Source organism: Rahnella sp. CFA14(1/10) (genome assembly GCF_004195095.1).
Classification (GTDB): domain Bacteria; phylum Pseudomonadota; class Gammaproteobacteria; order Enterobacterales; family Enterobacteriaceae; genus Rahnella; species Rahnella perminowiae.
In genome coordinates, this window is the sequence record NZ_SEWS01000002.1 from 576,715 (window position 1) to 634,385 (window position 57,671).

Annotated in this window: 45 protein-coding genes, 1 tRNA gene and 5 pseudogenes (1 of these 51 running past the window's edge); 30 read left to right on the top strand and 21 right to left on the bottom strand. The window is 45.6% G+C overall.

From position 1 onward, the window contains the following. Window positions 1–45 precede the first annotated feature (45 nt). Complete coding sequence (locus EVX52_RS06180) at window positions 46–1,680, top strand: phosphoethanolamine transferase (protein ID WP_129951027.1); 1,635 nt, start codon at window positions 46–48, stop codon at window positions 1,678–1,680. Window positions 1,681–1,716: 36 nt separating this feature from the next. Here EVX52_RS06180 and EVX52_RS06185 read toward each other — a convergent pair whose 3' ends face one another. Continuing rightward, entirely contained in the window at window positions 1,717–2,613 is an 897-nt protein-coding gene (locus tag EVX52_RS06185) for a LysR family transcriptional regulator (protein WP_129951026.1), read from the bottom strand. Window positions 2,614–2,750: 137 nt separating this feature from the next. Between EVX52_RS06185 and EVX52_RS06190 the strand changes: the two genes are divergently transcribed. Then, window positions 2,751–3,260: a phenolic acid decarboxylase gene (locus tag EVX52_RS06190; RefSeq protein ID WP_165383702.1), complete on the top strand. Its 510-nt coding sequence runs from the start codon at window positions 2,751–2,753 to the stop codon at window positions 3,258–3,260. 79 nt (window positions 3,261–3,339) lie between these two features. On the opposite strand, the gene EVX52_RS06195 is transcribed toward EVX52_RS06190, so the two are convergent. Then, window positions 3,340–4,353 (bottom strand): alpha/beta fold hydrolase, encoded by a 1,014-nt coding sequence (locus EVX52_RS06195; RefSeq protein WP_129951024.1) that lies wholly within the window; start codon window positions 4,351–4,353, stop codon window positions 3,340–3,342. Window positions 4,354–4,689: 336 nt separating this feature from the next. On the opposite strand from EVX52_RS06195, the gene EVX52_RS06200 reads away from it, so the two are divergent. The 4 genes from EVX52_RS06200 (at window position 4,690) to EVX52_RS06215 (ending at window position 8,887) form a co-directional block, all read left to right on the top strand. Further along, on the top strand, window positions 4,690–6,213 hold the full coding sequence (locus EVX52_RS06200; RefSeq protein WP_129990856.1) for an EAL domain-containing protein: 1,524 nt from the start codon (window positions 4,690–4,692) through the stop codon (window positions 6,211–6,213). 248 nt (window positions 6,214–6,461) lie between these two features. Then, the gene (gene mtfA, locus EVX52_RS06205) at window positions 6,462–7,238 is read left to right on the top strand and encodes a DgsA anti-repressor MtfA (RefSeq protein WP_129952102.1); all 777 of its coding nucleotides are present in this window, start codon (window positions 6,462–6,464) and stop codon (window positions 7,236–7,238) included. 143 nt (window positions 7,239–7,381) lie between these two features. After that, a tRNA-Asn gene (locus tag EVX52_RS06210) sits at window positions 7,382–7,457 on the top strand. A gap of 161 nt (window positions 7,458–7,618) precedes the next feature. Continuing rightward, on the top strand, window positions 7,619–8,887 hold the full coding sequence (locus tag EVX52_RS06215) for an integrase arm-type DNA-binding domain-containing protein (protein ID WP_015697649.1): 1,269 nt from the start codon (window positions 7,619–7,621) through the stop codon (window positions 8,885–8,887). 637 nt (window positions 8,888–9,524) lie between these two features. On the opposite strand, the gene EVX52_RS06225 is transcribed toward EVX52_RS06215, so the two are convergent. From EVX52_RS06225 to EVX52_RS06250, 6 genes are read right to left on the bottom strand one after another with little or no spacing between them, the layout of a single operon-like run. Further along, a complete protein-coding gene (locus EVX52_RS06225; protein WP_015697650.1) occupies window positions 9,525–10,619 on the bottom strand; it encodes an acyltransferase in 1,095 nt (364 codons plus the stop codon). A 60-nt stretch (window positions 10,620–10,679) separates the two neighbouring features. Then, the gene (locus EVX52_RS06230; protein ID WP_129990857.1) at window positions 10,680–12,443 is read right to left on the bottom strand and encodes an ABC transporter ATP-binding protein/permease; all 1,764 of its coding nucleotides are present in this window, start codon (window positions 12,441–12,443) and stop codon (window positions 10,680–10,682) included. A 17-nt stretch (window positions 12,444–12,460) separates the two neighbouring features. Beyond that, window positions 12,461–13,372: a glycosyltransferase family A protein gene (locus EVX52_RS06235; RefSeq protein ID WP_015697652.1), complete on the bottom strand. Its 912-nt coding sequence runs from the start codon at window positions 13,370–13,372 to the stop codon at window positions 12,461–12,463. A 19-nt stretch (window positions 13,373–13,391) separates the two neighbouring features. Continuing rightward, a complete protein-coding gene (locus tag EVX52_RS06240; RefSeq protein WP_015697653.1) occupies window positions 13,392–14,864 on the bottom strand; it encodes a hypothetical protein in 1,473 nt (490 codons plus the stop codon). 42 nt (window positions 14,865–14,906) lie between these two features. Continuing rightward, window positions 14,907–15,839, bottom strand: coding sequence for an ATP-grasp fold amidoligase family protein (locus tag EVX52_RS06245; RefSeq protein ID WP_129990858.1), 933 nt, complete (start codon window positions 15,837–15,839; stop codon window positions 14,907–14,909). A 31-nt stretch (window positions 15,840–15,870) separates the two neighbouring features. Next, window positions 15,871–17,274 carry a DUF6002 family protein gene (locus tag EVX52_RS06250; RefSeq protein WP_129990859.1) on the bottom strand — a complete coding sequence of 468 codons (1,404 nt, stop codon included), beginning with the start codon at window positions 17,272–17,274 and terminating at the stop codon, window positions 15,871–15,873. 322 nt (window positions 17,275–17,596) lie between these two features. Here EVX52_RS06250 and EVX52_RS06255 point away from each other — a divergent pair, with 322 nt between their 5' ends. Next, a complete protein-coding gene (locus EVX52_RS06255; RefSeq protein ID WP_015697656.1) occupies window positions 17,597–18,178 on the top strand; it encodes an acyl-homoserine-lactone synthase in 582 nt (193 codons plus the stop codon). Here EVX52_RS06255 and EVX52_RS06260 read toward each other — a convergent pair. After that, window positions 18,171–18,857 carry an autoinducer binding domain-containing protein gene (locus tag EVX52_RS06260; RefSeq protein WP_015697657.1) on the bottom strand — a complete coding sequence of 229 codons (687 nt, stop codon included), beginning with the start codon at window positions 18,855–18,857 and terminating at the stop codon, window positions 18,171–18,173. The genes EVX52_RS06255 and EVX52_RS06260 overlap by 8 nt on opposite strands. Window positions 18,858–19,436: 579 nt before the next feature. Here EVX52_RS06260 and EVX52_RS25475 point away from each other — a divergent pair. The 11 genes and pseudogenes from EVX52_RS25475 to EVX52_RS06320 form a co-directional block, all read left to right on the top strand. Next, window positions 19,437–19,591, top strand: a pseudogene (locus EVX52_RS25475) (AlpA family phage regulatory protein); the annotation flags it as partial. Between the two features lie 64 nt (window positions 19,592–19,655). After that, window positions 19,656–20,119 (top strand): annotated as a pseudogene (locus EVX52_RS25740) (DUF2857 domain-containing protein); the annotation flags it as partial. A 12-nt stretch (window positions 20,120–20,131) separates the two neighbouring features. Beyond that, window positions 20,132–20,434 (top strand): conjugal transfer protein, encoded by a 303-nt coding sequence (locus tag EVX52_RS06275; RefSeq protein ID WP_129990914.1) that lies wholly within the window; start codon window positions 20,132–20,134, stop codon window positions 20,432–20,434. Window positions 20,435–20,452: 18 nt separating this feature from the next. Beyond that, the gene (locus EVX52_RS06280; RefSeq protein WP_129990860.1) at window positions 20,453–20,758 is read left to right on the top strand and encodes a hypothetical protein; all 306 of its coding nucleotides are present in this window, start codon (window positions 20,453–20,455) and stop codon (window positions 20,756–20,758) included. Window positions 20,759–21,508: 750 nt separating this feature from the next. Then, window positions 21,509–23,383 carry a type IV secretory system conjugative DNA transfer family protein gene (locus tag EVX52_RS06290; protein ID WP_129990861.1) on the top strand — a complete coding sequence of 625 codons (1,875 nt, stop codon included), beginning with the start codon at window positions 21,509–21,511 and terminating at the stop codon, window positions 23,381–23,383. A 10-nt stretch (window positions 23,384–23,393) separates the two neighbouring features. Beyond that, window positions 23,394–24,140: a MobC family replication-relaxation protein gene (gene mobC, locus EVX52_RS06295; protein WP_129990915.1), complete on the top strand. Its 747-nt coding sequence runs from the start codon at window positions 23,394–23,396 to the stop codon at window positions 24,138–24,140. 99 nt (window positions 24,141–24,239) lie between these two features. Continuing rightward, the gene (locus EVX52_RS06300; protein WP_126124802.1) at window positions 24,240–24,527 is read left to right on the top strand and encodes a hypothetical protein; all 288 of its coding nucleotides are present in this window, start codon (window positions 24,240–24,242) and stop codon (window positions 24,525–24,527) included. Between the two features lie 215 nt (window positions 24,528–24,742). Further along, entirely contained in the window at window positions 24,743–27,451 is a 2,709-nt protein-coding gene (locus tag EVX52_RS06305) for a TrlF family AAA-like ATPase (protein WP_129990862.1), read from the top strand. A gap of 442 nt (window positions 27,452–27,893) precedes the next feature. Next, window positions 27,894–29,045 (top strand): hypothetical protein, encoded by a 1,152-nt coding sequence (locus tag EVX52_RS06310; RefSeq protein WP_205948371.1) that lies wholly within the window; start codon window positions 27,894–27,896, stop codon window positions 29,043–29,045. Then, window positions 29,042–31,204 carry a hypothetical protein gene (locus EVX52_RS06315; protein WP_126124800.1) on the top strand — a complete coding sequence of 721 codons (2,163 nt, stop codon included), beginning with the start codon at window positions 29,042–29,044 and terminating at the stop codon, window positions 31,202–31,204. The genes EVX52_RS06310 and EVX52_RS06315 overlap by 4 nt, the downstream gene beginning before the upstream one ends. Window positions 31,205–31,407: 203 nt before the next feature. Next, window positions 31,408–32,010 carry a site-specific integrase gene (locus EVX52_RS06320; RefSeq protein WP_126124799.1) on the top strand — a complete coding sequence of 201 codons (603 nt, stop codon included), beginning with the start codon at window positions 31,408–31,410 and terminating at the stop codon, window positions 32,008–32,010. Window positions 32,011–32,091: 81 nt separating this feature from the next. On the opposite strand, the pseudogene EVX52_RS06325 reads toward EVX52_RS06320, so the two are convergent. Beyond that, a pseudogene (locus tag EVX52_RS06325) lies at window positions 32,092–32,370 on the bottom strand (chloramphenicol acetyltransferase); the annotation flags it as partial. A gap of 308 nt (window positions 32,371–32,678) precedes the next feature. Between EVX52_RS06325 and EVX52_RS06330 the strand changes: the two are divergent. Both EVX52_RS06330 and EVX52_RS06335 read left to right on the top strand, forming a co-directional pair. Next, window positions 32,679–33,098 carry a hypothetical protein gene (locus EVX52_RS06330; RefSeq protein WP_129990863.1) on the top strand — a complete coding sequence of 140 codons (420 nt, stop codon included), beginning with the start codon at window positions 32,679–32,681 and terminating at the stop codon, window positions 33,096–33,098. Next, window positions 33,083–33,817 (top strand): hypothetical protein, encoded by a 735-nt coding sequence (locus EVX52_RS06335; RefSeq protein WP_126124798.1) that lies wholly within the window; start codon window positions 33,083–33,085, stop codon window positions 33,815–33,817. Before EVX52_RS06330 ends, EVX52_RS06335 begins: the two co-directional genes overlap by 16 nt. 318 nt (window positions 33,818–34,135) lie before the next feature. On the opposite strand, the gene EVX52_RS06340 is transcribed toward EVX52_RS06335, so the two are convergent. Further along, window positions 34,136–35,176, bottom strand: coding sequence for a hypothetical protein (locus EVX52_RS06340; protein ID WP_129990864.1), 1,041 nt, complete (start codon window positions 35,174–35,176; stop codon window positions 34,136–34,138). A 398-nt stretch (window positions 35,177–35,574) separates the two neighbouring features. Continuing rightward, complete coding sequence (locus tag EVX52_RS06345; protein WP_129990865.1) at window positions 35,575–36,519, bottom strand: ArdC family protein; 945 nt, start codon at window positions 36,517–36,519, stop codon at window positions 35,575–35,577. A 528-nt stretch (window positions 36,520–37,047) separates the two neighbouring features. Between EVX52_RS06345 and EVX52_RS06350 the strand changes: the two genes are divergently transcribed. Then, window positions 37,048–41,082 (top strand): NACHT domain-containing NTPase, encoded by a 4,035-nt coding sequence (locus EVX52_RS06350; protein ID WP_129990866.1) that lies wholly within the window; start codon window positions 37,048–37,050, stop codon window positions 41,080–41,082. Window positions 41,083–41,481: 399 nt separating this feature from the next. Then, a pseudogene (locus EVX52_RS25480) lies at window positions 41,482–42,286 on the top strand (tyrosine-type recombinase/integrase); the annotation flags it as partial. Window positions 42,287–42,436: 150 nt separating this feature from the next. On the opposite strand, the gene EVX52_RS06365 reads toward EVX52_RS25480, so the two are convergent. The 8 genes and pseudogenes from EVX52_RS06365 to EVX52_RS06400 form a co-directional block, all read right to left on the bottom strand. After that, window positions 42,437–43,387, bottom strand: a complete 951-nt coding sequence (locus EVX52_RS06365) for a 2-hydroxyacid dehydrogenase (protein WP_129990868.1) — start codon at window positions 43,385–43,387, stop codon at window positions 42,437–42,439. A 9-nt stretch (window positions 43,388–43,396) separates the two neighbouring features. Then, entirely contained in the window at window positions 43,397–44,713 is a 1,317-nt protein-coding gene (locus tag EVX52_RS06370; protein ID WP_129990869.1) for an MFS transporter, read from the bottom strand. 162 nt (window positions 44,714–44,875) lie between these two features. Continuing rightward, on the bottom strand, window positions 44,876–46,024 hold the full coding sequence (gene dgoD / locus EVX52_RS06375) for a galactonate dehydratase (RefSeq protein ID WP_015690092.1): 1,149 nt from the start codon (window positions 46,022–46,024) through the stop codon (window positions 44,876–44,878). Further along, window positions 46,021–46,638 (bottom strand): 2-dehydro-3-deoxy-6-phosphogalactonate aldolase, encoded by a 618-nt coding sequence (locus EVX52_RS06380; protein ID WP_129990870.1) that lies wholly within the window; start codon window positions 46,636–46,638, stop codon window positions 46,021–46,023. Before EVX52_RS06380 ends, dgoD begins: the two co-directional genes overlap by 4 nt. Beyond that, window positions 46,622–47,518 (bottom strand): 2-dehydro-3-deoxygalactonokinase, encoded by an 897-nt coding sequence (locus tag EVX52_RS06385; protein WP_129990871.1) that lies wholly within the window; start codon window positions 47,516–47,518, stop codon window positions 46,622–46,624. The genes EVX52_RS06380 and EVX52_RS06385 overlap by 17 nt, the downstream gene beginning before the upstream one ends. Then, window positions 47,515–48,213: a D-galactonate utilization transcriptional regulator DgoR gene (gene dgoR / locus EVX52_RS06390; RefSeq protein ID WP_013575998.1), complete on the bottom strand. Its 699-nt coding sequence runs from the start codon at window positions 48,211–48,213 to the stop codon at window positions 47,515–47,517. Before dgoR ends, EVX52_RS06385 begins: the two co-directional genes overlap by 4 nt. A gap of 251 nt (window positions 48,214–48,464) precedes the next feature. After that, window positions 48,465–48,623, bottom strand: a pseudogene (locus tag EVX52_RS06395) (IS3 family transposase); the annotation flags it as partial. An 85-nt stretch (window positions 48,624–48,708) separates the two neighbouring features. Next, complete coding sequence (locus EVX52_RS06400; protein ID WP_129990872.1) at window positions 48,709–49,629, bottom strand: DMT family transporter; 921 nt, start codon at window positions 49,627–49,629, stop codon at window positions 48,709–48,711. A 239-nt stretch (window positions 49,630–49,868) separates the two neighbouring features. On the opposite strand from EVX52_RS06400, the gene EVX52_RS06405 reads away from it, so the two are divergent. Genes EVX52_RS06405 through EVX52_RS06415 form a run of 3 tightly spaced genes read left to right on the top strand, consistent with a single transcriptional unit; the run spans window position 49,869 to window position 52,420 of the window. Continuing rightward, window positions 49,869–50,708 (top strand): transporter substrate-binding domain-containing protein, encoded by an 840-nt coding sequence (locus EVX52_RS06405; protein ID WP_041689107.1) that lies wholly within the window; start codon window positions 49,869–49,871, stop codon window positions 50,706–50,708. Between the two features lie 3 nt (window positions 50,709–50,711). Next, on the top strand, window positions 50,712–51,422 hold the full coding sequence (gene pxpB, locus EVX52_RS06410; protein WP_129951007.1) for a 5-oxoprolinase subunit PxpB: 711 nt from the start codon (window positions 50,712–50,714) through the stop codon (window positions 51,420–51,422). Window positions 51,423–51,433: 11 nt separating this feature from the next. Then, window positions 51,434–52,420, top strand: coding sequence for a biotin-dependent carboxyltransferase family protein (locus tag EVX52_RS06415; RefSeq protein WP_205951552.1), 987 nt, complete (start codon window positions 51,434–51,436; stop codon window positions 52,418–52,420). Window positions 52,421–52,488: 68 nt separating this feature from the next. Here EVX52_RS06415 and EVX52_RS06420 read toward each other — a convergent pair whose 3' ends face one another. Next, a complete protein-coding gene (locus tag EVX52_RS06420; RefSeq protein ID WP_129990873.1) occupies window positions 52,489–53,694 on the bottom strand; it encodes a pyridoxal phosphate-dependent aminotransferase in 1,206 nt (401 codons plus the stop codon). A gap of 369 nt (window positions 53,695–54,063) precedes the next feature. Between EVX52_RS06420 and nac the strand changes: the two genes are divergently transcribed. The 5 genes from nac to EVX52_RS06445 form a co-directional block, all read left to right on the top strand. Then, window positions 54,064–54,987 (top strand): nitrogen assimilation transcriptional regulator NAC, encoded by a 924-nt coding sequence (gene nac, locus EVX52_RS06425; RefSeq protein WP_129990874.1) that lies wholly within the window; start codon window positions 54,064–54,066, stop codon window positions 54,985–54,987. Between the two features lie 140 nt (window positions 54,988–55,127). Continuing rightward, complete coding sequence (locus EVX52_RS06430) at window positions 55,128–55,556, top strand: acetyl-CoA carboxylase biotin carboxyl carrier protein subunit (protein ID WP_129990875.1); 429 nt, start codon at window positions 55,128–55,130, stop codon at window positions 55,554–55,556. After that, window positions 55,553–56,335: a LamB/YcsF family protein gene (locus EVX52_RS06435; RefSeq protein WP_129990876.1), complete on the top strand. Its 783-nt coding sequence runs from the start codon at window positions 55,553–55,555 to the stop codon at window positions 56,333–56,335. The genes EVX52_RS06430 and EVX52_RS06435 overlap by 4 nt, the downstream gene beginning before the upstream one ends. A gap of 133 nt (window positions 56,336–56,468) precedes the next feature. Continuing rightward, a complete protein-coding gene (locus EVX52_RS06440) occupies window positions 56,469–57,218 on the top strand; it encodes an SDR family oxidoreductase (RefSeq protein WP_013576018.1) in 750 nt (249 codons plus the stop codon). Window positions 57,219–57,268: 50 nt separating this feature from the next. Then, on the top strand, window positions 57,269–57,671 hold the 5' portion of the coding sequence (locus EVX52_RS06445; protein ID WP_129990877.1) for an amino acid ABC transporter permease. Its footprint extends 293 nt past the window's final position; the window shows 403 of its 696 coding nt (coding positions 1–403); its start codon is at window positions 57,269–57,271; its stop codon lies beyond the right edge, outside the window.

The window sequence follows — 57,671 nt, forward strand, 5'->3', positions numbered from 1 at the left end:
TCCCTCACATTAACCCTGCTACCGTCATTTTGTTGGGAGTTTTCATTGCGCTATATATTTCCGAAGATCAGCTACTTTACGCTGACTTTATTGCTGACCCTGTATTTTACCTTTGTGGTTAACTTACCTATTTTGTTGCATTTTTACCGCATCTTAAATGCACTGCCCGCATACAATCTGGCTTTCGCCCTGAGCATTCCGGTCGCGCTGTTTGCCGCACTGAACTTTGTGTTCACCCCTTTCAGTTTTCGCCCGTTGCTTAAGCCATTCTTCATTATCGTGCTCCCGGTCAGTGCCCTCGCCAGTTTCGCGATGATGACCTTCCAGGTCGTTTTCGATCGCGGCATGATCGAGAATATCCTCGAGACGCAATCTGCTGAAGCATCTTCATACCTGAATCTGAAAGTGGTGCTGTGGTTTGTCTTCACCGGCGTTTTGCCCGCGATTTTGCTTTTCCTGACACCGGTCAGCTATGAAAAAACACCGCTGCGCCGTCTGGGAGTACGCCTGGTGTCAATGGTGATTTCATTGCTGGTCGTTGCTTCCATTGCCGGCGTTTTTTACAAAGATTATGCTTCCGTTGGCCGTAACAACCGCACTCTGAATCTGGAAATCGTACCGACCAACTATCTTTACAGTGCGTTCCAGTACATGAATCACCGTTACTTCACACCGAAAATGCCGTTCCGGACTCTTGGTAATGATGCAAAACTGGTACAACAACCGGGGCAAAAACCCAATCTGGTGTTCCTGGTGATCGGGGAAACAGCACGGGCGCAAAATCAGTCGTATGAGGGATACGCCAAACCAACCAATCAGTACACGCAAGCCATTCCGGACGTGGTGTACTTTACGAAGATGACGTCATGCGGTACGGCAACGGCAATTTCTGTGCCGTGCATGTTCTCAAACATGAAACGCACCAGTTACGACGCCAACCGCGCCCGTAACAGTGAAGGTTTGCTGGATATTCTGCATAAGGCCGGCGTTTCAGTATTCTGGAAAGACAATGACGAAGGCTGTAAAGGGGTCTGCGACCGTGTGCCGAATGTCACCATTAATACCCAAAAAGACGGTAAATATTGTGATGGTGATACCTGCTACGACATGGCACTGATGCAGAATATTGATGATGACATCAAGGCTGACGGCAAAAATACGCTGATTAGCTTACATCTGATCGGCAGCCACGGCCCGACATATTACAAACGCTATCCTCAGGAATTCCGCAAGTTCATGCCTGACTGCCCGCGCAGCGACATTGAAAACTGTTCACAAGAACAACTGGTGAATACCTACGATAATACGCTGCTTTACACGGATTACATGGTGTCGCAGGTGATTGAAAAAGCGAAGCAGTATCAGGATAAGTACAATGTGGCCGTCATTTATCTTTCCGACCATGGTGAATCCTTGGGTGAAAATGGCCTGTATCTGCACGGTACGCCTTACAGCGTGGCACCGGCGCAACAGACCCATGTGCCGATGCTATTCTGGCTGTCTGATGGCTATGTCAAAGCGCAGGGAATAGATATGCAATGCCTGAAATCCAATGCTGCGAACAAAGACGTTTCGCAGGATAACCTGTTCCACACCGTGCTGAGCGCGATGAACGTACAGACCTCAGAACGTGATCCACAACTGGATATTCTGGCGGCCTGCCGCCCATCTCAGAAGTAGTCACGCCCGTAGCTGAAAGGGTTTGCTGCCAGAATGTTATGGCAGCAAACCGCACTCTGTCAGAATGCTTGTTGCCAGTGCGCTGACCGTTTTATCGAACTGCTCAGATTGATTATCCATCACCATATACAGTGCCGTTTGCCGCACCGTTCTGGTTGTTAATTCAAGACGGCGAAGCAAACCGCTCTCCAGCGTTTTCTCCACACTTTCCAGCGGCAGCCAGCCGTATCCTACGCCCACCATAATCGCTTCCATCGCGGCCCCGACAGTAGTGAAGGTCCAGCTGGCACGGGTGCCGGATGGTGCATTTTCATTACGCGGCGAGTGCCGGTCGGCCACGCTGATCAGCGGGAAGCGTGCCAGGTCCTCTGCGGTCAGCGGAACGGCGAGGCTCATCAGCGGATGATCGTTTTTCGCCACCGGGACAAAATCCACGTCCAGCAGAAAGCGTCCCTGTATGGCATTTTCCGGTGCCAGCGTGGTGATGTATAAATCAGCAGACCGTTCGTTTAATTGCTCCAGGCTTTCTCCGCGCAAAATTTCCGTCAGGTGCACCCGGGTATCGGGAAATTGTTGTTGAAAACTTTTAAGCGCGCGAAACAACCGGTATTTCGGAAAGACGCTGTCGACCACCAGGCTCAGTTCGGTGCGTGTTCCGCCTTTCAGCCCGGCAGCGCGGTGCTCAAGCTGCAAAAAGGCTGAAATAAGCGGCATTGCCTGCGTCAGCAACGCCCGTCCCTGCCCGGTCAGGGTCGCTTTACGACCCTGAATTTCCAGCAACGGCAGGCCAAGCCGTTCCTGCAATCCGCTCAGCGCATAACTGACAGAAGACTGGCTGCGGTTCAGCACCCGCGCTGCCTGCGCGTAACTCCCCTGTTCAATGACCGTCTGCAACACCACCCACTGCTCAAGAGTGGTTCGTGGAAGTGCCATGCTTTTTTCCTTCGGAGAAATTTATCGGAATTTTAGATGCTTTTTATCAGAAAAGAGCGTTTTTTTATCAATTTTTTAGCGTGTACTCTCTCTCTATCGAAACAGCACTGACATACGTCGCACTAATAAGGAGAATTATTATGAGCAGCTTTGATAAACACGACCTGAGCAATTTCATCGGCAAACACGTGGTTTACACCTATGACAATGGCTGGAATTATGAAATCTATGTGAAAAATGCCGGAACGCTGGATTACCGCATTCATAGCGGGCTGGTTGGCAACCGCTGGGTGAAAGATCAGCAAGCTTATATCGTGCGTGTGGCTTCTGATGTGTACAAAATTTCCTGGACAGAGCCGACCGGTACCGATGTCAGCCTGATAGTCAACCTGGGTGACAACGTGTTCCACGGCACGATTTTCTTTCCACGCTGGATCATGAACAATCCGGAAAAAACCGTTTGCTTCCAGAACGAACATATTCCGCTGATGAATTCATATCGCGATGCCGGCCCGGCTTATCCGACGGAAGTCATTGATGAATTCGCGACCATAACTTTCGTCCGCGACTGCGGCGCCGACAATAACGCGGTGATCGACTGCCCGGCCAGCGAGTTACCGGCTAACTTCCCGGACAATCTGCGTTAATCACTAAACCACAGACATAAAAAACCACAGTCCGTAATGGCTGTGGTTTTTTATGAACAGGGGTCAGAGATACAGGCCGTCAGCGTGCCAGCGTTTTCAGCAGCGTCGCATTGAATTTTTCCGGTTCTTCCATCTGCGGTGCGTGTCCAAGGCCTTTAAACTCGATCAGTTTCGCGTGCGGAATAAGCTTCGCAACCTGTTTGCCCAGCACGTTGTAATGGCCGATTTTGGCTTTCACCGCAGGCGGGGCAATATCGCTGCCAATGGCTGTGGTGTCAGCCGTGCCAATTATCAGGGTGGTGGGTACGCGGAGATTTTTGAATTCGTAAAAGACCGGCTGAGTGAAAATCATGTCGTAAATCAGCGCTGAGTTCCATGCTACCAGCTTGTGCCCCGGACCGTTATTCAGGCCTGCCAGCATATCGACCCAGCGGTCATATTCCGGTTTCCATTTATTCACGTAATACGTTTTTAATTCGTACTGTTTAATGCTGTCCGCTGAGGTTTTCAGTTCGCGATCATACCACTGATCGACCGTACGATAGGGAACGCCTTTGGCTTTCCAGTCTTCCAGACCAATCGGGTTCACCAGCACCAGTTTCGTCACTTCCGGCGCATACATCAGGCTGTAACGTGTCGCCAGCATGCCGCCAGTCGAATGCCCGACAATAACGGCTTTGCTGATTTTAAGGTTTTTCAACAACTCATGCGTGTTGGTCGCCAACTGCTGGAAACTGTACTGGTAATGGGAAGGCTTGGTCGATGAACAGAACCCGACCTGATCAGGCGCGATAACCCGATAGCCATGACTTACCAGAGCCGAAATAGTGTCACCCCAGGTTGCGGCACAGAAATTCTTGCCATGCATCAGCACCACAGTCTGGCCGTTTTTATGCCCGGCAGGGGCAACGTCCAGATAGCCCATTTGCAGCGGTGCACCCTGGGAACTAAAGGAAAATTGCTTCAGCGGGAACGGATAATCAAATCCCTGCAATTGCGGGCCGTAAGCGGGAGCGTCTGCCGCCATTATTGAGCCGGAGAAAGAAAAGGATAAAACAGCCGCATAAAAGAGCACTTTAAAACGGGGAAGCATCGGGTTGTCCTGGTGGCGTTCACTGAACAGACGGCGTAAAACACTATGCTACAAAATTTACGCCTTCAGAAAAACCACTTAAGACCGGCTGATTCAGTCTTTCGTTTGCAAAATGTAACGGTATGTCCGGTAAATACTCATCCTGGCCGCCGGGGGCCGGTTTTGATTTAAACTTATTACAGTTGAATCCATAACTATTCATAATATGAATTAAAAATGAGATTATCAGCACTCTCAGATTGGCCTTGTTATTTGCCTTGTGGCAGTGAATAACACCGTTATAGGTTATATTGACGGGGCGAATCGTCGCTCTCAGGCTCTCACTGGTGGTTACCCTTGACCTTAAATTGGTTAAACCGACGCTCTGTCCGGATATGCGTTTCACTGCTCGCCTTCGTTGTTGTCGCTGCACTCGGAACATGGGCAATCTCATGGCAAACATCTCAGGGATTACGACGTGATACCGCTGCAAATTTGCAACAATCCGTGAGGCTGGTGGATATGACGCTGGATAATGCCGCCATTGCAACCAGTGCCGTTGAAAATCTGATTGGCATGCCCTGTGATGCCAGGATTCTGCAAGCGCTGCGCTGGCAGGTGGCGAAAGTGCCCAATGTCCGTACGGTCAATCTTTATCACCAGGATACGATTTACTGCACTTCCCTGTTTGGCCCGCGCTCTGACACTATCTCGACCGACAAATTCGTGGGTGGCAGACTGATGCTGATGAGCGGTAACAGCGTCACGCCTAATCACCCCCTTATTGCCTATCGTCATGATGTTAACAGCAGCGGTGTGCTGGTCGGTGTCGATGGCTATTTTCTGCATAACATTCTGTCATTGCTCAGTACCCATGCTTATCTGGCGTTACAGGTTGGCGACCAGTGGATGGACAGTAACGGCATCATTCACCGCGGTGAAGACTGGCCGGCCGGCGAACGCATGGAGCTGACTTCTCAGCACTATCCTTACGCTATACGTTTAGTGATCCGCCAAAGTGATCACTGGGGTTATGTCTTCGATTACGCAACCGTCAGTCTGGTGCTATTTCCGCTGCTCAGCTTATTTATCGCGTTCATGACTTATATTCTGCTCGGTCGCGTGGGCGGCCCGACAGCTGCCCTGAAAGAGGCGCTGGAGAAAAAACAGTTCATCGCGTATTTGCAACCCGTCGTGGACGGCACTACCCATCAGGTGACGGGGGCTGAAGTCCTGATGCGCTGGCAACATCCGCAGTCAGGTCTGATCCCGCCTTATCAGTTCATTCCGCTGGCTGAAGAGAGCGGCCTGATTGTGCCCATGACTCGCCTCATCATGGCACAGGTGCGTGAGCAGTTCGGCCCGCTGGCGGCACAGTTGCCTAAAAATTTCCATTTCGGTTTCAATATCTGCGCCAGTCATTTCAAAGACCACTCACTGGCTGAAGACTGCAAAGCTTTTATTGATGCTTTTAAGGTGAACCCGATCAATCTGGTACTCGAACTGACCGAGCGTGAATTAATCGAACCGGGTGAAATCACCTACAGCCTGTTTCGCACGCTGCGCCAGATGGGCGTACTGATCGCAATGGATGACTTTGGCACCGGGCATTCCAGTCTGGCGTACCTGCAAAAATTCCATATCGATATTCTGAAAATCGATCAGAGCTTCATCGGCCGGATTGGCACCGATGCGCTGGCCGAACATATCGTCGATAATGTGATTGATCTGGCTAAACGCCTGCAAATGATCATCGTGGCGGAAGGAATTGAAACCCAGACGCAGGTGAATTATCTCGCGCCCTACCAGCTGGAATTCCTGCAAGGCTACTTTTTCGGCAAGCCCGTACCACCGGAGATTTTTATCGGGAAATGGCTTTGATTCTCAGACCGCCTGCGGCAGGTGCTATCCTCTTCAGGCAGCGGGCACTTTCGTGACTCTGTGACTAGACTAATAACGTGAGCTACGTCTTATAAGATGCGTGCGCTTTTTGCTAAAAATCCACTGGTGTGTAACATCCATACAGATTCAGTCCTGTGACAAAGCTAACTTGTTGAAGTTACTTGTATTGGAGTACTCTGGCGGAGAACACTGCTGACAATCCGATTGATCACTTTGCGAGCAAGATGATGATTAAGTGGCCGTGGAAAGCGAATGAACTGAAAATTGAGAAATCAGACGTATGGAACGATGCGCTGAATATCCCACTTTTGTCTTGCCTGAACGAAGATGAAAAATTGCGTCTGATTCAGGTTGCCAGCCAGTTGTTGCAACAAAAACGGCTGGTTCCTTTGCAAGGCGTTGACCTGACGGAGCTGATGCAGGCGCGTATCGCGCTGCTGTTTGCGCTGCCTGTCATGGAACTGGGCGCCGCCTGGCTCGACGGTTTTCACGAGATCCTGCTCTACCCTTCCCCTTTTGTGGTTGATGCTCCCTGGCAGGATGAAAACGGGCTGGTACATGCTGGTTCACAAATTCACGCCGGACAAAGCTGGGATCAGGGGCCGATTGTCCTCAACTGGCAGGACATCGAGGACTCATTCGACAACTCGGGTTTTAACCTGATCATCCACGAAGCGGCGCATAAACTGGATATGCGCAACGGCGGTGAAGTCAGTGGTATTCCGCCTATTCCGCTGCGTGAAGTAGTGTCGTGGGAGCACGATTTACACGCCGCGATGCAAAACCTGCAGGATGAAATCGATACAGTCGGTGAAGACGCTGCCAGCATGGACGCCTATGCTGCGACCGATGCTGCCGAATGTTTTGCCGTGCTATCCGAATATTTCTTCAGTGCACCAGAATTACTTTCAGAGCGTTTTCCGCTGGTATACGGCCATTTTACCCGTTTTTACCAACAAGACCCGCTGGCAAGGCAGCTGCGCGGTCAGCGTTGCGATTGTTAAATCCCGTTTTGAAGGACTTTTTTTCGCACTAACCTGCCCTTTTGCATCCATATTGATTAGTTGCTGAGCAGTCGGATGTTTTTAACGAATTTAGCGTTGACACTCCGGAGCCCTCTGGATATTATGCGCCCCGTTCACACGATTCCTCTGTAGTTCAGTCGGTAGAACGGCGGACTGTTAATCCGTATGTCACTGGTTCGAGTCCAGTCAGAGGAGCCAAATTTATGTTTTCATGCATCTTCACGAATCTTTATACGATTTAGATTCAACAAGTTAGTGTGAAAAATCTTCCCGATGCATTTTTAGTTTTCCCTCCGCATCGGGAGAATTTGGTGGTCAGATTTGGGGTCATGTTGGTTCGATGACGGAGTGACCCCCAAATGTCTCTTAACGACTCAAAAATCCGCAACTTAAAACCATCCCCAAAACCCTTTAAAGTTTCTGATTCTCATGGCCTGTACCTTTTAGTTAATCCAGGCGGTTCACGTCTCTGGTATCTCAAATATCGTATCAATAGAAAAGAATCCCGTCTCGGCTTGGGTGCCTATCCTGATGTCTCTCTGGCTGATGCTCGTCAACAGCGTGACGGTATCCGTAAATTGCTGGCGCAGAATATAAACCCAGCACAACAGCGATCCGCTGAAAGAACCCCTTCCACACCAGAAAAAACCTTCAAACATGTGGCACTGGAGTGGCATAACAGCAACCGAACATGGTCTGAGAACCACGCCTCCCGTCTGCTTGCCAGCATGGACAATCATATATTTCCTGTGATTGGACACTTGCCGGTAGCTGAACTGAAACCTCGTCACTTTATCGACCTGCTGAAAAGCATTGAGAAAAAAGGTCTGCTGGAAGTCGCAGCACGTACCCGGCAGCATATGTACAACATCATGCGTCATGCTGTGCATCAGGAGTTGACAGAGCACAATCCGGCAGCAAATCTGGACGGTATCATCGCCCCTCCCATTAAACGCCACTACCCTGCCCTTCCGCTGGAGCGACTGCCGGAACTGTTGATTCGCATTAGGGACTACCAGCAAGGACGAGAGTTAACCCGCCTGGCCGTATTGCTCACCCTGCACCTTTTCATCCGCTCCAGCGAACTGCGTTTCGCCCGTTGGTCTGAGATCGATTTCAAAAATAGAATCTGGACCATTCCTGCCACTCGCGACTCCATCCCCGGTGTCCGCTACTCTGGGCGTGGCGCAAAAATGCGTACTCCACATATCGTTCCACTCTCTCGTCAGGCCATAACCATCCTGAAACAGATATGGGAAATATCCGGACATCAGGAACTTATATTCCCCGGCGATCATAATCCGTATAAACCGATGTGCGAAAACACGGTCAATAAGGCGCTACGCCTGATGGGCTATGACACAAAAGATGAAATCTGCGGCCACGGATTTCGGGCAATGGCATGTAGTGCCCTGATGGAGTCTGGCCTATGGGCGCAGGATGCGGTTGAACGGCAGATGAGTCACCAGGAGCGTAACAGCGTTCGAGCGGCTTACATCCATAAAGCAGAATATCTCGATGCCCGTAAAGCGATGATGCAGTGGTGGTCGGATTATCTGGATATGTGCCGGAAAGCGTATGCCCCACCTTATATTTGTGGGAAGGAAATCAGTTACACAATGGGATAACCCTTCTGACAAAATAAACCTCAAAAAAAGCCGTATCAGTCTGTACTGGTACGGCATATTTCTAGCTTTAATTCGGAGAAATTGTTAAGCCGTTTATGAGCATCTTCAGAAGCCGGTTATTCCCGATTATGAATGGATCACATACAGGGTCAGGCTCACGAGGAGCAAGCCTAATACTATGGTTTGTTAGATAATGGGGAGCAGGTAATCTATTATCTAGATACTTACACCCGGACTGCTAGGACTGTTCGTGCATTCACCTTCAGCTACGTCGTGAAGACTTGCAGATTAACCACAAGAAAACTCACCGGATTTGTTGTCTGGAAGAGTTAAATCTGAGATGCAAACTTCCTTATCGCCACGTCATGGCAATGCATCGTTAGCAGCAGTCGGTACTAAATTATGTTGATTAGTGCCAGAATATGGAGATAGCAGGATCCTTTTATTACTATCCCCCTGAATAAACAAAGAAAGGCCGCCGTTAAACAAAAAATAGACGGAGCATTAGTATGTTTATTCTTATCTTAATTTCATTGAATAATTATTAGTGTATATGAAAGCAAACATACAAAATCAGTTGAAATCTTGAACTGTGTTTTTTCATTTGAAAAAATGCAAAAATCGCAGAATGCAAAAATTACACTCGCGTATTATCTCTTGTAGCCATAGTCTTCTTTTTGTAATAAAATGGCTTTTCAATAAATCTAAAGCTTAACATTGCAAAGAATATTGATAGTGCACAACATAAACCGAAGCTGATGAATTTATTGTGTATAAATGTCCCATCAAGGATCCATCGAAAAGAATGATTAAATAAAGTATGTATTAAATATAATGATAATGAGCTCTCACCTACATATAATAACCATGGTGGAATTAGAACTTTAATCCAGCCTTCATTAATAACTATGCCGTAAAATAGTATACCTAGTAACCAACCAGACGATGATAAATCGAATCGAATCATGTGTAACCTAAATACTCCCCAATAAAAAACAAAACAAGACATTATTAGGAAAATTACCCTTATAATCTTGTGAATTTTCATCACTCTTTCATAGTGAACACCCAAAATATAGCCTAATAAAAAAACATAAATAATAGGGTTTGTCACTAGATTTAAATATGGAAAACACGAGTCAATACCTTTCTTAGAAAACGTAAAATCATAGCCCATAAAAAAAGGGAAAAGTGAAACAGTAACGAAAAAATATGCCATTATTAATTTCCAATCGTTTTTAATCAAAATAAAACAACCAATTATAATATAGAAGTATATTTCATAATTTAATGTCCACCTTATTCCATATATCCCATCATCACTTAAATAAAAAGGAGGGTTACCACTATCAACCGGCATAAAAAAAAACGCACTGACATAATCTTTCAAAGGGATATTATCTATGACTCCTGTCATAAAGAAATTTAAAGAAAAAGTAATGATTAGCAACCCATAATAAGCGGGGAAAATTCTCTTAATTCTCTTATTACAATAGGATTTAAAATTACAAATATTGCTTTCCATATGCTTTGTTGTTATTGCTATTACAAACCCACTGATAATAAAAAATAAATCCACACTAATTGACATCCACCAAAAAAGGATCTCCCCAAGATTAGAACTAACGGTATTTAGAGACCATCTGAAATGATAAAACATTATAAAAAGAGCCGATAAGCCTCTAAGAGCTTGCACAGAGTAAATTGTATTTTTATTGTTTTCAATCAACATTAGCAGCCCCTTCTAACTAAAAAGATAATTGAGACTATTTTAATTCAGTATTAGTTATATTCACAAACTGTCCCCACTTTGCCTTTTCCACATATCTGCATAAACTCCGTTAAGTTCTAATAATTTTTCATGTGTACCCTTTTCTATAATACATCCATGGTTCAGCACAATTATTTCATCACATTCAATAATTGTAGACAACCTATGTGCAATTATTAAGGTTGTTTTGCCTATGCTAACATCAAGCAAATTACTTTGGATTTCTTGCTCTGTTTTAGTATCAAGTGCGCTAGTAGCCTCGTCAAATATTAATATAGCAGGGTCTTTTAATAGCATTCTAGCTATTGCAATCCTTTGTTTTTCCCCACCGGATAATTTTAACCCTCTCTCACCAACTTGAGAATTATAAGAATCTGGCAAAGAAATTATAAAATCATGGATCTTTGCCATTTTTGCAGCATGGAAAATTTTTTCTTCTGAGGCGCTAGGATTTCCATAGGCTATATTGTAATAGATAGTATCATTAAAAAGCACAGTATCCTGAGGAACGATCCCAAGACATTTCCTAAGGCTTCTCTGAGTAACCTTTTTAATATCTTGGCCATCTATTCTGATTTCACCTTCCGAACAATCATAAAACCTAAATAACAACCTTGATATAGTGGACTTACCACTTCCAGTATGCCCAACTATCGCCAGACGTTTACTCGCCGGTATAACGAAAGAGATATTTTTCAATACAGGCCTAACTTTATCATAGCTAAAACTAACATTATCAAAGAATAAATTACCGTCATTAACCTCTAAGGTTTTAGCTGAACTTTCATCTGTTATTTCTTTATCTACATCCAAAATATCAAACATATTATCCATATCTAGTAATGCTTGTTTTATTTCACGATACATGAGACCAAATGTATTTAATGGTTGATAAATCTGCAAAAGATAAGTATTAACAAGAACAAAGTCACCAATCGTCATATGGCCTTCTTGGATACCTTGTATAGCTAAATGCATCATGAAAAATAAACCAGTAGTTATTATTAAAGCTTGTCCAAGGCTTAAGTAAGAAAATGTTACTTGGTTTTTTATCGCGGCTTTTTCATATCTCAATAACGAATTATTATACCGTTCAAACTCATGCATTTCATTACCGAAGTATTTTACTGTTTCATAATTCAATAAACTATCGATAGACTTAAAGTTTGAATCATAATTTGAGTCATTTAATTCTTTTCTAAGTTTTGTACGCCGCATAACTAAAATAACTGTGTATAATATATAAACCACAGCCATTAATAGAGTCAACAAAGCGAACTCAATATTGAATAGCGTCCATAATATGTACGAAATGAATCCTATTTCAAACAACACAGGGACTAGTGAAAACAATAATTGTGAGAGTATTTTCGATGCACCTTGTTTTCCTCTTTCTAAAGCTAAAGCTACGCCACCAGTTTGCCTAGAAAGATGAAATCTTAAGCTAAGATCATGTAATTGCTTGAACATTTTCAAGGATACTGCTTTTGATGCATGCTGGTTTACTCGGACAAATAGTATATCTCTTAATGTTTCAGTAAACGATGATACCAACCTTAACAAACAATATGAAATAAGCAAGAGATAGACAATATTTATAGATATTGGCGATATATTCAACCTATCGACCAAAAGTTTATAACCATAAGGAACACCAGCAGAAAAAACTTTTGTAAGTATTAACAAAACAAGGGAGGATAAAACCAATAATTTTATTTTCATATTTCCTTGGGGCCAAAGATAATCCCCAAAAAAACGTTTAAAATGATTTTGCTTTTTATTCATAAATGCACTCTGATTAATTAAGGGATTCGATTATCAACATTAGAAGATTCCAATCTGAACTTACGCTCATGAATGATCTTGTAAGCAAGTACAACATCATGATTAGCAATATGACACAATTCATTTACCTTCAAAGGTTTCATAGCAAGTACAGTTTTAGCAATATGCTCTGCTGACTCGCTACCCATAAGAGACTGAAAATACCTTATACTATCTATTATAGTCATCAAAGTCATTTCGTATTCATTAACATTTGAATAAGAAATTCTAGCCCATTCAAAATGCACTCTATATTGATGGTGAGGCCGAGTAATAGCATAGATTTTATTGAATAAATTATTAGCCCATCTGTTTGCTAAAATCTTAACACCAAATGACCAGTCTTGCCATTTTTGTAAACCGAGAAGATAATTGTCACCTGTATCTAAATCAGATTTTCTATAGATTATAGAAGTAGGAACATGATGTTTTGATACGATCAAATCCTCATTTAATGGATAGGAAGAAATTGTCATTCCTGAGTATTCTCCAAACATTTCAGAATAACAATGCACAAAAGCCACGTCGAAATCATTTTCCAATACATTTATAGCCTCATCAATATAAGAGCCTCCATCAATATTATTATGTAGCTTATCATCAGAATCCAGCGTCATTAAAAAATTACCATTAGATTTTACTATACCAATATTCCTAGCATACTGTACACCATGATTATGAGGTAATCTCTCAACAATGACATTATCTAACGACATAAATTTCCCTAATAGATCTAAAGTAATATCATCAGTGGATCCATCATCAACAATTATAACCTCAACAAGACATTTTATTTTTGATGCTAAAATTGAGGCAATACATTCCGCCAAGAAAAAACCAGAATTGAAACAGGGCACAACAATTGAAATCATATTATTCTTGCTATTCATAGACTCTCCTACCTTATAATCATTTCTCACCGAAAAAATTATTATTTTCAATATCCTGGAATGTAAATTCGTCATCATTTACAACCTCAGGCCATTCTGGAAAATCAAAGTTAAATTCAATTTTTATTTTCTCACCATTATTTTTAACTGCCTTTGATAATCCTTCAAGCAAAGTAATTGTTGGAAGATGTGAAGCAATATCACTATATGTTTTCTCTCCCTTGATCCATCGCAGAAATATTTCAGATTCAGAGCAGTAGGAAAATGATTTCCCGTAAGGCTTAACAATTTTTTCTTCCCTGAAAAATTCTTGTGTACCTGCAATATCCGCATTAGAACGAACCGTTACATGCCCAATATTTTTTCCTCTTAAATCTTGTTTATTAACACGGGCGCCAATAGGCGTTTTGACAACATTAGCATTAGCTGAGAATACTGTTGCCAAGCGAACATCAAGGTCTGTACAGTGTAATCTCCCATTTATATTGTATGGGACTTCAGGAAATGGGCCCCAGCTACGCATGCCTGGAGTTGTTTGTTCAAGAGATAATGTTCCTAAGCATATTACTTGATTAGTTTCCTTTAATTTTAGTGAACAAACCATAACGACATCATTTTCTCCATAAACATAATTTTCTTCAAGGTGTTCAAAGTCAGTAATATAATCAGTCAGTCTTGATGTTACGGAATTGGGTATTCTTATATTCTGGTCTGAGGGAAAGGTGCTAAATCCCGTAATTTCTAATAGCATATCTTTATTTGGAAATAGATTTTTATTCATCAATAAGAAACGTGCAAATATGTCAATGTAATGATATGAGCCATGCATGAGCATCCCATATCCAAACTTATAAGGATGGTCCTCTCTTAGCGAGTATTCGTAGGGTAAATTCCATACTCCAGAAGCAGTTTTTAAATGAATTGAAGTAATAGGAACACGTAGTCTATTCATCATGAACATAATATAATTACGTATTTTTTTATCATAAATTTCATGATGCCGCCCTAAGCATATTAAGCTATGCCGGTGAGCATTTTCACCTGCAAGTTCAATTAGCTCATGGACCTTTTCCACCAATTTTTCAGGTGCAAAGAGACCATCTTTCATTGGCAAGATCAATGGTTTAGTGCATAACGTGTCAAATCCCATTTTTATACAATATTTTAAGTACTCTTCGTGTGCTTGGGCTTCCGTAGCGATCACAACTTTTAATAAACCTTTATATTTACAACTTGTTTTTAAAAAATAATCATTTAACCATCCAATCCCATCTGAAATACTGTCTTGCAAAAAAACATCCGGAATAAATATAATATCTAACGGTTGAATAGAGACGCTTTCCAGTCTATTCATTACAACGTCTTTTTTAGATTCCTTATCAATTATGGTATAACCATCAATGTGTTCCCCTTCAACTGCCAGCTTAATAAATCTTGTGTATTTATATCCTGACACTGGACCAAACCCAATAATTATTAAATGACCTTTCATACTTTCCTCACATGTGTAAATAATATCATGGGAAATTACCGTTTATTGAAAACATCCCAAGTCCAATAAATCTCCAACCAAATAGTTCCACTCATCCGGTTCGAACCTAAGATTTCCGCCACATGGATACAATGTAAATTCGCCGAAATATACTCTCCCGTGGATATTATATAAATCCACCCTCAAGAAAGGAAAACCTTCACTAAGTGTTTTTGCGATAGACAACATTTCATTAAAATTTTTAGGTTTCAAAACGGGGCTAGTAACTGGCGCATAATTAGGGTTATGAAATGGCAAGGGATTCCAATTAATATCCAGATGCATTTGCACTCTAATATCATTTCTACCTGAATCGTATTTCACCAACTTTGGTTCGCCATTAAAACAGTAAACTTTATAATCATCAGGTATATCGCCATCAACTTCTAATAATTCCTCAATAATTAACAATGGTTTTTTGATTTGAGAATACGCCCATTCTCCATGCATTAAGTAATGATCATCTTGCAACCATTCTGAGGATTCATTTCTTGACTCGCTCCAGTTAAAAGTATCTTTGTTGAAACAGAATATATTTTTATTCCATGAATGATTTGCTTTTAAAACGAATTTTTTTGGCAAAGCATTTCTATTTACTTTGGATAGGTCATCACCAACCCAGTAACACTTTGGAAGATATTTTTCACCGACTTTGTTTTTTACGATCTCTCTAGCTTTATATTTGTCGACATAATCGCCAATATGACTTTCCCTAAAATTAATCTTAAGCCAATGCAACTTGGAGGATATGTCTTTAGGATTGCACAAATCCAAATCTCTTTTGTTATCAATTCTATATTCCATTTTAGATAAAGATATATCAATATTTTCATCTGGGAAAAGACTTTTAGCTATAGCTCTTTTCCTCTCTACTACATCATGTATCCCACGAAAATCATTTTGTGCAAGAGATAACCTTCTGTCAAAATTATTCATTTCAACTCCTAAAAATTAAAAATGTTTTCAATCAGCCATGTGAAAAAGTTTGTGTTACAACTTTATTTATATCTTCTATAGAACACACATTAATAATCTCAGTTTCAAGATCCAAACATCTATAATCACCTTTGCAATATAAACCTGTCGCGTGTAGCAAGACACTTTCATATTTTTTTATCAACCCTCGATCAATAGCATTTAACACTCCTGTAAATACCATGCTAAATGACCGTTCATAAATATCATAAAATGACTCCGGTAGGATTATGTCTACACTCGTTGATTCTAATAGTTTTTTTATTTCTTTGTGCCGCAATAAACACTCTTGCTCTGAAACGACGATACCGCCGCCTCCGTTATTCCGAATAATTTCCTTCATTTGTTTAGATGTAGTAGGTCTCAAACTATAGAAAGTTGTATCGAGCATTTCTTGTGTATCGCTTGTTACATAAGGAAAGTATGGTGTTTTATTTTGATAATATAAACAATCACTCTCTTGACTATATTCTGGCACGTTTTCTCTTGAAAAAGAGTCGTAATATAGATCAAGTACCATATCAGGATTATACAAATGTTGGACTAAAAAATATTTTTCTTTTAAATCCCTTTGTATTTTATTTTCTAACCATTTAATTCCATAATTATGCCCCAATAAGCCATAAGCACTTGATACAGCATGAGCCTGAATCCTTTCAGGGAAATATTTTATGAAATCCATCTCGATCATGGCTCTTAATGAATCTGCATAGATATAATTCTCAACAGTAAGTGTGAACCAGATGTTTCTACCCGAAGCAGAGATCTCCGCTCCATACCTTTTATTGAAGTCATTAACTAACTCTTTTACGGTTTTTTTTCCGTCAAATATTAAAACTGGATTTGATTTATTTAGATATATGTCATCGTTTAAACCTGACGCCCTTAATTTTTTTATTGAGTTGGCCGGAATAACACTCACTATATTTATTTTATCTGGATTTACCAATTTAAAACTTATGGCTCTTAATACAGCTTCTCGTAATGCCATTGCTTTATTTGCGGAGGATGGTGTTATTATTGTTACACCCTTACCACTACGGTTGATATATGCAACAACTCTAGCCACCATAATCAAAGAAGCAAAAATTTTGGTTGTCTGAGTTTCTTTGTTTTTTGTCATATTTAGAATTGTTATATTTACATTTTTATATTCATCAATCTCTGTCCATGAAACATCACTACAATTAAGAAAGTTTACCATCCTGTCATCGAGTGGAGGCAGTTCATAACCAGGATTAAAATCATCGTTTTGGACAGTTTGACGAAATTCATATTCACCTTTGAGTAAAATTTCTTTTATTTCATTATAATAGAATGCTAATGAATTATTTAAAGTCCCAGACTTTTTTACATCTAAAGAATACGGATTACGTTGCAGTTTATTGTTGCTCATCACATTACCCCCAAACTTTATAATCACATGGTAAATAACTAGTAAATAAATCGCTAATAGAACCATTTATTGTATCTTGTCGAAAAATTTCTGAAGCGTTCTCAAGTGTCTTGTTCATAAGACTATTACTTATTTCAAGATCAGGAATGCTCAACTTTGTCACCATTTTCATTATCGGAAAATAGAGAATATATAATACGTCTACTTTTTATAATCTAAATATCATTTGTGTTTGATAAATAATCAACCTGTCAGAATTGACAGGTTGATTATTTATCACTTTTCATTAAAAGATGAGTACGTTCAAACTTAAGGAACAGATATGAATATAGAGCTATGTACCATCAATGATCTAATTAAAAATGACTTTTTTTTCAAGTGCAGATGTGAAGTTTTTTCAAAACGGTTAAATTGGGACGTTATTGTCAATAATGGGAAAGAATATGATCAATATGATAACGAAAATGCAACCTATATTATAATTTTTAGCAATTATAATATCATAGCTAGCGTTAGATTAATTGAAACTAAGCACCCTCATCTTCTTACAGGTTCATTCAATAATTATTTCTCAAGCAAAAGTGACTCAACTATTGAGGCCACTCGTTTTTTTGTACGGAAAAACTTAACTAGCAGCAAGGAGCCAATTTGCCAAATATTATTTTCTTCCATGATTGAATATTGCATCACAAAGGGACATAGTTCAATCATGGCAATAGTAGGCAGCGGAATGAATAAATTATTAAACAAATATGGATGGACACATGAAATTATTGAAGAATGCATCATAGATGATAAAACTGCTTACTTAGTAAGTCTTCCTATATCATTAGACACTTGTAAAAAAATAAAAGTAAACGCATCAATAGACCCTTGTAAATACTTCATCCCTTCAGTTAAATAAGGCCATAAAGGGCGGCTTTTTTTAGGGCATACTTAGTGTTATTTGCATCAAGTTTTTTTAGTATATTAACCAAATGAAACCTAACTGTCCTTTCACTTATGCCGCATATCAATGAGGTCTCATTATACGTCTTACCTAACCCTAACCACCCTAATATTTCATGTTCCCTAAGTGTGAGTTTTATTTTCGAATTAATTTCGCCTGCGATATCCTCTTCAAAGCATTTCAAAAGTAACATTTGAATTTTTTCTTCTTTTTTTCTCATATCTATAAGAAAATCCCTACTATCATTGTAGTTACATATACTCAAGATAGAAAACACACTTTCACTACGATGCGCAACAAAGCATACTCCGCTTGATATTTCATATTTTTCAGACTGTTCGAATATATTGTCGTTTTCATTACCCTCTTTATTCCATAAGAAAGGAGTGATTTTATATTTTGCCTTTTTCACGACTGGGTCCAATTCATAATATTTATTTTTTAAATATATCTCCAACCATTCTGTGGGGTAGCTTGATATTAATTTAATGCTATTGTTGTTTTTATTTATACGGAGATATGCGTAGGACTCTATGCCACTGTCCTTCATTCCCTCTTTCATTAAGTGAACTAAAAAGCTTTCATTGTCATGAGATTCTATATTTACATCCTTATAGTAAGATTCACCTTTCATATGATCGCACCTCAAGTTATCAGTATGATCACTAATAACTAACTAACATTCTCAGAGCTTTCAATTACTTTTAATTATAAATTATTTCATAATATTTCATGTAAATGTTCTTACCTAAAAGCTTGGCCTTTAGCTCTTTATGTGCATTCCCCAAAAATTTCGCTAAGTTTGGTCACTCCCTGGTGCCATATGAAGATACTATTTGTAATTATTTTTAATAAAATTACACATTATGAATATCATACCTGCTGTGTTTGGATGTTTGTCCTTCATCTTACTTCTGTGATAAAACCTTACAGAGCTGCGGATAGACTCATTTTAGTAAAAAATTTATGATAAAACTATGGTTATGCATTAGAAAACTGTGCTCGAACGTGGCACATCCCATCCTTCAAGGTAAAATGCGATAAACCATCTCTGCCAAAAGTTTATATTAGGGATTATGTCCCTAAAACGTATCATTCTAATTATGCTCCGCCCTCTTCCTCTATGGAGTCGTATTATTCCCAAGCAATTTCTACTCCCGTCAAAGGACAATAACGTTGCATCACTTCCATCAATACATCTGGAACAGGTTAAAGAAAAACTGGCCGAAAATGTTCACAAATCTGCCTGCATATGAATGACGGTATGTTTCCCCGTTCAATCAAGATTGGCCCGGTAGCGTGACCTCGCTCGAATCGGAAATTGACGAATGGATCAATATTAAATTGGTCCGCTGCCAAATAGGCTGAAGGGAGAAAACGCAACAATTTTCCATCAATTAATTACACCGTATAAACCGATGTTCCGCATGTATTGAATGATGGCAATTTCTTTCACTGTGAACCGCTCGAATTCACTTGTGAGGAAATGAATGCCCTCAATCAACTGTCACTTTAGTGAGCTGTTGTTTATCATCAGCAGTTTTTGGCTGTGATGGTTCATCACGATGCATTGCTCCTTATCCTGGCAAAACCACATGAAGAGTTCTGCAGCAGCGGAAAATCAATCACGTCATTCGGCTGGGGGGCGATTGCTCTGCTGAATCGCTATTTTGGTCTCACATCCAATGAGGTCAGCCTACTTCGCCGGTTGCTTGATGTCGCCATCCCTTAGGTTTGATACCCATCCCAGATGAAGAGACTGATGCCCAAATGGCAAAAATGCCAATTGGCTAATCTCGAAACAGCCGATGCACTAAACGCTATGATGCAGGTCACCGTGATATTGTTCATACAGCCCGGTAATCCTCGCTCACTGTCATCTGGAACGGTATTACAACGCTGACTGAAATGAAAAAAGTAATACCCTCCGCATTATTACTCAGCGCCATGGCGTCATATTCAACCTCCGCCATGGCCGCTGACGCCTGTGAAGTAGTGTTATACATGTACGGTAAAGCCACCGGTAACGGCGGCGGCAATGAATGCCATTCGGCTGAACGTGCATTCTTTTATATCGTCAAAAAGAACAAGCACGGTTTTCTGCCGGACCACACTGCCGATGCCAGAAAATCGTTCTTACTTGAGTGTGATTCGGCGGACCAGGCAATTATCAGCCAGATTATCAATAAATTTGGCCGCATGCGTGGTTAGTCAGCTGAGGTTATCTTTATGACCAAGCTGGGTTTTATTCAGCATCCCTGGACACATCAGCGTGGGGATTCCATTAGCGCAGCCCGTGTTATTGAGCACATTGAAAATGAGGCAATGCACGGATGCGGCCTTTATTATGAAATTTATCACCACCGGGTTATCTGCCGGTTATTGCAATTACTGCAAACGCTGAACGGCACCGACAAAATAACGCTGACAGAAGAAGCTAACCGGCGAGGATTTACGCTTGATGAAACCAGCATTAAAGAAAGTCGTCAGTGTTATTCCGACATCATCAGGGAAATCCGCGAGAGCCACTATTAATTCCTGCCTTAACTTTATTCGTAGGTCCTCTATATCGCCCAAATATTTTAGCCGAGTCCGGGGCTTGAGGCGTGGCGGTTTTTCGGTTTTTACGGCCCAGCACATTTTTCGCGGATTAAGGAGTGAAGAAATGCGGGCCGTAAAAATGAGGCAGCGGACAGAATTATTTTCGCGGGTTAAGGAGCGAAAATAGTTCAGGCGCCGCGCCTCACCGGCAAACAGCCGCGCCCACGCGGATTTTGCCGGCCGGGGGGAGCCGAATAAATTTCGCCGCCCCAGCGAGCGAAAAGCTGTCGCCCACGACAGCGGTTTATTTGGGGGGCACAGCCCCGCACACCGTCGCGGCTAAGTCTCCGGCCAAAAGCCGGTAGCGTGGCGCGACCACCCTCTTTAAAGGTCAGCTTCCCTTTTATTCCCGCTGCGAGGAACGAGCAAAGGGAAGAAAAAGGCGAAAGCGACCGTCTTAAAGGGGGTGGTCGCGCGTAGCGGGCGACGGTGTGCCGCCGTTGACCCTGGGGGTTTTGGCGCAGCGTCCAGCCGCGACATTACCCCTATGCGACATATCATAAGGGCGTCCAGCCCGCATGAACTGGCGCACGCCGTGTCGTGCAGGGAAGCATGCTTCCCTGCACATGGCCGCAACGCGGCCACCTTCTTCGTCCCTGACGTTCGCCCCGCCTTTTCGCCCGACACCGTGGGGCGAATTGATGGGGCGATGTCATGGGGCGAACTGCTGACGAAGGAGGCATCGTGATTTTGAATAAGCTGGCCGTTTCACTGTCACCGATAGTGAATGGCGCACTGAGCTTCATGGCTTTTATGCAACAGCATCAGCTGATGCTGGCGCTGTTATCGGGGCTGACGATGCCGTTTTTCGCGTCGATGAAAAGCGATGAACGGCAAAAAGCCCCGTTGTGGCAAAAGCTGATTATGGCTTTTTCCATGGTGTGTTTTCTTTCCGGCTCGATGGCCCCGGTTGTTATCTGGATTTTCCAGTGGCTTTATAAAGACAAAGTAGTCGCCAGTATTCCCGTTCTGTCATGGCCGGTGCTGATTACCTTTACCGTAACGGGTTTTATTTTGCATATTCTGCTGCGCAGGGTATTAACCCCTGAATTAGACAACATAAAGAAACGCCTCGTCAGAAAAACCACGCTTGAACGGGAATTACGCACCGATGTCCGCACGGTGAAATCCCTGCTGCCGGAAACGCTGCATTATGACCCGCTGGATTATATCGACCTGAATAAAGGGTTATTTATCGGCATGGACCGCGATATTCAGCCGATGTACCTGCCGTTAAAGGACTGGCAAAAACAACACGCGGATATTATCGGCACCACCGGTGCCGGTAAAGGGGTGGCCACCGGGATATTACTTTATCAAAGTATTCTGGCCGGTGAAGGCGTATTTGTTATGGACCCCAAGGATGATGAATGGGCCCCCCACCTTTACCGTAAAGCCTGCGAGGACGCAGGCAAACCTTTTGCCCTGATTGACCTGCGAAAACCCCAATACCAGTTAAACCTGATTGAAGAGATCACCGCCGATGAGCTGGAAGAACTTTTTGTTGCTGGTTTCAGTCTGGCAGAGAAAGGGCAGGAGTCAGATTTTTATCGCATTGACGACCGGAAAGCGGCCCGGATAGCCGCGCAGTTTGTCACCCGTAATACTGCCTCAACCATTCGGGATGTGTATAACGGAGACTACGTTCAGGGTATTGCAGATAAGATAAAAGCCTTTTTCGGGAAAATTGAAGAGCTGGCTTTACTCAATGCCATCAATGCCCCCACCGGATTTTCGCTTAATACGATATTTGAGGAAGGCGGTTGCTGCTATGTGATTGGCTCAATGCGCAACAGCAAAATCATTACCGCGCAGCGCATGCTGCTGGTTCGCCTGTACCAGTTGGCAGAAAGGCGCGAGCGGGTGAAAGACGTGCCCCGCCCCATTGCTATTTATCTTTCCGAACTGAAATACCATTTATCCAGACCAGCGCTTGAAGGCTTAGGCGCGGCACGCGATAAAGGCGTGCATATTATTATGGATCACCAGTCGATTGCCGATTTAAAAGACTGCCCGGCAGATTTGAAAGGTGACGCCGTTGTCGGTGCGGTCGTTGAGAACGCCAAATTCAAACTGGTTTATCGTGTCATGGACCCGGATACCGCTGAGTGGGTGGCAAGAATGTCCGGCACCATATTAGTTGATGATGAGATCCGCAAAGCGAAAACCGATGCCGTGCTGACAGAGACTATCGACGATGAACGCACCATCAGGCAGGCGGAGCGTTTCTTGACCGACAGCAATATGATCCTGAACTTACCCGATTTTGTCAGCTTCATCTTCACGACAAAAACACTCCCGGCTGCTTCGCTGATTTCGCCCATCAGGGTGAAAAAACGCGAACTGGAGATCTGTGCCGTGTCGCCCGCGATTGCCGCCACCGCAGCAACAGTAAACATCGCCCTGGATTTTAGCGAGGAGGAAACATCCTCCGTATCCGTATCAATGCCGGAGATCACCACAACGCGGCCCGATCTTTTTTTTGATGAGATGGGCGAAAAAAACACGACAACACCGAATACCAACAAAGAAGAAAACCCGTCATGGCTGGATTTTTAAAGGGGAAATGATGCTCATCACCGCATACCGCGAACGCCAGACGCGGCACCGCGAAAAAATACAACGACTACTGAATTTCCTGAAGGAAGAAACGTACAGTGACTTTAAAACGCTGATGCTGCTTTTCGGCTTCAGGGATCATAAATCGCTGTATTCCCTGCTTTCAAAAGTCGAGGGAATGGGCTTAATACAAAAGTATGTCCTGGTATCGCGCACGATGAAGATTTCATTGTGGGGCATTACCAGTGACGGACTGGCCGTTGTATTAACCCCCGACGATACGCTTTTCCCGGCGCGGTTTGAGCCTTCAAAAATTACCGGCTGGACGCTGGAGCATCACCTTGATAATCAGGCAGCCCGCATCATCCTTGAGCAAAAAGGCGCATCCGGATGGATAAACGGTGACCGCTCGACCTTCCTTAGCCGGTATCAGGTCAGTCACCGCCCGGACGGGTTGATCACCCTGCCCGGCGGCACCGTGATTGCCATTGAGACCGAGCGCCGTTTGAAAACCAGAGCCCGTTACCAGTCGATCATCGCCAGCCATTTGCTGGCGCGGACCCGTAAAGACTGGATCTACGTTTTTTATATCGTGCCGGACCCGCAGAAAAAGCGCGGTCTTGAACGGCTGTTTGACAGCATCCGGCACGTCATCGTTAACCATCAACACATCCCGCTGGAAACCCGCCACCGGAATGTCTTCCGCATCTATACGCTCGACGAGTTGCAACAGCTCGATTTAGGCAACTGCATATAGTTCTTCCGTATCACCAACTGCCCCAACCCGCAGCGCAATGCCCGGAAATCATGCCCTTTCGAAATACTCCCCCGGCATCAGATCATACAGGACTTCAGAATGAACAGAGAAACTGACCGACTTGCGGACATACTGACTGAAATGAGCGCAAAAGCGCTGGTGACATGGATGACTCATTCCGCCTTGCACGACATACCGCGCGAAGCATTACTGACTCACGGCAGCGATTTTGTGTATGCCCTACATGCAAATTTTGTGCTGCTACGAGATGTCCTCTCAGAAACACTGGAAGATATTGAGCAGCAGAGTCATGATCTCGAAGAAAGACTGGATAGCCTGGAACAGCGCCTTCAGACGCTTCAGAAAGATACTGATATTTTGTCTTAGCTCAGACTTGACCTGGCACAACTACGACACAGGGCCAAACCTAATCTGACAGGCGGCTCGGTGCCAGGAGCGGAAGTTGCTAACAATATTCTGCGTTGAAAAATGGGAAAAGAGCTACGAGATACCGCTGCTACGAACTAGTGGTGCACCAGTAAATGCTGGCTTATGATTGAATTCACATACAGTAGGTAAACTACAGGATACGGAGAACAAAAATGAAAGGTTCTGAGTGGAACAAATGGGATTTGCATATCCACAGTCCAATGACTTGGTTAGCTAACAAATTTACAGAACCTAAAGATATTCAAGGTTTTGTTAAAAAGTTGGGTGAGTCGGGGGTTTCTCTTATTGGGCTAACAAATTATTTTTTCTTTGCAGATAATGAAATAGAAATTATACGCGAAGAAATAAAAAAGCAGAATTTGCATATAACTGTGTTGCCAAATATTGAACTCAGAGTTTCCCAACAAAATAAAAAAGGTGAATGGATCAATATCCACCTCATTTTTTCAGAATCTATTCCCACTGAGAGAATTAATGAAGCACTTTCAACTCTACCTATAGCTACAACTTCAGTTAGCGGAAAAAAAGTTTTTTGCAGTCAGAAGAGCCTAGAGCAACATGGAAAAGATATCGCTTCTATCACTGTAGATTATAGCGCTGTGTGCCAACATATGAACTCGCAGTTCGCTTTTTTCAGCGAAATGGTTCTCGCGGTTTGCCCTAACGGTTATGGTGGTTTCCGTGCCGGTACGGAAGGACGTTCTCATGAAATCGCCACAGAATTTGATAAAGACGGACATATTGTACTTGACGGTTCTGAAATGAAAGGGGCTCTTAACTCGCGGGATTATTTCTTAAACACTGGACGCTATGCTGGAGCTGTCGCTATGCCGGTGTTTCGGTGTTCCGACGCACATGATATGGATAAGATTGGTACCATGTTTAGCTGGGTGAAGGCAAAGCCAACTTTTGAGGGCCTGCGCCAGACACTAATTGAACCTGCAGCTAGGCTAGAACTTGATGAAAACTGGCTTCATCAGCGAACGGTAAAGGTACACTTCAGCAACATTGAGATCGAAGGCAAAATCTTTGATGGACAATCAATCAAATTTAAAAAGCTTTCCATACCACTGAGTGAAGATATGATTGCCATTATCGGTGGTCGGGGAACAGGTAAAAGTCTGATCTTGGACGGCCTACAGTCGCGTTTCACCCCATCACGCCCCGGAAATGTCCGCTCGCGCTTGGTGTCTCCTGAACGTCTCTGCGTTCAGTTGAATAAGACTGATGGAGAGATACAAGAATTCGATGGGCAAGATAACTCCTACAGTTATCTTCACGTCTCACAAGGAGAAATAAAAGATTTGTGTCAGGAGCCAGAAAAAATCAGTGATGAAATAAAGAAAATGCTCCGCCTTCCGCCGCAATCCTTCCCTGTTCAACTCAGAAATGATCTGGATACTAACCTGAGTGAGTTTCGTACTTTTTTTGAGTTCTTCAACATGAAGAATGAAAAAGGCATCAGAATTAATAGGCCTGAATATCACATTGCAAGGATAGCCGATACACAGAAACACATTGATACTCTGACCAGTGAGAAAAACCGTGAGCTAATAAAAACATTTCAAGATAACGCAAAATGTATTTCAGAAATTAATGCACAATTAACATGGATGAGAAATTTCCTAATTCAATTAAAAGAAAAAGAAAGCGAGTTGAATGACCAGATTGATTTAATTAATGCTAAAGGTACTGATGAGATTACGGTTCCCCATGTAGATTTTGAGAACCAAAGGAAAGTTATTGATAAAAAAATAGAACTAGCAAACATAGACTCAGAAGCTAAAAATTTAAAAAACAAAGAAATCATAGGCAAATTTCGACAACTGGGTATTGAACAAGATATATCTGGTCTCCTTGACAAAGTTTCGGAATACCAACAGATAATTAATAGTGCTGAACAGCAACGAAATGAGTCTCAGCGGAGGATTGAACTGGCTAGAAAAAATACGGCTAACAGAAAAGAGTTGGCCGAGGGGGTTTTAAACCACATACAGCAGGAGAAGAAAACAGTAGATACGGCCTTTTCTTCTCTATCTGAAACTAAAGAACACTACACAAAGTCACAGCAGGCTCTTGTCATTGATATTCTACAAGATATCGGGATCTACGGCGAGGTGGTCTTTGATCGCGAGGCATTTTATACCGGGGCCTTGAAATGTATGAACGGAGGAAAGTTCCGTTCATCACGAGAAGGAGAATCATCGGTTGATAAGCTTGCAGCCATCTTTAATGTCAACTCCGTCGAAGATTATGCCCGTTTGGTTAAAGGTGAAAGTATTCTTTCTATTCCAGACGATAAACAGAGAATGAGTAATATTTCATTGGGTGATCTGTTATGGAAACAAGAGTATTTCAATAGTGCTGGACCGCACGAACTCTTGTCTCATCTGTTTAGCTTGGATAAAATTTCCGCCTATCTCAGTGTTAAGGCTAAATTTACATATAAAGGTAAGACGGTCGAGAAGTTATCCGCTGGTCAGCGAGGCACATTTTATGTCTGTCTGAAGCTTGCGACTGATCCGTTTGGTTCACCTTTTGTATTCGATCAGCCGGAAGATGACCTTGATAACGACTTTATCATGCATCATCTAGTGCTGCTATTCCGTAAAATAAAACAGTATCGCCAAGTCATCATCGTTACTCACAATGCGAATCTTGTGGTGAACTGTGATGCCGAGCAGGTCCTAGTCGCAAGCAATAATGATGAAGTGATTAGCTACCGCTGTGGTGCGCTGGAAGACGGTGAACATGCTCATGGCAACACCATGCGTAAGGCCATATGCGACGTACTAGAAGGTGGGCATGTCGCATTTGAGCAGCGTGAGCGTAAATATGGCCTACTAAGACCAGCACTTTAATATTCTGAGGTGTGGGCAACGAAGTATGTCCGCACCTCGCTCATAGCTGACATGCGCTCCTTGCAACAGGCAGCATTGTGCCAGGAGCGGAAGTTGTCACATCAATTTTTCTTAGTCAATTGAGAGCAGGTCATGAGCTCAAAGAATGGGTAGAACGGCCAGCAACTCATTGACAATAAAGTGAAGTTTTGTACAGTTCAATCAAATTATAGCGTTTAAGTAAAAGAGGTTAAGTAGTAATCACAATTTTTAAGAACACATTTCTAATCATTGAGTTAGGCTATGTCTTGAGTGATACTCTCGAGAGAGTGCAAATCAAACAGACAACATCGCTAAATGCTTACCCTTATTATAACTTTTGAAATCCGGAGGTGGTAACATGATAGAACTACCTGCATCATTGAGTTTAGACAAGATAGATACCTTCATCAGGAAGGTTAAGATGGCAAACGGTGATCAACCGTTGCTCCTGCCGGTAGGGAAGAAAAACTCCGCTTTTGGAGGGATTGCCGTCGCTGTCCAGTCTGTTAATACTTGGGCAAACTTAAGTTTGAACAAAAAGTTGATTTTGAAAGACTCGTCCATTGAGGACAATGATTATCTTTCAGACCTGATCAATACCCCACATAAGTTCACCGCCGCAATGATGTCGAAAGAAATATCATTCTCTGGTTCTCCTGATATAAGCGTAAGGCGTGATATAAATAAACTTGCTAAAGAGGCTATTGAATCACAATCAGACAATCTTTTTGGGCAACAACATGGGAGACTCTGTTGGTATTCGTTTGTAGATCATAGTACCAAAGGATTCGATAGTAATTTTTATAACACTTCACCACTTCAGCACCCTGAGCCGAAAGGTTATGAGCAAATAAGAAACATAATAAGCGCCATGGTTCTAAAATCATCAACTGTTGCGGGGGGCGCAATATATCTTAAAGATGACAGCATTGATGATCTCGGAAGGATATTTTATGAATTATTTATTAATACACATGAACATGGCAGTCGTTCTGAAAATAGACATAAGTGGATAAATCCAGGTAATAGACTTATTTACACATATGGGATAAACCTATCTGATGATGCAATAAATAATTATCTCCTGAATGATGAAGTGCTTGAGGAATACATTACAAGCCTTAAAAAAACCAGTGTCTCCTCGCGAAGATTCATTGAAGTAAGCATTATTGATTCTGGTTTAGGATTCTTTGGTCGATGGTTAGCGGATCACTCGGATGTAGGGTCAACACTTAACATTGATGATGAATACCAGATAATTAAGAAATGCCTAAAATTTAGGAGTTCATCGACAAATAATGACATAAAAGGGAATGGTTTACCTTCAGTTATGGCATCGTTGACCAAGTTGAATGGCTTCATGAAAATAAGAAGCAATAGAGTATCTATCTATAGAGATTTTAATACCACCCCATATCGCTTTGAAGAAAATGATGACTGTAAGTTTTTAGATTGGTCAACCAGAAATTATTGTGACACGCATATTACTGAACATGCTGAAGTTCGTGGAGTCTCAATAACGATACTCATACCTCTTATCGATAAAAATAATTCCAAGGACGATTATAAATGAGTGGTATTTTTCTTTTTAGATTCAATAAACCAAGCACCAAACTCTCTCCAACAATGGCAATCTTCTGCGTTTCATCAATTGACTTGCATCTTTTGATCAAAGAAATCAAAGAAGACATTGTAAAAAATCTAGTACCCAATGAAGTTTTAATATTTGGTTTTGGTATAAATGAAGATCAGAAGTCACGCTTGTTATCTGATCAACTTTTCAACCAAGAATTCGAGTCTTACATTGGCTCAACTTTAAGTAAGATACAATTCTTAAACGTTGACAGTGACGGTGTATTCCGGGAAATAACAACAAAAAATATATATAGTTATCGTGACGAACTTCTTCAGGCTGGCTCTAATGAAATCTTTAAGAAACGTAAAGGTGTAATAACTTCTACTCAAACCTATCACTTTAGTAAGCCTTCAGGTGACCATTGTGATAAATTCATAAGAGCATCGAATTTATTTACATCAAGCGTAGAGGTAACTTTTTTAGCAATAGGATTATTAGGCTCTATTGTTTCAACCCTAAAGAAAGTTTATGTCGACACATCATCCATCTCCTTTTTGGTTAGCACTGCGCTACATTTATCCAATAAATTCACTTCTACCACTCCTATAATTGAAAGTTTTGAATCATACTCCTCATTAAATCAACCATTTAACTTCATCAGGGATGAAAATCACTTAGTGATAATTTCAGCCACGACCAGTGGTGGACTTGCTCGCAAGCTAGAAAAAAAGAAAAAAATATCACAAGATAATATAAAAACTCTTTTCTATTCGTCAATAGGTGAAAATCAAACTGGACTATATAACATCATGGATGCTTTAGGTGGTGAAATATATTCCGAATCAGAGGAGAGATGTAACCTGTGCGCTAACGGTTCAAAAGTAATCAGACTTGAAGGTGAGCAGTTTTTACCTGAGACGCCAAAGCATGATTTACTTATGATAAAGAAATTGGATTTCAAATCAGAAAGACAAAACTTTTTTAGAGAGTTTGCAGCAAAAAAAATTCTAAACATTAATGCCATAACTCAAGAAAGCAATGACGAGTTTTACGATATCGATATTCCTGGATTGATGAAGAACCAGCCTGCCCCTCTCTTTTCTGATATGCAGAAAAGAATCAACAAATTTTTTTCCCGTGACATCAACACAATAATCCACTTGGATGATACAGGTTCAGAACTCTTAGCTTTCAAGGTCAAAGAACTTGTTGACGATGATAACATAAAAATCTTCAAGTTTGGAAAATTGAAAGAATCTGACTATACCGAAATGTCATCAGTTTTTGTCGTGGCTGGAGCAATAACGACTGGAAGAAAACTATTATCCGCCTCCAGAAAACTGAGATGTTTAAATAAATCATCATCCATTTCATATCTAGTCGGATTTTCTAAATTACAAAACGCACCAAGTCTGGATCAACTCAGAAAAGACTTATGCATGGGGGGGCATGAACTTATTATCCTCAGGAACTGTTTCTTACCTAGGATCAGTGATAAGTCAAAAACCTATTGGGATCTGGAACATGAAAAAATTTCCCGATTTAAAGATGAGGACCCTTTGGATGATTATTATCACCAACAAAAAATCTCTACCGATTTACTCACAAGATTATCATTACTCGACTCGCCAATTAGTCCAGACGAACTGTTCTTGAAAAACACCAAGGGGAAAACACTTAGTATCAGGGAGACATTTGTTTTTTGGGATAAGCTGGGTATTGACACAAAAAAATCATCTCAAGCAGATGTATTTTGGACTATTCAAACCTTGCTGCATGATTTAAGGATGAATGATGGAATAGGTTTATCTACAATTTATCATTATACTCTCCTAAGCCCTGTTTGCTTTGACAGGTATAATGATGGCGTTATACAAGCATGTCTTTTGAGGGCGGCATATTCTTCCGAACTTAATTATACTATTGATGAAAACTACAGCCAACAAATGTGCGACATAATAAGTTCGGTCGTTAGAAACCATGATAATGAACAAGGTGAAGGATGCCTTGAGTTCTTAATGTCAATCTGGATCAGGCACCTAAGAATACTAGATCACCACCTGCAAAAAATTATATCGTTGAACAATGAAAACATGCCGGACTCGGTCAGATTCTTGTTGCATCAGATTAATCGAGATTTCTTTGGAAGTGAGTAATTAGCATAATGAAGGTTGGTAATCCAATCTTCATTACTTCCCCCCTAACAGCTAGCATGAGCAATCATAATTAAGGCTTCCTTGACCACCTCCCAGTTGATCCCCAAATGACAATATTAGTGATACTACTATGAGCGAACGTCCGCTCATCGCTCATTAGGGACAACCATACTCAAATCTCCCACATTGCAGGAGATTTGAGTATGAAGACGTCACCGTGGAACAAAGACCGTATCATCGGCCAAAAAAGACCACTTCAGATATCTCATATCTGGGGGATACGAATCCGACTTGAACTAGAAGGTAAAACGCGCGATTTAGCTCTGTTCAATATGGCCCTGGACAGTAAGCTTCGAGGCTGTGATCTGGTCAAACTCAAAGTATCTGATGTGGCATATGGTAGCTCTGTTTCAAGCAGAGCTACGGTGTTGCAACAGAAAACCGGTAGCCCTGTGCAATTTGAGATAACCAAAGGGACAAGAGAAGCTGTTGCTGCATTGATAAAGCTTGGCAATTTGCATAGTAAAGACTTCTTGTTTCGGTCTCGAGTCGGAACTAACCAGCCCATATCAACCCGGCAATACAACCGAATTTTTCATGGGTGGGTAGAAAAGCTTGGTCTCGAAGATTCGCTTTACAGCACACATTCCATGAGAAGAACAAAACCTTACCTAATCTACAAGAAAACCAAGAATCTCCGGGTGATCCAACTTCTGTTGGGCCATAAGAAACTGGAAAGCACAGTCCGTTATCTGGGCATTGAAGTCGATGATGCATTAGAGATCTCTGAATCGATCGAAGTCTAAGGTTGTCAGGGCTGCAACAGCAGCCCTGTGCCAAAAGCGGATGTTACTTATCCTGACTAAGCAAAAGACAAACGGCAGCATCTATTCGTCCAGTAGTGGTTCAATATCAGCGGACATGATTGCCGTGAGTTTTAGGGTAATCTTTTCTACAGGCCAGTCCCACCATGCCAGCTTCTCCAGTGCCAGAATGTTTTCATCTGTGAAGCGTTTTTTAATGACCCTGGCCGGATTACCACCGATAATTGAATAAGTGGGAACATCAGAGGTAACGGCTGAACGTGATGAAATGATTGACACGTTGCCGATCTTAATGCCTGGCATAATCAGCGCTTGGTACCCAATCCATACATCATTACCCATTATGTTAGCCATGGCGATCAGCTAACGCAGGAAACAAAACGTGAGATCCTTTCCCAAAACGTTCAAGATGCTACCCATTGGGAGAAAAAATCCCGCTAAGTCACGTTATCACAGTGACGTCTCGGCATACTCCAGAGAAGCTATTTTCCCTTTGTACAAAAGGCTTTTCGCTGTTTTGTGGTTGCATATTACGACTCTATTATGTAGATTTAATAGACAGCTGACGATGGCGTCAACTGACTTGATAGGTTCCACATGGGTGGAGCAATCGCCATGAGACACATGGGTGTCCAGGCTAAGGTGGGTATATGTTACACGCACAAGCTAAAACGAAGAATCAGCGCTCGATTCAAACCATTCGTGACAATACGAGTGTAATCGCGAGCTTTGAGCCTCGTTGTATGTTTCCTGACACTGTTGAAGTGCGTAGGATGCTGAACCGTACCCAGAAGGATTCGCAGCACTTTATCGTTACCCTGAAAAGCGACCTCAAGCGAGCGCTGGACACGACTGTTGTTAAGCCATTTGCGGAGATCGCCATTCGTGGTGAGAACCTGCGCTTTACCGTGAAGCCTGAAAAGCAATATCCAAACCTGTCTTTAAACGACGAAGTTATTGGAATGATTGAAACATCAGTTGCTAATTTCATGGAAAAGCACTTTTCTGCTCACGTCAATCACCGTGAAGCTAAAAATCAGGATTGCAAAAAGGAATGGCACCTTCTCTAATCGGCGACAATTACGCCAAAGATCTTTCCCAACTCCCGTCTTTCCCAGGCGGGAGTTTTGTTTCACACACATCATGCTTTATCCTGCCTGACGACGTCGTAATTCTCCGCCTAACGGAAACAACCTACGATAGCGCCGATTATCATCACATAGCAGTAGTCGAAGAAGTTGCCTTCACCGATCCTGAGTTCATTGCCAGCCACATCGACGATTTGCGTGACAACGACGGGTTGGAGGACAGTGAGATCGTTGATCGCATCATGGTTCTTGAGATGGAGGACGAGGACAAATCTGAAGTGATAGCTCGATTTGCTTATGACAATTTCTCTTTCATAGACCCAAACGGAAACCCAGCTGAAGGTAAGCAAATACGAGGCGCTTATGTTACGCCTGAACGAGCTGGTGCTGGTTTGGCGGGGCAGATTTACCGTCATCTGACGGAAGTCCACAAACATCTAATCTGCGATAACACCCAAACAGTTTATGGGGCAGCCCTATGGGCAAATACAGTTCGCAACGTTGCCGGCCGCGTTGATATTTACAACGCAGCTAAACATGAGTATGTCGAAGAGTTAGGTGATGGAGCCAAAGGGGTAAAAGGCTTCATACCTTGGGACATCGGGAAACTAAACCCCTCATCGTTGGGCAAGTGGCAGCAATATCCCTTCAACCCGAACATCCAGCAATGTTATTACCTGGTGTTGATCATTTCAGCTTAAAGAAACCCTCTTCGGCGGGTTTTATTCCCCCAAAATCAGATCATTGCCTACAAGCTGGCCTTTACGCCGTGGCCGCTTCGCATTAGCCTAATAGGCACATTGACCTGCCCCCAGTATTCAATACGACCGTCAATTAGTAGTGGTGTGGAGTTGCGAACTTCCGCTGCTCGCTCATTGTAGACCTTACTTGTTCTTAAACCTGGCCGCTCCGTGCCAGTAGCGGATGTTGCCAAGTCCGCACTGCATTAATTAGAGGAGAGCAGGTCAAACCTTCCACGTTGAGGTACGATACATTCCGACGAATAAAACCTCCGCACATTAAACCTCAGGAACAATAACAAAATGCAATGTGGCTTCACTTTTTATCGACTTGATATCCTTTTTCAAACTCGCCGGATTTTGTATAAAATGATCGGGATCGTACACAAAAAATATAATATCCTTGCAAGCAGAATATGCTTGATAACGATGGAGATCAGAAATAATTTGGTCCGCTAACTTACCGTCTCTTAATTCCTTCCTTGTCTTTTTGACTTCTATCGCAATACTTTGATCACGTATCAAAAAATCCACTCTTGAATTTGATCCTAAATAATAGGGAATGGCACTCTCTTTAATTACATCTTCGAAGTTTAATGCCAGTATTGCACGCAGCAAATCCTGAACATCGTACTCATCGTTGATTATATAACCGGGGCGATTATCATATCTGTTGTTTAATGCCAATCGAAATGCATTAAACTTTCTCAGTGTTAACTTTAACTTTTCGACATCACTTAGTTCTCTTTCTTCAAGCGGATGAGATAGCATATCAAAGTATGTGCCTACAATTTTATCTTCAAAGTCATTTGCATGTTTTGATTTGGTGCTAAAGTGAAGATAAAGAAAAGAAGAAAGCAAGAATACCTGAATTAGAGAGAAAATCATCACACCAAATTGAGATATACTAATTCGGTATGTAAAATCATAGCGATACATAGTAAAGTTGTTATGACTTGTATGTATGCTCTCCCCCATGGGTACAAGATGCCCATGGACATGCACGGAAGTCGCATTGTAACGCCCAGGGAGGAATGCATAAAAGTCGCTAGGCTTTATTTTGGACTCACCGGAATTATATTTATTAAGTATATCAAAAGTGTTAGTACTGATGGACTGGTAATCTTTGTCCATCATCGCTTCTATAATGGTTGAGTTTGTGAGATCATATGGCTGAAAATAGTCTGCTATGACAACATAGTAGCTAACTCCAATAGTGAGAATAGAAACTAAGATGCTCAGCTTACTAATGAGAATAACCTTTCGTAAGAGCAGGATTGCTCTGGAATACTCCCTTACTTCATTGAATTTATAATCCATTTTTCCCTTCAACGTCAGCATGTCTTTTGATGATTTTTATCATAGCTATTTTGTCAGGTCACCTTAAATACTATGCAGTTGACCTACACTCCATTGTTTCATACATTTCGATAAGTGTAAGCTTTTGAAACTTCTGCCCTTAGGTCGTTGCCGACTGTAAGGTTGAATCTTGTTTTAACAGAGAACACTGCCAGATCAAGTCTGAGGCAATATATATAAAGGGCGAAGCGGGCTCTTTGCCGCCCGCCCTGCAGCCTGAGAATTTTCCTGGCATCAAGCACCAGGAAAATTCTCAGGGGGGGGGGGGGAATTATACCCCCTGAAACAAGCTTTACTCTGCCCACTTATTTTTTATAAGATTAAAGCCACATTCTTTTGTGGCTTCTTTCCCTCTTCCCTCAGGCTTTATCCATCAAATAACGATGCGCTTTGGATGCCGCGCTGGCGGCCTTGAAAATATAGCGTTTGTCGTTCTTCAGTGCTTTCAGCCAGGAAGCGATATAGCTTTCATGCTGAACCTCTCCGACAATCCCCAAGTCCGCCATCAGGAACGCGCTTCCCAGTTCGGCGATCAACTCCTCAAAAGCATACTCCTCACTGCCAAACTTCCCTTTCATTTCTCGGTTCAGCCGACTTTTTGCCCCGCTCCAGTGAACCAGCTCATGCAGGCCCGTAGCGTAGAAATTGGCCGCGTCGGCAAAAAGATACCGTTCCGGTAAGCGGATTTCGTCAGTTGATGGTGCAAAAAAGGCATTCTGTCCCTTCTCGATGATGGTTGCCCCACTGTTACGGAAAAGCGCTTCCGCACGCGGTAAGGGCTCAAAGGTCTCTGCCGGGCAAACTACTTCGTCACTCAGATGCAAACCATCAATTTGCTCAACATTAAACACGGTGAACGTCTTCAGCATCGGGATAAAGTCAGTTTCTCCGTCGTCATTTTCCTTTTCCAGTGTGGTATAGAAAATGGCGGTAGTGCCATGTTCCCCTTTACGCACCTGCCCGCCTTCCGCTTGCGCCTGTTTGTAAGTCATCCAGCGTGAATCATTGAATCCCTGTTCTGACGCACAGCTCCACAACAACATGATATTCATCCCGCTGTATGCAGCGCCAGTCGCATAATTTGAAGGTAGTCCTGACATGCCCGGTACGCGCTGCCACGGGCAAGACCACGGCTTAACTCCGGCTTCCAGTGCCGCAATGATACTGTCAGTAACTGCCTGATAAATATCGGTTCTATTTTTGGAAAATTTCGTTTTTGAGGAGCCTGACTGCTCCAGCGGGGATACGCTGGTCGCCGTTGCGGCGTTAGGTGAGCTAGTCTGGGTATGCTGGGAAATCGTCATGGTTTTTTCTCCGTCAGTGGTGTGATTTTCGTCTTCGTATCGCCTGACGGTTCGCTTTCCCGACATCGTTCCGGCACGCAAGGGCGCAGAATGCGTGCCATTTACCCTTGCGGGACGGGTTGTGTTGGGAAACGATTAGCCGGAAGCTGATACGGGAACGGAAATCACTGGGGAGAAAAAACTGCCCCTGCATAGTCGGGCGTAGCGCCCCTTATGCAGCAAAGGCGAAATGGGTTTGGGGTTTAAATAGCGGTATTAACTCAGACCTTCTTTGGCAGTATGACCTTCTCACCTAAAATGCACTCAATTAGTCACGAATCCACTATTGATGGGTAAGATCACTTGCATATCACGATTACTAAATGTGATGAATGTCGATAAGTTGTATAACGCGGTCAGAAGTTGATAAAACAGTCCCCCAATAAAGAAAAAATGCCTTACTATCTCTGGTAGAAGCAAGAAAAATCAGGCGCGGCGTTCCTTTCTGCAGGAATATTTGGGCTATTCAAAGCGAAGCATTTTGTAACTATGAATTCAATCTTCTATCTTGAACGTAATTTTACGCACAGTGACAGGACGTACACAGAGACAGAGTTGCTGGCTGCATCAACGCATATTGTTGTGTTAGCAGAACCCGGTGGCGGGAAAACAGAGCTGATGAAAAATATCGCTCAGAAGTTGAACACTTCTGTCTTAAATGCCAGCGTATTTGCTTACGTGGGAGCAGATAAAGAAAATAGCCCACTGGTAATTGATGCCGTTGATGAAGTCGCTAGGATCGATCAATCGGGTATTCATAAACTCCTTGCACTCGCCAGAACATCAAAGCCGACTCGCGTAATCATGTCAAGCAGGTCAAGCGAATGGGGGCTGGCTTCTACCAGTATTTTTGAGAAATTTCTTGGTTTCTCTCCTATGATTGTGAGGCTGAGAGAATTCGATCAAAGCGAACAACACGCCATCTTTAAGCACCATGCACCAGAAGAAGACTTCTTTGCATTCCAGACCGAAATAACACGGTTTAGTTTAGAAATGTTGTTACCAAACCCTCAGTTTCTGAAAATGTTCACCGATGCCTACTTAGAAAGTGGCAGGCAATTTGCTGACAAGCGTTCAATCTTTGCTTTAGCGGTCGAACGACTGGCTAAGGAAATCAATCCAGATATTACGAAAGCCTCTATATCTCTTTCAGTTGCACAGAAGATCGCATTTTCTGCCGAGGTTTATGCCAAACTTCTGTTGTCGGGCGCAGAGGGAGTCAGCACCATCGACGTGACTACAAGCCGGATGTATCCAATGCTGACAGAGTTATTTAGCGGCAGTACTGCCTGTTACGACATATTGTCAACTCAGCTTTTCAAACCCGGCGATAAGGAAGACCAGCACCGCCCGGTTCATAAGATCGTCGCTGAATACTGCGCAGCAGATTATCTTATTAAACGAATAGCCGACCCAGGGGATACTCTCAGTTTAACAAAGTGCTTACCTGTCATTGCACCGAATGGTACTGCCAGGGATGAATTGAGAGGTCTGCTCGGATGGATGGCGGCATTAGGCAACAAGTCAGTACAGGAATCCATTATTGAGCTTGACGCCTATGCAGTTCTCGCAAACGGCGATCCATCACAGCTTGAACGCTCATCGAAACGAAAACTTCTTCATCGACTCAAAGAGATTGAAGCCGCAGACCCTTACTTTCGTCGGAGCGATTTCTGGCGTCGGTTCAGCGCGGCTGATTTTTTCACGCAAGATGTTATTGAAGAAATAAAGCCTCTTTTAACGATTGGTAATGATGGTCATTTACGTGATTTAATTTTAGAACTTCTGACAGACTCACCAGTAAACAGTCAGTTGACGCCTGAATTAAGTCTGCTTACCTTAAATCCCAACGAGTCTAAACACATTCGTACCTTAGCAAGCAAATGCTTACTAAATGTCAAAGAGTACGATTTTATTGGCGCTTTAGCCGTTTTAATTTTTGAAGCCAGTAATATTTCACTCAATATTGCAGCTAACATCATCGAAGTTACAGGACCAGATAAATTTGATCACAAATATCTCTCTGGATTCTTACGCGTCTGTGCGAACCTCTATCCCGATCACAAAGAACAATTTGAAAGGGTCATTGGCTCTCGTTATTTTATTAAAAAGCTTATTTCCTGTTTTTCACAGCATACTCTTGAACTTCTTCTAGACGAATTAACCAATAATCTTCATTGCCATTGTGGGAAAAGATCCTATGAGTGTGACTGTCGCAATGGAATAAGCAAGATCGTCGGTTCAATGGCTGATCGCTATTTTGAATTAGCTCAAGCGCCGTTTGACCCTGTGAGGATCTGGCAATGGATAGGTAATCTCAATTTTCATCGCCAATGCCAAGCCGATCAAAGTAGGTCGGTACAGGTGCTTCGGGAAAATGACACACTTCGTCAGGAGATCATTGCCCATGTGTTCGGGCCACTAACGGATCGTAATGAAATATTCAACACAAGAGTAGAAAAGTTCGACGGACATCTGCACTCACACTCAGGCCTCCATTTATGGAGGAATGACTATAAATTTATCCTAAATCTGGCGTTTAAAATAGATAATGTAGACCTGTGGGCGAGTTTTCTTACCAGCCACCAACGCTACAGAAACAAGGAAGAGCAAGGTCCCGATGATTTACGCACGCAAATGCGTCAGCACGCCCTTTCCAAACCCGCATTTATGCGCGAATGGGCCAGATACAACAATGCGATGCAATTATCCGCGCAGGATCATCAGGTCTGGAGATTTAGACATAGCCGAAGCAGGAAACGTCATGACAGAAAGCAGCAAGAGATCCATGCCAAAAACATAAAATTTGTTAATGAAAACAGAGATATTATAGAGTGCGGTCGTCACTGGGGTTGTCTGGTGCGTTTTGCAGAACTCGTGCTCATGAATCCGGAAAAAATTGAATCTGAATTTGGTGACGAGAAACTGGTTCGGACTGCGTTGCGAAATTGTCTGGATTTTATTACCTCCGAGGTTCCCACACTTCACGAACTAGCGGCCCTGCAATGCAAATCAAAATGCAGACATTCTGTGATGATTTTATATGCAGCTTGTCTGGAGATTCTACGTGCAGAAGGCAATCTTGAATGTGTCAATATTGAGTTACTTACAGCCTTAAGAACTAACATTCACATGGGATACAACTCAGTTTCGGCGGAAGAACGTGACGCGCTACAGACTGAAATCGACCGCCTCATTTTTCCTGATAGTGAAAATGCTGAAAAATATCTCCGACAGTACGTAGAACCCCAACTCGCTCAGCCATGTCCTCATCCTGAAATCTGGATGTTGAGTGGAGAAGAGGTCTTTCGTCATTCACGCGCTAAACTTTCCATTGAATGGCTTCGTCGTTTTACTGATTTATCTTTTAACTCAGTAGATACACTTTTTGAAATTGCTGCTCAATATGGCGATCGTGGTGATTTAAAAGAGATTATTGCAGAGCGTTGCTCAGAGATTATATCAGGCTGGCCCAATCCGACAGAAGATGAGGATTTTGAACGCAAGCGAATATTCTGGCTGGTACGGGAGTTCTACTTTCTCGAGAACATTACAGCTACTTATTGGGCATGGCTAAAATCTAACAAAGATAATTTACTGCATTTTTATGAACGTTCTGGGCGCATGAACCGAAGTGAGCACAGTGCCTGGCCGGAACTTACATCAATTAAGGTTGAAGCTATTTTAGACGCTTTCTTTGAACAATGGCCGCGTGTTGAACTGCCAAGTCATTGGGGCAGCGATAGCCCTGAAGAGGAAAAAGCCTACCGCTTTTTAACTGATTTAATTTGGTCACTTGAATCAGATATTCCTGACAATGCAATACCTGTACTGGGTCGCCTTCTTACCGATCCACGTTTCACAAGCCAGCACAAAGGGCTGCAAAGTGTATATGCTGGCCAGCTCAGGAAAAAAGCACTCAGGGATTTTGAACCACCTACGCCAGATGAAATAGTCCAACATCTGGATTGTGATTCAGTGGTTACTGTTGAAAGCCTGCGTCGGTTAGTTCTTCAGGAGCTTCATGATTTCCAGAAAGCGATTGATGGCGGGGAGTTTAACTCGGCAGATCGCTTCTATGAAAAAAATAAACGCCTTGATGAGGTAAAGTCTACGGAGATCATTGCTGAACGTCTCAATTTAAGACTCGAACCTCAGAGCATATCGATAACACCTGAGCATCAGTTAAAAGGTCAAAACAGGAGTGACTTCACGGCATCTAAGTTGATTGGTGGAAAAAGACGGCTGCTGGTTACGGAAGTCAAAGGCCAGTGGCACAGAGAGTTATATTCGGCCGCGTCAGCCCAACTCTATGATCGTTATTCTATCCACCCAGATGCCGAGCAGCAGGGTATTTTTCTTGTTATATGGTTTGGAGAGAGTGAGACCGTTGCAGGCCGCAAGCTCCACGGCATCAAAACCGCTCAGGAACTTAAAATCAGTATTGAAGCAGTGTTACCGGTTGATCTCCGTGGTTTAATCGATGTTTTTGTTTTAGATGTTTCACGACAGAGTAAACATTAGAATTAGTAACATAGCCCCTACTTTGAATTTCTTGAGGGTGTTTTAAGTAATACACTATAAAAGAACTCAACAGTATTGTTACATCGAACATAAATATCCGATATCACCGCAGGTGTGATAGCAGGCATTTACCACCGAGCGATTAACTAAAATTGGTGGTCATTCTGGTGGTCTTGACAGGCAGCAGATTCAGGTTTAGCTTACTTATTAGCCAGTTACTGGCAAAGGCGATCCCAGTCAGAGGAGCCAAATTTAGAGAAGCCCGCTTAAGGAAACTTAAGCGGGCTTTTTGGTTTTTTGCGTTAGGCAACTGTCGTCCGGGAGAGATGTGGGGGCTGATTGAGGGGCATTTGCGGTGCGATAATGACGTGACCACCAAAGGTGTCTTGATGACAAAAAATCCGCAGTTTTAAACCTTCTGATAAACCCTTTACAATCTGCAATTGCCACGGTCTGTATCAGCTGATCAATCCAGGCGGTTCACGTCTCTGGTATCTCAAATATCGTATCAATAGAAAATAATCTTAGCTTGGGTGCCTATCCTGACGCTTCTCTGGCCGATGCCCGTCAACAGCGTGATGGTATCCGCAAGTTGCTGGTGCAGAATATCAATCCCGCGCAACAGCGAATTGCTAAAAGAGTTGCTCGCTCACAGGATAAATCCTTTCAGTCCGTGGCATTGAGCTGGCATAAAAGCAACCGCATATGGTCAGAGAACCACGCCTCCCGTCTGCTTGCCAGCCTACACAATCATATATTCCCTGTGATTGGACACATGCCGGTAGCTGAACTGAAACCTCGTCACTTTATCGCCCTGCTGAAAGGCATTGAGCAAAAAGGTCTGCTGGAAGTCGCAGCACGTACCCGGCAGCATATGTGCAACATAATGCGTCATGCCGTACATCAGGAGTTGATAGAGAACAATCCGGCGGCAAATCTGGAGGGTATCATCACCCCTCCCGTTAAACGCCACTACCCCGCCCTTCCGCTGGAGCGACTGCCGGAACTGTTGATTCGCATTAAGAACTACCAGCAAGGACGAGAGTTAACCCGCCTGGCCGTATCACTCACCCTTCACCTGTTCATCCGCTCCAGCGAACTGCGTTTCGCACGTTGGTCTGAGATCGATATCAGAAACAAAATCTGGACCATTCCAGCTACACGCGAAGCTATCCCTGGTGTCCGCTATTCGCGGGTTGGATCACTTGTGGTGAGTAAGCTGACATGGACTTCCTTCAGGCTAAAGCCTCACAGGGACAATCACCACCTCCCGGGAGGTGGCTTAACGCTGACAATAAATAAGCGCGACTTAACGCCACGCTTTGATTTAAATGCAGAATACGTTTTCACTCGGTTACTGCGGAATAGGCGTCACCAACGGCTCGCCAGCAAAATAGGCGTTGACATTTTCCAGCACCAGACGCGACATCTCTTTGCGCGTCGCCCAGGTAGCACTGGCCATATGCGGCGTGACCACCACATTTGCCCGGTGTAACAATGCGTGCGGGACGTGCGGTTCGTCGCTGAAAACATCAAGACCGGCTCCCCCGAGAACTCCCTCTTCGATGGCTTCAACTAGCGCTCGCTCATCGACGACCGATCCACGGGAAATATTGATCAGAATGCCTTCTGCGCCCAGAGCATTCAATACATCGCGATTAACGAGGCAGCGGGTTTCTGCACCACCGTTGGTACAGACCACCAGAAAATCACTCGCCCCGGCCAGCGATAGCAATGTCGCATGGAAGGTGTAATCCATGTCGGCAAGTGCTGCGCGATCCGTATAGGCGATCGACATATTAAATGCAGCCGCGCGTTTGGCGATAGCACGCCCAATACGCCCCATGCCAATAATGCCTAACCGCGCTCCTGAGACTTTGCGGGTCCAGGGATAACCTCCCTTCTGCCATGCCCCCTGTTCGATAAAGCGTTGTGCTCCAGGGATCTGGCGTGACGTTGCCAGTATCAACCCCATGGCCAGGTCGGCGACGTCATCCGTCAATACGCCGGGGGTATGGGTCACAGCGATCTCACGTTCTCTTGCTGCGGCAACATCAATACCGTCATAGCCAACACCAAAGTCGCTGATAAGTTCAAGGTTAGGTAGCCGTCCCATAAATTCGCGACTGACCACGGCTTCGCCGTTAGTAAGTACTACACGAAACTCGGCGGCCAGCCGGTCAAACTCCCCGGCGGCCATGTCGTTGTATTCATACACATCGTATAGCGCGTTCAGTTGTGCATTCAACTGATCTGGCAGCGATGCCTGCTTCAATATTTTCTGTTTAACCGCGATATTCTTCATAACAAGACCTTAGTGTTGCGATAATGACGAGGCTGACGATTTTGTCGCTATTACTTTAGCCGGACGGCCAACATAGATACCGACGATGCCGCCGATAACCAGTGCCGTAGCAATGATCAATAAGCCATAATGGAAACTGCCGGTGACATCCTTTATTTTCCCCAGCAATGGCGGCAATCCCAGACCGGCAAAGTTGGCAATGGCATTAATGAAAGCGATAGAAGCCGCCGCCGCAACACCCGCTAATTTTTCGGTCGTTACCGCCCAGAATATCGGGGTCAGCGCGAAGTTAAAGCCGACGGTCAATACCAGCATAATATAGGCAACAAAGAGGTTACTGGTATATATCGAGGCAGCCAGCAGTAAGCCGGAAATAATTAACGGCATCCCCAGATGCAGCGAGCGCTCTTTGGTAAGATCTGAATGGCGTCCATTCACGTACATAAAGATCGCGGCAAAGGCAAAAGGAATGGCCGACAAAACGCTAATAACAAAATTACTCTGTTCTGTAGCCACACTTTTAATAATGAGCGGCAGGAAGAGTGTAATACCAATTGAGCAAAATGCTTGCAGGAACCACACCAGACTCAACATCAATACCACTTTATTCCTGAGCGCACTGGCCCATGAATGATGTTTCCCTACTTCTACGTCACTATTCTCTTGTTGTAACCGGGTGTTCAGCCATTTTTTCTCGTCCGCACTCAACCAGGTGGCATGATTTGGCGTATCCGGCAGACGTAACAGTACCAGACAGCCGAGAATGATGGCCGGGATGCCTTCCATCGCAAACAGCCAGCGCCAGCCCGCGATATCGGCAATGCCGTGCATATTGAGAATACTGCCGGAAATCGGTAATCCAATCACTGACGCCAGCACCGATCCCATATAGAAGAACGACATGGCACGGGCGCGGTTGCTCTTGGGAAACCAGCAGGAGATATAGTAGATAATCCCCGGTGTAAACCCGGCTTCTGCCATACCCAGCAAAAAGCGCATCACATACAGTTGTGTCGGCGTATGGACCAGTGACATCCCGGCGCTGACAATCCCCCAGGTAATCATGATGCGCGCAATCCAGATGCGTGCACCAACCCGCGTCATAATGACGTTACTGGGTATTTCAAAAATAATGTAGGAGATATAGAACATACCGACACCCAGGCCATACATACTGGCAGACAAGCCTAAATCGGCATTCATTTGCAGTGCCGCAACGGATATATTGGTTTTATCCAGATTGGCAACAAAGTAGCAAATAATAATAAAAGGTATTATTTTTGCGTTTAATTTTTTTAGTGTTGTAGAGCACAGATCGATGTTCATTATTATCACCTTAATGAGTCTGTCCCTGGTGTCAGGGCATAAGATGGCCATCCCACCTAATGTGGATTAAAAAACAAATACGGATATATCGATATTATTATTAATTGCTTTATTGATATGGTTTTACTTGTTATCTCTGTTACTTAAAATATATATAACAGGTTACCATTCGGCGACAGCACCATCTTCATAACGCCAAATTGGGTTGCGCCAGTCAGGGGCATTCTTACTGCGCTCAATCACCAACTCCTCATTAATTTCAACGCCCAGTCCAGGTTTATTCAGCGGATAGAAATAACCATCCGTCATGGTAAAATCTTCTTTATTAATGACATAATCCAATAATTCGGCACCCTTATTATAATGGATACCCATACTCTGCTCCTGGAATACCGCATTACGCGCCACAAAATCCAGATGCAGGCAAGAAGCCAGTGCGATCGGCCCCAACGGACAATGCGGTGCCAGCGAAATATCGTAAGACTCTGCCATCGCCGCAATTTTAAAGCATTCCGTGATCCCACCCGCGTGCGACAAATCCGGCTGGATAATGGCTAAACCACCGTCGGCCAATACACGTTTGAACTCAAAGCGCGAGAACATGCGTTCACCGGCTGCAATGGGAATATGTGTCTGAGCAGCCAGACGAGGATAGTATTCTGCCTGTTCGGCCAGTACCGGTTCTTCGATAAATAGCGGACGGTAAGGTTCGAGCTCTTTGATCAGAATCTTCGCCATAGGTGCATTGACGCGGCCATGGAAGTCGAGTCCGAACTCAATGCTGTTACCGAATGCTTCACGTATTTGCGCCACGACGGCGACGGCATCGTCAACTTTACGTGAATTGTCTATCATGCCCATTTCTTCGCAGCCATTGAGTTTAAAGGTATCAAAACCAATGCCTTTCAACTTTTTAATGCCTTCAATCACATCTGCCGGGCGGTCGCCGCCAACCCAGCTGTAGGCTTTAATCTTATCGCGAACCAGACCACCGAGCAGTTGATAAACAGGAACGCCCAGGGCTTTGCCCTTAATGTCCCACAGTGCCTGATCGATACCGGAAATCGCGCTCATCAGAATCGGCCCACCGCGATAAAATCCACCGCGATACAGAGTCTGCCAAATGTCATTGATGCGCGCCGGATCCTGTCCGATCACATATTCAGACAGCTCATGCACAGCAGCCTCCACACTGCGGGCACGGCCTTCAACAACCGGTTCTCCCCAACCGACAATGCCTTCATCAGTTTCTATTTTCAGGAACATCCAGCGCGGCGGTAGCCGGTAGGTGGTTAGTTTGGTCACTTTCATCGGGTTGATTCCTTATAAGCTTTAACAAAGGCGTTAGCTTGTTGTGTCGTACGTTCAACAGACTGTCCGGCACGGTAGAGATCACTTCCCAACCCTGCACCGATGCAACCGGCATTAAGATAGAGATGTAAATTTTCAGGAGTGATCCCCCCCACGGCAAAGACCGGAATTTCTGGCGGTAGCACCGCTTTCAACGCTTTGATGTAATCCGGTCCAAATGCGTTGGAAGGAAAGATTTTCAGCGCCTGAGCGCCCGCATCCAGTGCATTGAAGGCTTCCGTCGCGGTCGCGCAACCAGAGCAAACGGTCATGCCATACCCCACAGCCCGACGAATCACTTCCGGCTGAATATTAGGGGTGACCACCAGACGGCTACCCATTGCATTCAGTTCATCAACTTGCGCAGATTGTAAAACCGTCCCGGCACCAATCAGCGCCCGATGCCCAAACTCTTTCACCGTTTCACTGATGCTGCGCTGCCAGTCAGGCGAGTTGAGTGGGATCTCCACTGCATCAAAACCTGCCTCCAGCAATACTGTCACATGCGCCTGAACGTCTTGTGGTGTGATACCGCGCAGAATGGCGATTAATGGAAGTTTAGTACTCCAACTCATTGATAATACTCCTTATACCTGTCTGGAAAGCGCGATCGCCTTCCAGCGTTTGCCAGGTCAGTCCGGCAAACTTCAATGCCTGCTGGTAACGTGCGGTCAGTTTGGGACTCCCAATTAAGGTGATGGGCTGATCGCCAGTGATGCCGTATTGCCGCTGCATTTGCGACACTTCATTGCCGATCAACAACCCCGATAGCCATTCACTGACGGCGCTTTTATCTAATTGCCCTAACACATGCGCCGCGCGGGCCTCAAAAAGACTGCGAATAATGTTGGTTTCTTTGAAACCACTCTCCAGCCCTTGCTGGAATACCGCCGGATTCGCCTGTTGCTCAGTCAGCCCGATACCAATCAGCGAATGGTGCATCAGCAAATGGTGGAGTTCGCCGGTCATGACGGTACGGAAATCAACAATCTCGCTACCGTCCATCTGTACCCATTTACTGTGCGTTCCCGGCATCAGATAAAGCGAAGCCGGACATTCTGTATAAGCACCGATTAACTGTGTTTCTTCACCGCGAATGACATTGCAATTACCCTCGCTGACCACACTCAGACCGGGAATAATCCACGCGTTGAACGGTGTGGCCTGCTCCACCCGCGTTAACTGTCTGGAGAAATCAGTCAGCCGCGTCGGGCAAGGCAGATACGGTACCGTCATCCATCCCGCATTGCTGCCAACCATTCCCGCCATCAGAACCGGTACCTGATGAGCTTGCCAGGGTAAAAGTGTGTCGCGGAAAACCTGTTCAGGAGTACGGCCATTGAGCCGGGTAACCCCCGCTTCTGACTCCAGGTGATCGGTACATTCACCGTTCAGGTAGAGCCAGGCGCGCAAGTTGGTCGAACCCCAGTCAATGGCGATATAACTTTCTCTCATGTAATATCCTTCAGCCTTTTGGTCGAGCTGGCGATCATTGTCAGTGCCGCCTGTTCTGCTGCATCTGCGTTCTGATGCCGTATCGCATCGTACAGATCCTGATGCTCCTTCAATGTGCGCGGCATGTTGGCTTCATCGGCCATATAGGTCCGTTCAAATACGGCACGCTGCAAGGAACTTATCGCCACACTGAGTTGTTGCAGCACCGGGTTATGCACCGACGCCAGTACCGCTTCGTGAAAACGGATATCAGCCTCATTGAATGCGTCACGATTTTGGTGATCGGCGATCATATCGTTAAGTGCCTTTTCAATAACCGCTAATTCGCTGGAGGTCGCCCTTTCCGCAGCCCAGCGGGCAATGACCGGTTCAACCAGATTACGCACCTCGCTCATCGCCGGGATCAGCCGCGGGTCATAATCATTCGCCAACGACCACTGCAAAACATCGGTATCCAGATAATTCCACTGGTTGCGTAAAGCCACAAAGGCACCGCGATAACGCTTTATCTCCACCAACCGCTTCGACATCAACGAGCGAAGCACTTCACGAATGATGTTCCGTGACGTCTGGAACTCTTCGCACAACTCGGTTTCCGCCGGCAATGCAGACCCTGGGGCATATTTGCCACTGACGATTTGCTGCCCTATCTCGAGAATAATGCGATCGGTTTTGCTCAACTCCTGGCTACTCATAGATGCTCCACAAAAGACTAAAAGGAAAAGTTGCCGGGTACTTTACCTGTATCGAGCCTATGCGTCGCAATATCACCGCACAATTCACAATTATTGTTCTTAACCTTGATGTAAATTGTAGTACAAAGTGTTAATCATGTACTGCAATACAGATCACAAAACGGTCGATGCCTTGCGATTTTGCTGAATAGGATGGGTTAGCACGAAGGACGTTTCTGATTGGAGGAAAATGAGTATGAGGTCTGTACTGGTCAACAAAAACTGGCCACGGCTTTAGAGTTTTTCCAGAACAATCTTTCTGATTCATTCGGCGTCAAACCACCATTATATTGATGGGGTCTGAGCTGGCTGTAATATCCTGTGATGTAATTCGTTATTGCCGTGCTGGCTTGGCTAAAATTCGCGTAGCCATTATGTAAGCACACCTGTTTTAGTTCCACGCACGTTTGAGATATCCTGGAGGAGATCAGGATGCTTACCGCCCCCCTTACTCCCCTACTTTGCTGATTTGATAATAGCCGTTCTGTTTATACGCCTCTCACTCAATAAGGCGAAAATCCCGGCTGCGGCCACGATTGACGCACCGGCCAGCGTGGAAGATGATGGAAAACTGTCGAGGAACAGAAAACCAAGCATCATCGACCAGACCATCGTGGTGTAATCAAAAGGCGCCAGCAGCGACGCATCGGCGTAACGCAGGCTCAGCGTAATCAGGATCTGTGCCATTCCACCAAAAAATCCGCAACCGATGAGCAGTAAAAGCTGCAAGGTAGTCGGGATTTTCCAGCCGAAGAAAATCGTCGCCAGACCAATCAGCATGGTCATCAGCGAGAAGTAGAAAACGATCGCGCCCGGTCTTTCGATGCCATTTAAAAAACGGATTTGCACCGAAGAGACGGCAGTACACATCGCCGCCAGCAGCGCCAGAATCACGCCCAGCCCCGCCGAAACCTGCTTAACACTGCCCGACAGCAGCGAACCGCTGTCTGTCAGATGCGCCCACAGCATGACGATAATGCCGGTGAAACCGATGCCCACCGCCAGCCAGCGGGCTGCGTGAACATTTTCACGCAGTAAAACCGCAGCCATGACCACCGTAAATAGCGGCGCGGCGTAGCTTATCGCCGTGGCATCCGCCAGCGAGATATACACTAACGCCAGATAGTTAAAATACATTCCCCCCGTGCCGGAAAAGCCGCGAATTAAATGGCCGAATATATTCTTCGTTTTAATTTGCGGGAAAACAGGGCCCTGCAATTTGAGCCAGATCAGCAGCGGGAATAAGGCAACGAAAGAACGAAAAAATATCACTTCTCCGGTAGGTATATTTCCGCCTAACCCTTTCACGCAGGCCAGCATTAATGTGGCACACAGGGCTGATAATATTTTTAGCGAAATACCCATTCTGGCGTTCATTATTAACCTTCGTTCCTGGTGAGCAGCGGGATGAATCTGTCCGCTATTCTGGCAGAGCTGCCTTTTTCCCGGTCATACAAAAAGCGTATCGCCATACAGGGTTTACTTCTTATACAACGCCAGGGTGAGCTTATATAGTCGGGCTGACTCATAAAGAAACCGCAGCCAGTTTTGCTCACAGTGAGCCAGGGGAAGTTGTCGTCACACACTGCTAATTAAAAAATCCCGGAGAATGAATGATGAAACTGAAGTTACTGTCTTGTTCCTTGCTGGCGTTGCCACTGATGGCGGCCTTTTCCTCTGCGAAAGCGGATGTTCTTTCTGATATTCAGGCACGCGGCTCACTCAATTGTGCCGTGTATTCCGATGTGCCGCCGTTCTCGTCGCCGGATCCGAAAACGCGCCAGCTTGCGGGAATGGACGTCGATTTATGTACGGCGTTAGCCAAACAGATGGGCGTAAAACTCAATCTGATGCCGACGTCTATTGAAGCACGTATTGCGGTGATCGCCACTGGGCGCGCCGACGTGCTGATTGCCAATCTGGCGTATACCAAAACACGCGGCCAACAGATTCAGTTCAGCGACCCGTATTATGTGGCGAAAGAAGTGCTGGTGGTGAAAAAGCCCAACGTCGATAAAACTCGTGCGGATTTTAAAGGCAAACGCATCAGCGCCACCAAAGGCACAACGTCTGAACAATCGATTTATCTGGCAGGCGCAAAAGCCGTGACCTTCCAGGATGCTGCGTCGGCCTTTCTGGCGCTGGAACAGAATAAAGCGGTGGGCTTTGTGACCAACACCATGACCGCCATCAAAATGATTTCTCAGGCCGGAAAAGACGGCATTGAACTGGGGATGATCAAAGAGCCGATGGCGCTGGAGCCGATTGGCGTCGGCATGAAAAAGGACGAACCGGCATTGCTGGCGAAGGTTAACAGCAGCCTGAAAGCGATGGATGACGACGGCACCATCGATAAAATCTGGGATACCTGGATCGGGCCAAATACCGAATACAAAATGGTGCGCGAAGACAAAGTACAGCCGCTCTCCAGCCTTAAATTCGAACCTCTGGAATAACCGATGATCACTGCGTCGCACGAGGCGCCTTCCCGCGCCTCTTTTATTCTTGCCAGTCAGGGCGACAACATCAAAATCTCCACCATCGGCAGCCGTGCATGGCTGATTGAAGCGCCAGGAGATTTCGACCTGCCCGCTCAGCGCCGCATCTGGTCACTGGCGGTCGCATTGCGTGCGCGTAATGATATCGAATCACTGATCCCCGGCGTGACCAATCTGCTGGTGCTGTTTCGCCAGACACCGGCAGATTACGACGCCACCTTTGCCCTGCTGGTGGCCGCCTGGGAACAGGCACAGGCCGTACATCCGCAAGGCAAACTGATTGAAATTCCGGTGATTTACGGCGGCCAATATGCCACCGATCTGGACGCGGTTTGCCAGCATACCGGGCTTTCGCCACGCGAGGTCATCCATCGCCATTCCGAGGGTTGCTACACGGTGTTTTCACTGGGCAGCGCACCGGGTTTTGGCTATCTCCACGGGCTGGATCCGTCTCTGGCCACGCCGCGTAAAAAAGTCCCCTCGCTGAATATGCTCAAAGGCACCGTGACCATCGGCGGCGCACAGACCGGGATTTCCGCGCTGACCGGGCCAAACGGCTGGAACGCCATCGGATTCGCCGAACTGACGCTGTTTGACCCGCAGGCGGAGAATCCTGCACTCATGGCACCGGGGGACAGCGTGCGCTTTCTGCCAGAAAGGATTGAATTGTGACTGAACCAGCCGTGATTGAAATAGTGAAAACCGGCCCGCTGAATACCGTTCAGGACGCGGGCCGCAACGGATTTCGGGATATCGGCGTGTCCGTCAGCGGCGTGATGGATCCGCTGGCGTTTCACGCGGGCAACATCATGCTGGGCAATGACGAAAACGCCGCCTGCATTGAAGTGCAGATGTTTCCGTTTAAGGTCCGGTTTCTCGCCGATACCAGCATTGCCATCACCGGCGCAGATTGCCGCACGAAGCTCGACGGTACAGATCTTCCGCCCTGGTGGGCGTGTTCCGTCCGCGCAGGGCAGGAACTGGAAATGCAGTTCCCGCGTTACGGTGCGCGCAGCTATTTGTGCGTCGCCGGAGGCATTGACGTCCCGGTCGTTATGGGCTCGCGCAGTACCGCGCTGCGTGGTGGTTTTGGTGGTTTAGACGGACGACCACTGGAGAAAAACGATCGCCTCGCGGCGGGTAAAACCACCGCATCTCCCCTGCCTGCGCAAGGTATGGGCATCGAGCCGCCGGAGATCGCGCTGGCAAACGTATTCCCGACCAGCACTGAGGGATGCGTGCAACTGCGGGCTATTCCCGCCGGAGAATACACGCTGTTTGAAGCCGATCTTCCCCGCTTCTGGTCGCAGCCGTGGAAAGTGTCCCTGCACAGCAACCGCACCGGTTACCGCTTATCCGGCGCGCCGGTCACGCCCTCGAAAGTCATCGAAATGCGTTCATACGGTTTAGTCCCCGGCATCGTTCAGGTTCCGCCTGCCGGCGAGCCGATCATTCAGCTGGCTGACGCCAATACCGCCGGAGGCTATCCGAAAATTGCCGGAATTATTGAAGAAGACTTATGGCGCCTGGCGCAGGTTCAGCCCGGTCAGAGCATTCAGTTGGTCAAAAGCGATGCACGCGAAGCCATTGCTGTTGCAGCGCAGATCAGCCAGTGGCTCACCCGCCTGCGCGATAGCGTTATGCCGGTGAAGAAAATCATGGGGGTTTAAAACGCCCTATGGATGAAACAGAAAACGGGCCAGAACAGGCCCGTTTTTTTATGCTTCTGACTCAGACGTTATGACTTCAGCTCCGCACAAAACTCTGCTATCCGGTCGCAGCCGTCTTGCAAAACTTCCATGCTGGTCGCATACGAAATGCGGAAATACGGACTCATGCCGTAGGCCGCGCCCTGTACGGTGACGACGTGTTTTTCTTCGATCAGCGCCATCACGAAATCGGCATCGCTATTGATGTGACGCCCGCCTGCGGTGGTTTTCCCGATGCAGCCTTCAATGTTCACGAACAGATAGAACGCACCCTGCGGTTTATGACAGCGCAGTTCATGCACGGATGTTAACCGCTCCAGCACGTAATCGCGGCGCTGGCGGTAGATTTCGGCGCGCTCTTTCAGTAAATCCTGCGGGCCGTTAAGCACCGCGACCGCCGCTGCCTGCGTGAGCGTGGTGACGCCGCCGCTGTTTTGCGTGTTCACGTTACTCATGGCTTTAATCAGATCTTGCGGACCGCCGCAAAAACCTAAACGCCAGCCGGTCATGGAATAGGCTTTCGACACGCCGTTGACCGTCAGCACGCGATCGAGCAAACGCGGTTCCACTTCGGCCAGCGTATAAAACGTCACGTCGTCATAGATCAGATGTTCGTAAATGTCATCGGTCAGGATCCACACGCCCGGATGGCGCAGCATCACCTCGCCCATCGCCTGCAATTCCTGGCGGGTTGCCACGGAACCGGCCGGATTGCTCGGGTAATTCAGCAGCAGCCACTTGGTTTTCGGCGTAATCGCCGCGTCGATGTCCTGCGGATACGGCTTGAAATTGTTCTCCTCCGGGCAGGCCACCGGCACCGGAATACCGCCCGCGAATTTGACGATATCCGCATAGCTAATCCACGACGGCGTCGGGATCACCACTTCATCGCCCGGATTAATCGTCGCCAGCATCGCGTTAAAAATAATTTGCTTCGCACCGCCTGCAGTGAGGATCTGGCCCACGTCGTAATTCAGGTTGTTATCGCGCTGAAATTTACGCGCAATGGCCGCCCGCAGCGCCGGGGTTCCGTCGGTTGGCGGATAACGGGTATCACCGCCGAGCGCGGCGGCGTAGGCGGCTTCCGTGGCATGAGGGGGCGTCGGAAAATCCGGTTCACCGGTAGAAAGCGCAATGACGTTCACGCCTGCGGCTGCGAGGTCACGGGCCTTTTGCGTCATGGCGACGGAGGCAGAAACAGAGACATTTTTTAAGCGATCGGCGATATCAGGCATGGTCCTGGGGTTCCATTGTTTTTATCGAACGTAAAAAGACGGACAGCGATGAGGCACTTCAGGGGAAAGAGTAATGAGGAACGGACCGCGCCGACCAATAGCGCTTTGTTGTGGTGACATAACACAAAACAATGGCTGAACGCGCAAATCAGGCAATTTGCACCGGCGCAGTGCAGGCGGGAATTTTCATTATTCGGGAGGCTGCGCAAAGGCAGAAAACATCCGGCTATACAGTGAATAAATCGGCGGGTAAATCAGAAGGAAAACCGGATATCGGACATAAATCAGCCTGTTAGTGCGTGTTGGCACTCATCTTGCTTCATACACATTACTTATAACACCACTTGTTTCCGTGATGAGGATGCCATCGTGAATCTCCGCCGCCTTAAATATTTTATCAAGATTGTCGATGTGGGTAGCCTCACTCAGGCCGCAGATATCCTGCACATTGCGCAGCCTGCGCTCAGCCAGCAACTCGCGACGCTGGAAGGCGAAGTGAATCAGCAACTGCTGATCCGCACCAAACGCGGCGTGACGCCGACCGAAGCGGGCAAGATTTTGTATATCCACGCGCAGGCCATTTTGCGCCAGTGCGATCAGGCCCAGAGCGCGATTGACGGCTCGGCGCTGGCACTTTCGGGCAGCGTTTCTGTCGGGCTTGCGCCGGGCACCGCCGCACAGCAACTGGCATTGCCGCTGATGGAAGAAGTCCACCGGCAATATCCGGGCATCGTATTGTATTTCAATGAAAACTTCGGCACCACGCTCAGCGAGCTGATCATGAATGGCCGGATGGATATGGCGGTGATTTACGGCAACCGGGAAATTCACGGATTACGGTTTATGCCGCTGATGAAAGAAGAGTTGTATTTCGTCTGCCCGCACGCGCTGAGCAAACCGCTGAAATCCGTCAGTCTGGCGCAGGTGGCAAAGTATGACCTGTTCCTGCCGCGCATTTACAACATCATGCGTAAAGTCATCGACGACGCGTTTATCCATGAAGCAGTGACGTACCGCGTGAAATGCGAAATCGAATCGCAAACCACCCTCAATGCCGCGCTGGCGGCGGGTTTAGGCTGCACGATCATGCCGGAATCCGCCGCCCGCGCGATGCTCAAAGCCTCGGGTTCGTGGATGGCGAAAATTGATAAACCGAATATTCAGGCGGCGCTGTCATTTTGCATGTCCGACCATCTGCCGCTGTCCCAGCCCGCCGAAGCGGTCAAAGCGATTTTACTGTCGCTGATGGCCAGCCGCACGGTGGATAACCGGCCACTGACGCTGGTGGGGTAATAAGCACACCTTATTACCGCAAAGCGAAATCCTCTTTCCTGACGTCGGCAGTGACACGATAGAGTGCTTTTACCGCCCGCAAAGCGGGTCGTTTTGTCGTCGTTATTGCGCGGGGACACTCTCTCTTCGACGGGAAGGATATGGAAAAAAAAGCACCAGCACTCAGCGAGTTGCGAGATATCGCACGAAAGATGCGTACGTCCGGCCTGAGCCAGATTGAACTCAGCGGAAACGGCTTTCGGATCAGCATGAAATACGCGCCAGTCTCCCCCGCCATTTTGCCATGCCGCATGCCGGACGAAACCGTGCTGACCGCTCCCGACGCGGTGTGTGCACCTTTCCCCGGCATTGTGTTGTTACGGCATCCGCTCAACAAAATTCCGTTCACACAACCGGGTGAAAAAGTCGGGAAAGATGCGCTGCTCGGCCTGCTGAAAGTCGGCGTGATTTATCTGCCGCTGCGCAGCCCGGTGCAGGGCGTGGTGGAATCCCTGTTCGTGGAAGACGGTGACTGCGTGGAATACGGCGCGGAGATTTTCACTTTACGCCGCGAGGAGCTGGCCGCATGAAATACATCGATTTAAACGCCGATATTGGCGAAGGCTTTGGCGATTACACCATCGCCGACGACGCCGCGCTGATGCCGCTGATCACCTCCGCCAACGTGGCCTGCGGGTTTCACGCGGGGGACGCGGTGATTATGGCGAAAACCGTCGCGCTGGCGAAAAAGTATCAGGTGGATCTCGGTGCGCACGTCGGATTTCCCGATTTGTCCGGGTTTGGCCGCCGCCGGATGCACATCGAACCGGAGGTGATGGCGCATTACGTCACCTATCAGCTTGGCGCGCTTTCTGCTTTTGCGAAAGCGGCGGATTACCCGCTGACGCACATGAGTTTCCACGGTGCGCTGGGCAATATGGTGTCCGAAGACGCCCGGCTGGCGCGGGTGTTATTGCAGGCGGTGAAGAATTTCGATGCACAAATGATCATCAGCACGATGCCCGGCAACGCCGTCGAACGCATGGCGCGGGCGCTGGATTTGCCGGTGATTGGTACGTTTCTCGCCGACCGCGCCTATGAAAGCAACGGCCTGCTGGTCAGCCGGACGCTGCCGGGCGCGGTTATTCATGACAAAGAGCAGGTACGCACGCGCATCCGGCAGTTGCTGCGCGAAGGCACGGTGCAAAGCATCGACGGCGCGACGTTGCCGGTGGATGCGACATCGATTCTGGTTCACGGCGATACGCCGGAATCCCTCGAAATGGTGCATACGCTGCGGGAAATTATTGCCGAAATGGACATCGCGCTGATGCCGCCAGCCCGGCAACGCCGCCAGATGGCACGGTAAAACACGCTGTTATAAGCCCCTCTTATCGCCTCACACGGTTTATGTCTTATACCGTCTGAGAATTACTGGATACAGTCAGAAAACACCCACCGGCAGAACATGATGGAGCCGGAGGTTTAACAGGAGAGTCGCAATGCCATTTTCAGATTACAAAACCGCGCTGGTGACCGGCGCATCGGCCGGCATGGGTGAAGCCATTGTCGAACGCCTTTGTCAGGAAGGGATCACCGTTCATGCCGTCGCGCGCCGCGCCGATCAACTGGCCGCCCTCGCCGCCCGCACCGGTTGTATTCCGCATGCGCTCGATGTCAGCGACCTCGACGCGGTGACGCGCCTGTGCAGCGAGATCAGCGTGGATATTCTGGTGAACAACGCCGGGGTTTCCCGTCCCGGCTCTATCCTGAGCGCCGATGAAGAATCCGTGGATACGCAGGTGGATGTGAATCTGCGCGCCGTTTTGCATCTTTGCCGCCTGCTGGTACCGGGCATGATGGAACGCGATCGCGGCCACGTCATCAACATCACCTCGATTGCCGCGATTTATAACTTCGGCGGCAACTCGATTTATCACGCCACCAAAGCCGGAGTTCACGCCCTGTCACGCCAGTTACGCGTTGACTGCTACGGCAAGCGTGTGCGCATCACTGAAATCTGCCCGGGCCGCGTGGCGACTGACATTTTCGGCAATGTTTCCGGCGATCACGAAGAAGCCCGCCGCCGTTTCATTGACGGTTTTGAACTGCCCGAAGCCAAAGACATCGCCGATTGCGTGGCGTTTGCCGTTTCTGCGCCGATTGCCGTCAACATCGGCAACATCGAAATCACCCCGACGTTGCAGGTTCCCGGTGGTCTTTCCACCATGCGCCCCGGCGAAGGTCTGTGATCTTTTTCCTATAAACCCACAGTTCAACCATTCAGGAGGGTGAAAATACGATGACGCTCGATTTCAGCAAAGTCCTGACCGGTCAGTTCGGGCAGATGATCGTCGATGGCATGGTTGTCACCCTCAAGCTGGCGCTGGGGGCCTGGCTGCTCGCGATGTGTATTGCCCTGCTGCTGGTCGTCATCCGGCTGACGCACAAACGCACCGCCGAATATTTCGTCCGCGCCTATGTGTCGTATCACCGCAATGTACCGACGCTTATTCAACTGATGATGTGGTATTTCGCCATTCCGACGCTGCTGCCGGAATCTGTGCAGATGTGGATTAACGATTTCAACGCCGAGTTTCTGTTCTCGATGTTTGCGCTCGGATTGTGTCAGGCGGCGTATTTCTCTGAAGACATCCGCAGCGGATTACGCGCTATTCCTGAAGGGCAAACCGAAGCATCACGCG

What these genes read in the sequence shown, in the direction of transcription:
- EVX52_RS06185 (WP_129951026.1), bottom strand. Translation starts at nt 2,613, where the DNA reads ATGGCACTTCCACGAACCACTCTTGAGCAGTGGGTGGTGTTGCAGACG.
- EVX52_RS06195 (WP_129951024.1), bottom strand. Translation starts at nt 4,353, where the DNA reads ATGCTTCCCCGTTTTAAAGTGCTCTTTTATGCGGCTGTTTTATCCTTT.
- mtfA (WP_129952102.1), top strand. Translation starts at nt 6,462, where the DNA reads ATGATTAAGTGGCCGTGGAAAGCGAATGAACTGAAAATTGAGAAATCA.
- EVX52_RS06215 (WP_015697649.1), top strand. Translation starts at nt 7,619, where the DNA reads ATGTCTCTTAACGACTCAAAAATCCGCAACTTAAAACCATCCCCAAAA.
- EVX52_RS06225 (WP_015697650.1), bottom strand. Translation starts at nt 10,619, where the DNA reads ATGTTGATTGAAAACAATAAAAATACAATTTACTCTGTGCAAGCTCTT.
- EVX52_RS06230 (WP_129990857.1), bottom strand. Translation starts at nt 12,443, where the DNA reads ATGAATAAAAAGCAAAATCATTTTAAACGTTTTTTTGGGGATTATCTT.
- EVX52_RS06235 (WP_015697652.1), bottom strand. Translation starts at nt 13,372, where the DNA reads ATGAATAGCAAGAATAATATGATTTCAATTGTTGTGCCCTGTTTCAAT.
- EVX52_RS06240 (WP_015697653.1), bottom strand. Translation starts at nt 14,864, where the DNA reads ATGAAAGGTCATTTAATAATTATTGGGTTTGGTCCAGTGTCAGGATAT.
- EVX52_RS06245 (WP_129990858.1), bottom strand. Translation starts at nt 15,839, where the DNA reads ATGAATAATTTTGACAGAAGGTTATCTCTTGCACAAAATGATTTTCGT.
- EVX52_RS06250 (WP_129990859.1), bottom strand. Translation starts at nt 17,274, where the DNA reads ATGAGCAACAATAAACTGCAACGTAATCCGTATTCTTTAGATGTAAAA.
- EVX52_RS06255 (WP_015697656.1), top strand. Translation starts at nt 17,597, where the DNA reads ATGAATATAGAGCTATGTACCATCAATGATCTAATTAAAAATGACTTT.
- EVX52_RS06260 (WP_015697657.1), bottom strand. Translation starts at nt 18,857, where the DNA reads ATGAAAGGTGAATCTTACTATAAGGATGTAAATATAGAATCTCATGAC.
- EVX52_RS06275 (WP_129990914.1), top strand. Translation starts at nt 20,132, where the DNA reads ATGAAAAAAGTAATACCCTCCGCATTATTACTCAGCGCCATGGCGTCA.
- EVX52_RS06280 (WP_129990860.1), top strand. Translation starts at nt 20,453, where the DNA reads ATGACCAAGCTGGGTTTTATTCAGCATCCCTGGACACATCAGCGTGGG.
- mobC (WP_129990915.1), top strand. Translation starts at nt 23,394, where the DNA reads ATGCTCATCACCGCATACCGCGAACGCCAGACGCGGCACCGCGAAAAA.
- EVX52_RS06300 (WP_126124802.1), top strand. Translation starts at nt 24,240, where the DNA reads ATGAACAGAGAAACTGACCGACTTGCGGACATACTGACTGAAATGAGC.
- EVX52_RS06305 (WP_129990862.1), top strand. Translation starts at nt 24,743, where the DNA reads ATGAAAGGTTCTGAGTGGAACAAATGGGATTTGCATATCCACAGTCCA.
- EVX52_RS06310 (WP_205948371.1), top strand. Translation starts at nt 27,894, where the DNA reads ATGGCAAACGGTGATCAACCGTTGCTCCTGCCGGTAGGGAAGAAAAAC.
- EVX52_RS06315 (WP_126124800.1), top strand. Translation starts at nt 29,042, where the DNA reads ATGAGTGGTATTTTTCTTTTTAGATTCAATAAACCAAGCACCAAACTC.
- EVX52_RS06320 (WP_126124799.1), top strand. Translation starts at nt 31,408, where the DNA reads ATGAAGACGTCACCGTGGAACAAAGACCGTATCATCGGCCAAAAAAGA.
- EVX52_RS06330 (WP_129990863.1), top strand. Translation starts at nt 32,679, where the DNA reads ATGTTACACGCACAAGCTAAAACGAAGAATCAGCGCTCGATTCAAACC.
- EVX52_RS06335 (WP_126124798.1), top strand. Translation starts at nt 33,083, where the DNA reads ATGGCACCTTCTCTAATCGGCGACAATTACGCCAAAGATCTTTCCCAA.
- EVX52_RS06340 (WP_129990864.1), bottom strand. Translation starts at nt 35,176, where the DNA reads ATGGATTATAAATTCAATGAAGTAAGGGAGTATTCCAGAGCAATCCTG.
- EVX52_RS06345 (WP_129990865.1), bottom strand. Translation starts at nt 36,519, where the DNA reads ATGACGATTTCCCAGCATACCCAGACTAGCTCACCTAACGCCGCAACG.
- EVX52_RS06350 (WP_129990866.1), top strand. Translation starts at nt 37,048, where the DNA reads ATGAATTCAATCTTCTATCTTGAACGTAATTTTACGCACAGTGACAGG.
- EVX52_RS06365 (WP_129990868.1), bottom strand. Translation starts at nt 43,387, where the DNA reads ATGAAGAATATCGCGGTTAAACAGAAAATATTGAAGCAGGCATCGCTG.
- EVX52_RS06370 (WP_129990869.1), bottom strand. Translation starts at nt 44,713, where the DNA reads ATGAACATCGATCTGTGCTCTACAACACTAAAAAAATTAAACGCAAAA.
- dgoD (WP_015690092.1), bottom strand. Translation starts at nt 46,024, where the DNA reads ATGAAAGTGACCAAACTAACCACCTACCGGCTACCGCCGCGCTGGATG.
- EVX52_RS06380 (WP_129990870.1), bottom strand. Translation starts at nt 46,638, where the DNA reads ATGAGTTGGAGTACTAAACTTCCATTAATCGCCATTCTGCGCGGTATC.
- EVX52_RS06385 (WP_129990871.1), bottom strand. Translation starts at nt 47,518, where the DNA reads ATGAGAGAAAGTTATATCGCCATTGACTGGGGTTCGACCAACTTGCGC.
- dgoR (WP_013575998.1), bottom strand. Translation starts at nt 48,213, where the DNA reads ATGAGTAGCCAGGAGTTGAGCAAAACCGATCGCATTATTCTCGAGATA.
- EVX52_RS06400 (WP_129990872.1), bottom strand. Translation starts at nt 49,629, where the DNA reads ATGAACGCCAGAATGGGTATTTCGCTAAAAATATTATCAGCCCTGTGT.
- EVX52_RS06405 (WP_041689107.1), top strand. Translation starts at nt 49,869, where the DNA reads ATGAAACTGAAGTTACTGTCTTGTTCCTTGCTGGCGTTGCCACTGATG.
- pxpB (WP_129951007.1), top strand. Translation starts at nt 50,712, where the DNA reads ATGATCACTGCGTCGCACGAGGCGCCTTCCCGCGCCTCTTTTATTCTT.
- EVX52_RS06420 (WP_129990873.1), bottom strand. Translation starts at nt 53,694, where the DNA reads ATGCCTGATATCGCCGATCGCTTAAAAAATGTCTCTGTTTCTGCCTCC.
- EVX52_RS06430 (WP_129990875.1), top strand. Translation starts at nt 55,128, where the DNA reads ATGGAAAAAAAAGCACCAGCACTCAGCGAGTTGCGAGATATCGCACGA.
- EVX52_RS06435 (WP_129990876.1), top strand. Translation starts at nt 55,553, where the DNA reads ATGAAATACATCGATTTAAACGCCGATATTGGCGAAGGCTTTGGCGAT.
- EVX52_RS06440 (WP_013576018.1), top strand. Translation starts at nt 56,469, where the DNA reads ATGCCATTTTCAGATTACAAAACCGCGCTGGTGACCGGCGCATCGGCC.